This window comes from Marisediminitalea aggregata (assembly GCF_900129565.1).
Lineage (GTDB): Bacteria > Pseudomonadota > Gammaproteobacteria > Enterobacterales > Alteromonadaceae > Alteromonas > Alteromonas aggregata.
Map to the genome: position 1 here is coordinate 57672 of NZ_FQWD01000005.1, position 57671 is coordinate 115342.

45 protein-coding genes (2 of these 45 cut by a window edge) are annotated in these 57671 nt (G+C 48.2%); 27 read left to right on the forward strand and 18 right to left on the reverse strand.

Annotation, left to right across the window (positions count from 1 at the left end):
- The 4 genes in view from BUB81_RS14515 to BUB81_RS14530 are tightly spaced (at most 54 nt apart) and all read right to left on the reverse strand, a layout consistent with a single transcriptional unit that may run on beyond the window.
- On the reverse strand, window positions 1-2354 hold the 5' portion of the coding sequence (locus BUB81_RS14515; protein ID WP_073324033.1) for a DNA methyltransferase. It extends 472 nt beyond the left edge of the window; only the first 2354 of its 2826 coding nucleotides appear in the window; the start codon lies at window positions 2352-2354; the stop codon falls past the left edge of the window.
- A 54-nt stretch (window positions 2355-2408) separates the two neighbouring features.
- Complete coding sequence (locus tag BUB81_RS14520; RefSeq protein ID WP_073324035.1) at window positions 2409-6131, reverse strand: DUF6079 family protein; 3723 nt, start codon at window positions 6129-6131, stop codon at window positions 2409-2411.
- Window positions 6128-6622, reverse strand: coding sequence for a BREX-3 system P-loop-containing protein BrxF (gene brxF / locus BUB81_RS14525; protein ID WP_073324037.1), 495 nt, complete (start codon window positions 6620-6622; stop codon window positions 6128-6130). The genes BUB81_RS14520 and brxF overlap by 4 nt, the downstream gene beginning before the upstream one ends.
- Window positions 6623-6631: 9 nt before the next feature.
- The gene (locus BUB81_RS14530; RefSeq protein ID WP_073324039.1) at window positions 6632-8809 is read right to left on the reverse strand and encodes a Z1 domain-containing protein; all 2178 of its coding nucleotides are present in this window, start codon (window positions 8807-8809) and stop codon (window positions 6632-6634) included.
- 272 nt (window positions 8810-9081) lie between these two features.
- Here BUB81_RS14530 and BUB81_RS22555 point away from each other — a divergent pair, with 272 nt between their 5' ends.
- Window positions 9082-9273 (forward strand): BrxR family transcriptional regulator, encoded by a 192-nt coding sequence (locus BUB81_RS22555; protein WP_483869308.1) that lies wholly within the window; start codon window positions 9082-9084, stop codon window positions 9271-9273.
- 28 nt (window positions 9274-9301) lie between these two features.
- Window positions 9302-10309 carry a hypothetical protein gene (locus BUB81_RS14535; RefSeq protein ID WP_073324041.1) on the forward strand — a complete coding sequence of 336 codons (1008 nt, stop codon included), beginning with the start codon at window positions 9302-9304 and terminating at the stop codon, window positions 10307-10309.
- A 6-nt stretch (window positions 10310-10315) separates the two neighbouring features.
- Here BUB81_RS14535 and BUB81_RS14540 read toward each other — a convergent pair whose 3' ends face one another.
- Window positions 10316-11164, reverse strand: a complete 849-nt coding sequence (locus BUB81_RS14540) for an LOTUS domain-containing protein (protein WP_073324043.1) — start codon at window positions 11162-11164, stop codon at window positions 10316-10318.
- Between the two features lie 304 nt (window positions 11165-11468).
- Here BUB81_RS14540 and BUB81_RS14545 point away from each other — a divergent pair, with 304 nt between their 5' ends.
- Window positions 11469-11840, forward strand: a complete 372-nt coding sequence (locus BUB81_RS14545; protein ID WP_073324045.1) for a hypothetical protein — start codon at window positions 11469-11471, stop codon at window positions 11838-11840.
- Window positions 11841-11967: 127 nt separating this feature from the next.
- On the opposite strand, the gene BUB81_RS14550 is transcribed toward BUB81_RS14545, so the two are convergent.
- Window positions 11968-12669 (reverse strand): GntR family transcriptional regulator, encoded by a 702-nt coding sequence (locus BUB81_RS14550; protein ID WP_073324047.1) that lies wholly within the window; start codon window positions 12667-12669, stop codon window positions 11968-11970.
- A 268-nt stretch (window positions 12670-12937) separates the two neighbouring features.
- On the opposite strand from BUB81_RS14550, the gene BUB81_RS14555 reads away from it, so the two are divergent.
- Together BUB81_RS14555 and BUB81_RS14560 are read left to right on the forward strand one after the other, a co-directional pair.
- Entirely contained in the window at window positions 12938-14020 is a 1083-nt protein-coding gene (locus tag BUB81_RS14555) for an aromatic ring-hydroxylating oxygenase subunit alpha (RefSeq protein WP_073324049.1), read from the forward strand.
- Window positions 14008-14958 carry a PDR/VanB family oxidoreductase gene (locus BUB81_RS14560; protein WP_073324051.1) on the forward strand — a complete coding sequence of 317 codons (951 nt, stop codon included), beginning with the start codon at window positions 14008-14010 and terminating at the stop codon, window positions 14956-14958. The genes BUB81_RS14555 and BUB81_RS14560 overlap by 13 nt, the downstream gene beginning before the upstream one ends.
- A 94-nt stretch (window positions 14959-15052) precedes the next feature.
- Here BUB81_RS14560 and BUB81_RS14565 read toward each other — a convergent pair whose 3' ends face one another.
- Entirely contained in the window at window positions 15053-16774 is a 1722-nt protein-coding gene (locus tag BUB81_RS14565) for a tannase/feruloyl esterase family alpha/beta hydrolase (RefSeq protein ID WP_073324053.1), read from the reverse strand.
- Window positions 16775-16920: 146 nt separating this feature from the next.
- Window positions 16921-19395, reverse strand: coding sequence for a TonB-dependent receptor (locus BUB81_RS14570; protein WP_084526597.1), 2475 nt, complete (start codon window positions 19393-19395; stop codon window positions 16921-16923).
- A gap of 562 nt (window positions 19396-19957) precedes the next feature.
- Between BUB81_RS14570 and BUB81_RS14575 the strand changes: the two genes are divergently transcribed.
- The 9 genes from BUB81_RS14575 (at window position 19958) to BUB81_RS14620 (ending at window position 29619) form a co-directional block, all read left to right on the forward strand.
- Window positions 19958-20983, forward strand: coding sequence for an AraC family transcriptional regulator (locus BUB81_RS14575; RefSeq protein ID WP_073324056.1), 1026 nt, complete (start codon window positions 19958-19960; stop codon window positions 20981-20983).
- A gap of 187 nt (window positions 20984-21170) precedes the next feature.
- Entirely contained in the window at window positions 21171-22493 is a 1323-nt protein-coding gene (locus tag BUB81_RS14580) for an MFS transporter (protein ID WP_073324058.1), read from the forward strand.
- Window positions 22494-22534: 41 nt separating this feature from the next.
- Window positions 22535-23932: an aldehyde dehydrogenase gene (locus BUB81_RS14585; protein ID WP_073324060.1), complete on the forward strand. Its 1398-nt coding sequence runs from the start codon at window positions 22535-22537 to the stop codon at window positions 23930-23932.
- A 36-nt stretch (window positions 23933-23968) separates the two neighbouring features.
- Window positions 23969-24805: a p-hydroxycinnamoyl CoA hydratase/lyase gene (locus tag BUB81_RS14590; protein ID WP_073324062.1), complete on the forward strand. Its 837-nt coding sequence runs from the start codon at window positions 23969-23971 to the stop codon at window positions 24803-24805.
- A 10-nt stretch (window positions 24806-24815) separates the two neighbouring features.
- Window positions 24816-26288, forward strand: a complete 1473-nt coding sequence (locus BUB81_RS14595; RefSeq protein WP_073324064.1) for an AMP-binding protein — start codon at window positions 24816-24818, stop codon at window positions 26286-26288.
- 339 nt (window positions 26289-26627) lie between these two features.
- Window positions 26628-27140: a HipA domain-containing protein gene (locus BUB81_RS14600; RefSeq protein ID WP_281250818.1), complete on the forward strand. Its 513-nt coding sequence runs from the start codon at window positions 26628-26630 to the stop codon at window positions 27138-27140.
- A gap of 89 nt (window positions 27141-27229) precedes the next feature.
- Window positions 27230-27658, forward strand: a complete 429-nt coding sequence (locus BUB81_RS14605; RefSeq protein WP_073324068.1) for a DUF3010 family protein — start codon at window positions 27230-27232, stop codon at window positions 27656-27658.
- A gap of 93 nt (window positions 27659-27751) precedes the next feature.
- On the forward strand, window positions 27752-28114 hold the full coding sequence (locus BUB81_RS14610) for a hypothetical protein (protein ID WP_073324070.1): 363 nt from the start codon (window positions 27752-27754) through the stop codon (window positions 28112-28114).
- Between the two features lie 782 nt (window positions 28115-28896).
- Complete coding sequence (locus BUB81_RS14620) at window positions 28897-29619, forward strand: PEP-CTERM sorting domain-containing protein (RefSeq protein ID WP_073324074.1); 723 nt, start codon at window positions 28897-28899, stop codon at window positions 29617-29619.
- Between the two features lie 172 nt (window positions 29620-29791).
- Here the strand turns inward: BUB81_RS14620 and BUB81_RS14625 are convergent, their stop codons facing one another.
- On the reverse strand, window positions 29792-30337 hold the full coding sequence (locus tag BUB81_RS14625) for a hypothetical protein (protein ID WP_073324076.1): 546 nt from the start codon (window positions 30335-30337) through the stop codon (window positions 29792-29794).
- A 675-nt stretch (window positions 30338-31012) separates the two neighbouring features.
- On the opposite strand from BUB81_RS14625, the gene BUB81_RS14635 reads away from it, so the two are divergent.
- Both BUB81_RS14635 and BUB81_RS14640 read left to right on the forward strand, forming a co-directional pair.
- Entirely contained in the window at window positions 31013-33484 is a 2472-nt protein-coding gene (locus BUB81_RS14635; protein ID WP_084526599.1) for a glycoside hydrolase family 9 protein, read from the forward strand.
- Window positions 33485-33602: 118 nt separating this feature from the next.
- A complete protein-coding gene (locus BUB81_RS14640; RefSeq protein ID WP_139241599.1) occupies window positions 33603-34685 on the forward strand; it encodes an SGNH/GDSL hydrolase family protein in 1083 nt (360 codons plus the stop codon).
- On the opposite strand, the gene BUB81_RS14645 is transcribed toward BUB81_RS14640, so the two are convergent.
- The 3 genes from BUB81_RS14645 to BUB81_RS14655 all read right to left on the reverse strand — a co-directional run bounded on the left by BUB81_RS14645 (window position 34682) and on the right by BUB81_RS14655 (window position 37004).
- The gene (locus BUB81_RS14645) at window positions 34682-35428 is read right to left on the reverse strand and encodes a CPBP family intramembrane glutamic endopeptidase (RefSeq protein ID WP_073324080.1); all 747 of its coding nucleotides are present in this window, start codon (window positions 35426-35428) and stop codon (window positions 34682-34684) included. The two genes, BUB81_RS14640 and BUB81_RS14645, sit on opposite strands and share 4 nt — an antisense overlap.
- 119 nt (window positions 35429-35547) lie before the next feature.
- A complete protein-coding gene (locus BUB81_RS14650; protein WP_073324082.1) occupies window positions 35548-36360 on the reverse strand; it encodes a TauD/TfdA dioxygenase family protein in 813 nt (270 codons plus the stop codon).
- A 35-nt stretch (window positions 36361-36395) separates the two neighbouring features.
- Window positions 36396-37004, reverse strand: coding sequence for an NADPH-dependent FMN reductase (locus tag BUB81_RS14655; RefSeq protein WP_073324084.1), 609 nt, complete (start codon window positions 37002-37004; stop codon window positions 36396-36398).
- A gap of 227 nt (window positions 37005-37231) precedes the next feature.
- Here BUB81_RS14655 and ygiD point away from each other — a divergent pair, with 227 nt between their 5' ends.
- The 7 genes from ygiD to BUB81_RS14690 all read left to right on the forward strand — a co-directional run bounded on the left by ygiD (window position 37232) and on the right by BUB81_RS14690 (window position 44719).
- Complete coding sequence (ygiD, locus tag BUB81_RS14660) at window positions 37232-38017, forward strand: 4,5-DOPA-extradiol-dioxygenase (RefSeq protein ID WP_217653470.1); 786 nt, start codon at window positions 37232-37234, stop codon at window positions 38015-38017.
- Window positions 38018-38171: 154 nt separating this feature from the next.
- Entirely contained in the window at window positions 38172-39260 is a 1089-nt protein-coding gene (locus tag BUB81_RS14665; RefSeq protein WP_073324088.1) for an acetamidase/formamidase family protein, read from the forward strand.
- Window positions 39261-39472: 212 nt separating this feature from the next.
- Window positions 39473-40768 (forward strand): MFS transporter, encoded by a 1296-nt coding sequence (locus BUB81_RS14670; RefSeq protein WP_175555819.1) that lies wholly within the window; start codon window positions 39473-39475, stop codon window positions 40766-40768.
- Window position 40769: 1 nt separating this feature from the next.
- Window positions 40770-41822, forward strand: a complete 1053-nt coding sequence (locus BUB81_RS14675) for an LLM class flavin-dependent oxidoreductase (RefSeq protein ID WP_073324092.1) — start codon at window positions 40770-40772, stop codon at window positions 41820-41822.
- A complete protein-coding gene (locus BUB81_RS14680) occupies window positions 41812-42465 on the forward strand; it encodes a cysteine hydrolase family protein (protein ID WP_073324094.1) in 654 nt (217 codons plus the stop codon). Before BUB81_RS14675 ends, BUB81_RS14680 begins: the two co-directional genes overlap by 11 nt.
- A complete protein-coding gene (locus BUB81_RS14685) occupies window positions 42462-43781 on the forward strand; it encodes a zinc-binding metallopeptidase family protein (protein ID WP_073324096.1) in 1320 nt (439 codons plus the stop codon). The genes BUB81_RS14680 and BUB81_RS14685 overlap by 4 nt, the downstream gene beginning before the upstream one ends.
- Before the next feature lie 26 nt (window positions 43782-43807).
- Window positions 43808-44719 carry a TauD/TfdA dioxygenase family protein gene (locus tag BUB81_RS14690; RefSeq protein ID WP_073324098.1) on the forward strand — a complete coding sequence of 304 codons (912 nt, stop codon included), beginning with the start codon at window positions 43808-43810 and terminating at the stop codon, window positions 44717-44719.
- A gap of 270 nt (window positions 44720-44989) precedes the next feature.
- On the opposite strand, the gene BUB81_RS14695 is transcribed toward BUB81_RS14690, so the two are convergent.
- The gene (locus tag BUB81_RS14695) at window positions 44990-45595 is read right to left on the reverse strand and encodes a VOC family protein (RefSeq protein WP_217653471.1); all 606 of its coding nucleotides are present in this window, start codon (window positions 45593-45595) and stop codon (window positions 44990-44992) included.
- The gene (locus BUB81_RS14700) at window positions 45595-47874 is read right to left on the reverse strand and encodes a TonB-dependent receptor (protein WP_073324100.1); all 2280 of its coding nucleotides are present in this window, start codon (window positions 47872-47874) and stop codon (window positions 45595-45597) included. The genes BUB81_RS14695 and BUB81_RS14700 overlap by 1 nt, the downstream gene beginning before the upstream one ends.
- 858 nt (window positions 47875-48732) lie before the next feature.
- Here BUB81_RS14700 and BUB81_RS14705 point away from each other — a divergent pair.
- The gene (locus BUB81_RS14705; RefSeq protein WP_084526605.1) at window positions 48733-49692 is read left to right on the forward strand and encodes a helix-turn-helix transcriptional regulator; all 960 of its coding nucleotides are present in this window, start codon (window positions 48733-48735) and stop codon (window positions 49690-49692) included.
- Window positions 49693-49779: 87 nt separating this feature from the next.
- Here BUB81_RS14705 and BUB81_RS14710 read toward each other — a convergent pair whose 3' ends face one another.
- Together BUB81_RS14710 and BUB81_RS14715 are read right to left on the reverse strand one after the other, a co-directional pair.
- Window positions 49780-50739 (reverse strand): PDR/VanB family oxidoreductase, encoded by a 960-nt coding sequence (locus tag BUB81_RS14710; RefSeq protein ID WP_073324102.1) that lies wholly within the window; start codon window positions 50737-50739, stop codon window positions 49780-49782.
- 18 nt (window positions 50740-50757) lie between these two features.
- Window positions 50758-51948, reverse strand: coding sequence for an aromatic ring-hydroxylating oxygenase subunit alpha (locus tag BUB81_RS14715; protein WP_073324104.1), 1191 nt, complete (start codon window positions 51946-51948; stop codon window positions 50758-50760).
- Window positions 51949-52321: 373 nt separating this feature from the next.
- On the opposite strand from BUB81_RS14715, the gene BUB81_RS14720 reads away from it, so the two are divergent.
- From BUB81_RS14720 to BUB81_RS14730, 3 genes are read left to right on the forward strand one after another with little or no spacing between them, the layout of a single operon-like run.
- Window positions 52322-52840: a (R)-mandelonitrile lyase gene (locus BUB81_RS14720; RefSeq protein WP_217653472.1), complete on the forward strand. Its 519-nt coding sequence runs from the start codon at window positions 52322-52324 to the stop codon at window positions 52838-52840.
- A 44-nt stretch (window positions 52841-52884) separates the two neighbouring features.
- On the forward strand, window positions 52885-53784 hold the full coding sequence (locus tag BUB81_RS14725; protein WP_073324106.1) for an AraC family transcriptional regulator: 900 nt from the start codon (window positions 52885-52887) through the stop codon (window positions 53782-53784).
- A gap of 20 nt (window positions 53785-53804) precedes the next feature.
- Window positions 53805-55019, forward strand: coding sequence for an MFS transporter (locus BUB81_RS14730; RefSeq protein WP_073324108.1), 1215 nt, complete (start codon window positions 53805-53807; stop codon window positions 55017-55019).
- A gap of 9 nt (window positions 55020-55028) precedes the next feature.
- Here the strand turns inward: BUB81_RS14730 and BUB81_RS14735 are convergent, their stop codons facing one another.
- Window positions 55029-56522, reverse strand: coding sequence for a tryptophan halogenase family protein (locus tag BUB81_RS14735; protein ID WP_073324110.1), 1494 nt, complete (start codon window positions 56520-56522; stop codon window positions 55029-55031).
- A gap of 110 nt (window positions 56523-56632) precedes the next feature.
- On the reverse strand, window positions 56633-57671 hold the final stretch of the coding sequence (locus BUB81_RS14740; RefSeq protein ID WP_073324428.1) for a TonB-dependent receptor. The gene runs 1841 nt beyond the window's last position; only the last 1039 of its 2880 coding nucleotides appear in the window; the start codon falls outside the window, past its right edge — the gene reads right to left on this strand; the stop codon is at window positions 56633-56635.

Genomic DNA, 57671 nt, shown 5'->3' on the forward strand with positions numbered 1-57671 from the left:
AGTTGTTGCATAAACTGTGGGTTAATATCCGAGAAGACTTGAGGCTTAAGTTTTAGTAGTTGGCGTAGCCATTGAATAGCACTCGCTTCGTCACTAACAAATAGCGAAGTTTGCACTAGCTCTCCTACTAACGCTTTCTTCTTATCATACTCAGCGGCTTGTTCATCCAAGAAGTACATGCCATCGCGTTCTTTGAAGCGTTGAGCTAAACCTAGCTGGAATTCTTGGCTAGAGACCGGTAATTGATAGCCTTTTCGAACGTAATATGCCACTACTTGGTCAAATAATATTCTAGGATCTCGCTCTGGGATTTGTGCTAGGGAATTACCTTGTGCCTTTGTTACTGGTATGTATTTCAAGTGAGTACGTATAAAGTCCCAAACACCAGCTTCCGTTTCTGCTTCTTTCTCGAATCGCTCTTCGAAGCCGCCATTTGGCTTATAAGCTGAAATAACTAAGTCTTGTTTAACCGCGGTTGGTGTTGTGTAAGCTTTAAAACTGCCTTGCTTCTTATCAAGCGCTGAAACATTTGCAACAACAAATCCTGCTTCGGTTAACGCTGTTTGGATGTTGTTCCAAACAGATGCTTTTGTATTTGAGAACTCCACTGTCATCCAATGACCGGGCTTCAATATCCTGTAAGCCTCCCTAAATGCCCTAAGCATCAATATTCTGTATTCGTTTGCGCCTTTTTTCTGAACTGTGTTTTCAATTGCTTCTGAACCAGAGTTCGTTACTGCACCTAGCCAAGGCTCCCAAAGTGTGTTTAATTCAGAGTAATTAATATTGGAGCCAAAAGGTGGGTCGATAAATAAATAATCGATAGAATTGGCGGGCAATTTATATTTTTTCGTTGTACTTTTTGTTTCGATCGCGAAGTTTGAACTTGCCGCGTTATAAGTAAACTTAAGTGACTTGAGTCTGGACCTTAAGCTATTAAAAACTGAAACTTCTGGATTTGTACTTGATATATATAAGGTGCCTTTTGTTCCCGCATTTATAAAACCTCCACCTCCATGAAAAAAGTATGAGAACGCAATGCTAGCCATTTTTGACAGCGCTCTTTGACTAGCAGTAAATAAAAATGGAAATCTGATACCAGCATTTATTAAACGTTTCCAGCAAGCAGAAAGAATCCATAAATTTCTTTTGGTATAGAAGTGATGGGCATGGTCAAAACCATGAGATGAAATTGGCTGCCTTGTGTTCACACCATCAGATAAGGCAAATTTAGGATGCCAATAAGGAATTTCACTTTCTTCAATTTTTTTTATTAAGGCTAGATCTTCTTCATCTGGTTTTTTTTCAAATTTTTTCTTTTGAAAAGAATAATTAATTAGAACAGGTGTTTGCTTAGCTTGTTCAATTACTTTGTTCAAAGCCTTATCAAAAACTTTTATCCAAGATCGCTTTAGACTTTTTTTACTTACAAGAGTAGAGCAATGAGGGCAGTGAAAGGCATCCAACATCTTTCCTGCTTCTCGATCAAGAGCGTTATCCCAATATACAATTTCTTCTAAGCACTCTGGGCATAAAAAAACATCTGACCATATCGTGTAATTTATCTTACCTTTACTGACCCCGTCTTGATGCGTTGTTTCATACATCCATCCGCATTCTTGCTCAACATCGTTGATAAGTGCGAGAGACTTGTCAATAAACGCCTCTATATCAACAGGCATATTATAGTTGTAAGCTATAAAGCTAGCTGCTGGTGAGAGATCATTTAATATAACTTTTCGAGCCCCTAAATCTGAAAAGTGCACCCACTTTACTTTGCCATCTTTATCGTATTCCTCTCGAAGAATGGCTCCATCAGTTCTGACTTGATAGCCTAGAGATACAATTACTTCTCGATCGCCACACATCTGTGCTGCAACCCCTGTCATCCCAGTACCACAAAACCCGTCAAACACGATATCACCAGGATTGGTGTAATGTAGGATGTAGCGCATGATTGCCTTGTGCGGCACTTTTGTGTGATAGGAATGCGCATTATATATAGGATCGTTTTTACCTTCGCTTACATCTGCCGCAAAGGGCTCTCGATGATAATGATAACCTTCCGGCTGAGCTGGCTTTTCGTCTTCCCACTGTGCAATGAAATCGGCGATCCAAGGATTTGGGCAAGCAGTGTAATAAGGTGGATCGCTCAGGTTTAAAATATCCTCATCATTGCCAATGGGGAAACCTTCAATCTTACGAAATTCTGGGTCTTTTAATTTTTCGGCCAGCAATTCGGTAAAATAGGCTCTGCGCTCTACATCGTTGCTAAAGGTTTTACCCAGGCAAGTGACAGGCCCTTCTGCTTTTTTTGATTCGGTTTGTTCGGTAAATAATGGGTCTTGCTGCATCGCTAATCTCAATATATTTGTGTAGGGCAGGTGAGTCCTGCCCATTAAAAGCGGTTAATCAATGATGATACGAACTTTGCTTAGCTCTTTACCTTGGCATTTTTCTGCTAATAACTTTTTGAAACGCTCGGTCACTTCCTCTACCGTTTGCGGTAAACCCTGACCTAACTGGGTGAGAAGCTGCTCTTGATTGATTCGTACTTCTTCAAGTCCATCTAACACTTGATTGACTGCTGCAATAAAGCTTGCGGATAGTGGTTCCGGCAAAGTACCACTGCTAATAAACGCCTGGATTTCACTTGCATCTTCATCTTTTAATAGATCTAGCTTAATGAAAGGGTCATCCAGCAGGCTTTTTAAGTTTGACGCCCAATCGGTGAGCAGACTATCGAGCTTGTCGTCAAGTTGTTTAAGTAACTGGGATGCTACAAGCACAGTCTCCAAACGCGGTGAATAGTCAACAGGTTGAGGGTTGAGCTCGAACACACTTGAATCGATCGCTTCGGCTTCTTTTAACTTAGCTATTTGATTACGCCAATCTTGTAGCTGCACTGCGGGCAACAAATGAATGCCAGATAACATTTCTAATTGCTGTAAACGGGCATCTTTTAGTAGTGCTTGTTTCTGCTTTTCTTCCGATTGCGATAGTCGCGCTTTGTTATATAGAGCTATAAAGCGTTGCTGATAGGCTACTTTGAGCTTTTGTAGCGCTTGCAGTTGTTGAGTTTTAAACGTGGTGGTATGGCGTACACTGGCCTCAGTGAGGCCATCACGCAGTGCCTTGCGCACAGCTACAAGTTCCGTTTGCCATGTATCGTCTGCGGTTAAAATATTTTCTGCTTGTGATAGATAGTCAGCGTAGTCTTTAAATTCGTCCACCAAGTTTCGAAGGGCAACATAGTTTTTCCACGCACTAAGATTATTAGCTTGTTCGCCAATGTCTGCCGTCGTGGATTTAAAGTTCTTGAGTTTTCCTGGTGTATTAAACCGGTTGGTGACTTCTAAAAACTCTTTAAGGGCGCTGACTTGTTGAGTCAGGGTACTGGCTTCTGACTCTTCGACAACATAGTTCCCCCATAATGGTAAGCGCCCTTTAATACTCTGTTGCCCGAGCACGAGTTCTTGTACCAGCTTTTCGCAACGCGACATCATATCTCGTACTACGCTCTCATCTCCTTGCTGAATAGAAGTGGCTAAGCCTTCATTCATCTCTAGCAGGTTAAGTAACGCTTTTATCGCGGCGACATTAAAGTCTTTAGGCGCTTGAATGTGTTTGAAGTCCTTTAGCACATCAAAAGATACGCTGCGGAATTTCATTACATCACTGGCGTTAATGTGATGGCCAACTACTGAGAGTTCTAGTTCACCGCTATGAACCAAGCTAGCCAGAATAACCAGTAACCACTCAGGCTCTAACCTATAGCTCGTTGGCTTGAAATATAAACGCGAGTGTATTTGTTCTAACAGCTCAGTTTTATTAACGACTTGCCCTTGCTCTTTAGTCGACAACACGTCGAGCACTGCTTGGGCATAACGAGATTTAGCGGGCTTAAGTTGCTCGCCGTCTAGTAATTCCAGAGCATCTAATACCGCATTGGCTCGTTTGGTTGCTGCGCCACCGGCGATAAATCCTAGCGCGTCGGTAGCGGCACTTTGAATGTTGCTGTAGGTAATTGCCTGACTAAAAGTCGGATATTCAGGGGCTAGTGACTCAAAGTGATCACCTAAAATAACGCTGGCGACAGTTTCAAAAATATCACGCAGGCTACCAGCTTGATTGTCTGGTAAATTGGTAACACCTCGTACATTGGTGCCTTTTAACCACTCCATCATTGGCTTGGATTGACCATTATATTGAGCCAAGTAGGCCTCTTTGTAATGGGCTTTAAGCCAGCTTTGCATCTCCTGCAAAAATGCTCTGGCTTTAAGTTGATAGATATTTTTTGCATTACCTGTCGCCATGGCTTGCAGTTCTATAGCGGCAGCATAAAATTTTAAGTTGCGATCGAATTCTGCTGAAGGCTTGTCGAGGACAAAAAGTACTTCGTCTGAGCGGATATATTCCTTTTTCATCTTTGGCGGATTAATCGGCTGAACAAAGTACATATAATAATCGAGAGGTGGCTTGGCGGTCTCGCGTTGGTTCGGCGAGCCTAAAAATAGCCAGCCTGGGCGATTAACATTTCGTTTTAGCCACTTTAGCTCGTGTTCCCACATTTCAATGTTAGGTCTGGCTACATCGGTTTCTTGTAAGATTTCTAGCATTGCCGTGCGGTAGGCATTATTGAGCTGATCGTCGGCAAGCAATGGAACTTTGTTTTCGATATAGGCATCGAAATCTTCGGTTTTTTTCAAATCCAGATAGAACTGGTCATTGGCTTTGTTTTTAGAGAAAAACTGACCGTTTACGGTTTGCCGGATTTTTGTAAGGACGGCGACAATCTGATTTTCCAGGTTCTTACTTTTTTCACCTGGTAGCTGCTCGATGAGCGGTAAGTACAAGCAGAGCGAATCGCGTAATTCGGCTGCTGTGGCCCCCATTTCATTAAAAATGTCGCCCACGGACATACGATGGATTGCAAGGGCTGCAACTAAGCGCTTTGCAAAATCAACTTCGTGTGGGGCCGGGTAGGCCTGATCAATCCGCGTAAAGAGTGTTTCGCCGACTTCAATAACTTGGCCGATTTCGGGATTTGTTTTTGCGCTGGGATCGTTTCGAAGTTCTTCCCAATAGGTATCGTACGAAAATACGCCAGGTATTGTTTCTGGAACCTCTAGTTCCATTAAGGCCTGCATTTGACGTGATAAGCTTCGTAGCACCTGGCGTTGTTCAATGCCTGCACCACGAACCCGTTCGAACATGGTGATGTAGTCAGGATGTACTGGGAACATGCGCACGAATTCGTCTAATCGCTCACTCATGCGATCAAAGCAGTGGGTGAATTTTTGAAGGTACTCTCGTATCCACGCCATTTGCTGCGCGTTCTTTTTAAGCAGTCGTTCTGCGACAACGTATTTTATATCGTCACGTGTAATGAGTACTTGCTCTGCTCTATCGCGGATTCGTTTTACTTCTTGCGAAGCGAAGGACAGTTGCGCGCTATCAAATATTGCTTCTTGCACGCCGCAAATAAAGCGAAAACGGGTTCCGTCAATCACTTCACCTAATACTCGCATCATCGCGATATCTAGTGGCAATTCCTGGGTATTACGAGAGCGTAGGTAGTCCAGCATTTCGTCGCAGATTAGAAGCAATCCTTGGTCTGGGTACTTCTCGTGAAATGCCCCCATCATCTGTTCAAAATAAGGTTTATGATTTGACGAAATCTGGGTCATTTCTGGGAAGTGAAAATCGATTCCAAAATCCGCTAAACCCTTGGTGAGGTTGTCGGTGATGATGTCGGCGAAAGCTTTCTTGGATGCACCTATCTCAAAGCGGATAACCTTAAATTTTCCAGCGATTTTATCAGCGGCAGTGCGTACGGCTTCGTTTGAAATGTATTGCGCTAATCCAGGGAACTCGGCGACTGCTGATAACACAGACATAAGGTGCGACTTACCTGAACCGTAATTACCTACAATCCAAAGCGACTTGTTATCCAGTGACTCAGTAAACTGCAATTGTGGGATGATCACATCTGCAATTTTCACAGACATTTTGTCTGAAATAACGTAGCTTGCTACAAGTTGCTGGGCTCTTGTTTCTTCCGCCGCCTCTTGTAACTTTACAATAGTGTTTACTGGCTCAAACTGGATGAGCTCGCCGTATTTTTTCATTTTGGTTCTCCGTTGCCCGCTAACCACAGTACGGGCACACTATTTAAATCTGACTCTGAATAATTAACGTAATCGGCTTTGCCTGGCATAGAAAAAAAGAGGTTATTGCCGTCATAATCACCAGGCCAATTCACAATTAGCATTCTATATTTCGATATGGCTTTTAGGCATCGCAACACGTCAAGTTGTAGTGTTGGCTCGAACAAAACTTGAATCCGGTCAAGCAAAATAGGGCCGCCTGGTTCCAACATAATTAATGCTTCCAACTGTTGCTCTGCTTCATCTATTCGACGTTTATGTGAAAGGGGCAACAGTTTTTCACAGAGCCTTTCTGACAGGGGAAGCCTTGGTACTCGAGCCAGAGAATGTATTTGTTCGCAGCTAGCTCCAGCCAAAATCAGCATTTGATGACTTTGAAGCGCAACATAAGCCATCTTTTCTTCAATTGTAGATTGAAGGCTTTCTACTTGAGTGACTTTAAAACATGGCATGGATTATACCTAGTTTTGCTGGTCATTAGTTTGATTTGCATAAATTGCAACTGGCGTATTTGCCGGTGCCCAGACTAACGGCCAGTAAAAAGGAGCACCTTGCCATCCTTTTTCTTCTTCGCCGTTTTGTCTAAACAGCATTAGCATTGGCGTGTCTTTAGCGGTATCTCTCGCAGTTCGGCCCTCGGTTGTTGCCGTATCTGGTGTGGCAACATATTTAGTGTGGCTGCCAATACTAGCTAACCGTCGGTTGTTTCTGTTGGTTAACCATAAACACCAAATCTCACCTGGCGTGGAAGAGCGCTTATCAAGATAATCAATGGCCGAATGAACACTTTGCCAATCAAACGTATAACCTTCGCTTTCTTCCATCTTAATTACGCGCTCACAAAGTGAGAGCAGCTGATGAGCTGCTGATGTGGGAATTTTAAACGGATCCTTTCCTGCACCGCTAGGCTGGAAGGTAGCTAATAACGTATCTATTTCTTTTGTTACGGTAAGCGTTTTGGTTTTCTTCTCTGTCTGGAAGCCAACCGGAAGCAGGCGTTTGTGTGGTCTGAGAGTAGTGGTGTCAGTTAATAGGATCTTATTTGGGCTACATGGAATGACTGAGCCATCTTGGGCCCTTTGAATGAATACCACAGATTGCTCGGGGTTCTTCTCTATAGCCTCTCGTAGCGCTACATCGCTTTCATGCATGCTTCGCATCGCTGCGTAAATTGCAGGCTCGGTATAAAAGCGCGTAACCGCTAGGTCTTCTTTAGGGCGATAACCGTACATACGAGAATGCTGCAGAACAGTATCTTGCTGGTATCGACCAGGTCTTCTTCCGTAGTAAAAGCCGATTAAACGGCCAATAGTAATGCCTCGATCAAGAATTTGACCTCCGATGAAGATATTTAGGGGAGTTCTCAATTTTAACTGACCAGTTTCATCTAATAGAGACTCTATCTCTTTTTCTGAATTAACGGTTGTTACCAACAATTCCCCATCGACCAGGGCTTGGCGACAGCGTTCAATAACTTGAGAAATTGGCGGCATAAAGTATCCCGATAGGGCTACTGACTTCGCTAAGTTGTCGTACGCTTCTTTTACCAACGAGTTAAATAGGCTGGTATTGTCATTCGCCGCTTTGGTAACTTCTTCGCCTAAACGCAGTACAACTTGTTCTTGCCATTGGTGTGTTGCCTTGGCTACCTCAGTATGTATGAGAAAACTAAACTTCTGATTACCCTCTCCGGCTTTAAGCGCTTGTAGCTGGCGGATAGCACCACCTACAATAAAACTAACGAAAGCGCTCCGAAGCCCTGTAATAGCGCTGGAGGTAAGTACATCATCGATTTTGAAGCGGCGGCCGTCTGGTTTTTTTAATGCGGTGAGCTCAGCCAAAGTCAGAGGTTGATATAAATGGCTCGCTGCAGAGTTTTCTTCGGCATCGTCAAAGTAATAGCTGCTCCCCACATAAGCATCATTAACCGGTACCAGTTCGGTAAAGGCAGGCTTTACAGGCTTAAACTCCTCGCCACGAATCTCTGTGTTCTCCGGCTGTAAGTATAGTGAATAAGGTGTGGCGGTTACTTGTAGAAAAGCGGCTGAGGGAACAAAACTGCGAAGGTTTTCTAACTTTACAGCTGTTAGGTTGGCGTCAATTTCGCCATTATTCCTTTTAAAGCCGACACTCGCATAATCAGCCTCATCATCGATAAGAAGTACTTTCTTCTGAGCCAGTGTGGGATATTTTTTAGAAAACAGTTCGACTAAGCGATCTAAGTTATCCTTTTGCTTTTTAACGATTAAGATGATTTTTTTCTTGAGTTCATAGCCGACAAGAGTTTGTGGCATCTGCATGATGTCGTAAACCAATACATCATCTGCATCACAGAAGGGTTTGAATTCTTGATGAACACGTTGAAAAGTTTGCTTTGAAAGCGCTTTGGTGCCCTTAGTCAGGATGACGGAGACATCATAATTGTTGTCGAAAGCTAGCCCTATAATTGCCATGAAGGTCTTGGTTTTTCCACTTTGGATCTTTCCAAGCAGCATGCCAGGATGATCCCCTTTTGTTTTGAAACTGTTTAATTTCGAAACAGTGGATTCAATACAATGCCGTTCTTCATTTGTGTAAGGATACTGAGCCGAGTTCAAAAAATGTTGGTAATAATCCCCGCCAAGATTCAATTTATCCATATACAACTACCACTCCATACGATCTTAAGGTTATTAAAACTTCAAGTCTTTGATTAAATTATGCCTTTTCCATGGGCATAACATAGCATTTACTTGAGAAAAGTGACATAGCAAGATAGTCTCATTTTATCAAGATGTATAATTGTTATTTTTCACAATAAATGCTATGAGGTTTTTATGTCGAATCACCGGATCGTCAATAATGTGGGGTATAAAAAAATATATCCAATGTCATTGGATGACGATGAGGGCTTTTGTCACTATTGTGGAAGATGTGCGAGTCAAAGTCTTGCGCTGCATTGGGATCATGTTCCTCCTCTGAATGTGACATACCGGTTAGAGGCTCCATGGTGCAGTATCTTCTACAGATGATGAATGTCGACCAGAATACGGTATCGGCTGATCCCAAAGCCCAGCAAATTGTGATAGAGAACATCGATGCCATAAAACAGTGGCTGTTTTAATGAAAGAAGAATCTACTACACCAAGTAAATGACAACAGAGAAAAATAACCCAATCATCAGACGCAGTGTTAGGTTATTACATGCCGTGCAAGAACTGCACAAGCAAGGGTTTCATAATTTGGCCTGCATCTGTGTAATGAGTCCGTCAGGTACGGACTGGCGTATCCGTTTACATCCATTTCAAAACTTATATTTTGATGAAGATGGCTTTGTTCAAAGCACAAAAATGCTTAAGCATGAACGAGCAAACCATTCTTCAGCTAAAGAGGGAAATTGTTATTTCGGCTGGGTGGACGCAAAAGATTTAACAGCCAAAGAGCTCGCCGAACGAATTAAAGAGCGTTTCCCAGAATTAATAGCCGCAAGTGTTGGGGAGAATTACGCTTTCGTTGGTTGGTTCACTCATATGCTTGGTGTAGCTGAAAGGGGCGCATTACCGGTATTTTCAAGTGAATTTGGAGGGCTTGCTGGTGGGATGGTCTTTACTTCTGTGTCTGACCTGCAGTTACCCGCTCCGCCTTATCCGGTTATTATGTCTTCTGGAAAAATCCGCTTTTTATGGGCAGAAGAACCATCGTTAAAGAATGATTGGCATACTGCCTATCAACCCATCATAAACGCTTTGAAAGATAGCCGGGTTCCAAGGTTTCCAAAGTATCCATCGCATTCAAACGATTTGTTTGTCCACGGTGCTTACTGGGAAGGTGCCGTTTACTATTTGCATGCAATCCTGGGTTTCGAATCTGAAACTGAGTACATCGAATCCAGAGCCAGTCAGGCGGAGCGATTATCTGTTTTTTCGACAATTTTTGATTCGGAAGGGCAGTTAGATTTGTTGGATGCATATTTTAGCCGGGTTGTACTGAAAGAATCGCGATCTCGTTTAAATCACAAAGCCCAGCAGTTCTGTCAGCAGACAATAGAACGTGTTGAAGCAACCTACAGGTTAAAGCCTTGTCGTTTCCCGAATCCCTATTTCGGAGGGAATAATCCTTTGCATTTAACGCGATTGGAGTATTTTTCTGGCTCCACATAACAATAGTTACTGGTGCTCATCAGGATGTGGTTTTAACCGATATAACCAAATAAAGCCGTTTTTAGTCGGCTGAGTTTTAAGCTCAAAAATTGGTGATTTTTCAATAAGCGTTTTTAATGCAGGAAGTGTTGAAAACGCTAGCTCCTCACATACTTTTTCAATGATATCTTCAGGCTGATTTTTTATAAATTGACCTGCGAGGTTGAGTGATGACCAACCATCGTCCCGGGTTGAAAATGATGCGGCATCTCTCAGTAATTTGTCTAATCGGGTTTCACCGGGGTAGATACCTTCTACAAGAAACCTGCCGCCCGCCTCGGACTGAAAAAAGTCAGCTATTTGCTGACGAATGTTTTGCTGTGTTTCGCAAAGAGTGGTTAGGTTTTTCAGAGCCGGTAAGAATCTCTCTCGTTGCTTTTCGAGTGATTCGCTGAGTTCCTCAATACTTTGCAGTGAGGTCGGGTCGTATTTGGGGAGTAAATGATGGACTAACTCATTACGCTCCTTTACCAACTCAGAAAAATACTGTTTCTCTGCATTGATTCTTTCTTCGGAGCGCTGCACAGAATATTTGAAAGATAGATAGTGTTGAGATGGATCTTCATGAGGAGGTAATTCATTTTCTGATGTATCGAAGATCGTGTTGAAATATTCGTTCGATAACTGGCCCATTGTCATCGACGAGATATCGGATGCCCGTTTAGCTTTTATGCTCTCTAGCTCTTTCTCATAGCCCTCCAGAGAGCTGTTTGCCAGTAAAGACTTAAGAAGCTGCTCCATGCGCTGAAACATGAGCATATTTCTGCCAATACGTCGCATGCATTCATTTCTTGCCGTTTCTACTTGTTCATCCATGATTGTCACCGGAATAACGAAATTCATTGGCTATTTTAAAGTCTATATCGACTATGTGGCAGCAAAAATATTTTGCTAATTATTTTGCTGTGGTTGCCACTCGTGTCAGCCGTGTGACCCGTGTAAACGTTTTGTAATGACAGACATTTTGTAAAAGGTATAGCTGCCACTAAGTTGATGGGATAGTTTCACAGTCCTGGTTGGTAAAATAGGCTTGCAAAGAATGACGTGAAGTATAATGCTCTAACCAGTCGTCAGTGAAAGCTGACTAGAACTTACTTAAAAACTACCAATAGGTCAGAATGTGAGTAATAAAAAAAGTATGCCCAAAAAACCGGTTACTGCTATACATCCTGATTACACAGCAACCGCGGTTGAACTTCAATTTGAGCTTTTAAAGCAGTTTGCTTGGTTGGGTTCAGCGATAATTGGCGGCATCGTAATTTTACTTCAGCTCGACCAAATTACTATAGGAAAGCATGTGTATGCCGCTTTGTCGTGTTTTGCTATTTCTATTGTGGTCTCTGTTCAAGGGCAGGATTACCTAGTCAATAAGCTGGCTGAAGGAAAGGTATTAGAAGAGCTGGCATCTAGAATGAAATTGATTCGTATGACTGCTTTTAGCTTGATATGCTTCGGTGCTGGTATAATTGTTTCTTACTTTTGGAAGCAATGAGCAGTTCCCTCATAGGGCATTGAAGTGAAATTTTTATTCATGAACACTTTTGCTCATCACTCTATTCAAGGCTAAAACTTTCACGGTGATCCATAACGATTTATTTCGTTTATTCTGGATGTTGTTCTTACTTCGAAGGATTACACGTACGAGAATCAGGGCTCTCGCACAAATCTACCTGACTTAACGTAGCATGTGCATGCTCTTTCATTACGGCTTCAGCTCGGGCCCCTTGCCGTTTTAACAGAGCGTCAAATACAACATGATGTTGCATGTTGGCAAAATTGAACCGTCTGAACTCTCGATCTAATTGTTTAGGGTTAAATACTAATGCGTTTACTGATGCGAAAGGTAAATGTTCACTTAGTTGCATTGCCGATTGGATTGCCGGATTGCCACTGGCGTTGACAATCAAATCATGAAACTGCTTGTTGATTACGTTGTATTGTTCAATATCCTCTTCAGTTAAATAGCCCTTTTCGAATATAGCGTCGGCATTTTTTAAGCACTCTGCAAGTTGCACCCGGGTATCTTCGGTTAATCCTTTTTCTGCTGCTTGCCTTGCTGCCAGACCTTCCAACACACCACGTACTTCAACCGCACCCAATATTTCGTCATTGGTTACCTTTCTGACCTGGTATCCGCGTCGCGGTAACTTAATTAGCAGGCCTTCTTGTGCAAGGGCTCTGAATGCAATGCGAACCGGAGTTCGTGACACGCCCAATAGTTCTGCCGTCGGAATCTCAGCCAGGCGCTCACCTGCCGGAAAGACACCGGAGACAATCTTATCGCGCAAAATACTAATTACTGCCTGACCTTCACGTGGCATAACACCTCCATTACAAAAAGGGCAATACGCTACCGCATTCTGAGAGTTAATTGGATCCAATAATTTATATTATGCTGGTTTGGTCAACATATTGAAATAGCGTATTTATAGGCAGCTCACATGAGTGATAGTGAGCAAAGAGGCTGCGTTTTGCGTTTTCTGATATATATGAGTGATTAATTATTGGATCCAAAAATTGGGGTTTTATGTTGTTAATGCGTAAAAAAGATCATAAAGTGGATCCAATAGTTAATAAAAGGTTAAACTCATGCATCCACAAAGTTACCCATTGAATACTTGGTACGTAGCTGCAACACCAGACGAAATTTCAGACAAACCGTTTGCTCGCCAGATCTGCAGTATCAAGCTTGTTTTCTTTCGAAATCCACAGCAAAAAATTGTAGCGGTAGAAGATTTCTGTCCTCATCGTGGTGCGCCCTTGTCGTTGGGGTTTGTAGAAAACGGGCAGCTGGTGTGTGGGTATCACGGTTTGCGCATGGGAGATGATGGCAAAACCCAATCCATGCCCAATCAACGGGTTGCGCACTTTCCCTGTATAAAGCATTTTGCGGTGATTGAGCGTCATGGTTTTGTGTGGATATGGCCGGGCGATCAAACCTTGGCCGATGACAGTCTAATCCCTGAATTACATTGGGCTAATAACCCTGATTGGGGATATGGGGGCGGCCTTTATCATATTAAGTGTGATTATCGGCTGATGATCGACAACTTAATGGATTTAACGCATGAAACCTATGTTCACGCTAGCAGTATTGGACAAAAAGAAATAGATGAGTCACCGGTTTCCACCAAAATGGAAGGCCAAACGGTGGTTACAAGCCGATTTATGGACAACGTAATGGCCCCACCTTTTTGGCAAGCTGCTCTGCGTGCCAATGACTTAGCAGACGATGTAGCAGTAGATCGCTGGCAAATATGCCGTTTTTCACTTCCCAGCCACATTATGATTGAAGTGGGTGTTGCTCATGCCAGAAAGGGCGGATATGACGCACCTAAGTCACATAAAGCCAGTAGTATCGTTGTGGACTTTATTACGCCGGAAACTGAGCATTCAATTTGGTATTTCTGGGGGATGGCGCGTGATTTTAAACCAGAAGATCAGGCACTGACGCAAACCATTCAACAAGGTCAAGGCGCCATTTTTGCGGAAGACCTGGAAGTATTGGAGCGTCAGCAACGAAACTTATTGGATTACCCTGACCGGGCTCTTTTGAAGCTGGATATTGACGCCGGTGGCGTACAGGCACGCAGAATGATTGAGCGTGTTATAAAGCAAGAGCAAGCGGCTTCCGCATCCACGAACGCCGGAGAAAAACAATGTTCGAAGTGATCGTCACCAACAAACAGCCACTTACGGCGTCTGTGTGCCGTTTACAACTGGCGGCGGTCGATGGCAGTGCTTTGCCTGCCTGGCAAGCCGGGGCTCATATCGACGTACATTTACCAAATGGCATTATTCGCCAATATTCATTATGTGGTGGGGTAGATACCAAGCATTATGAAATCGCTATCTTAAATGAGCCTAATAGCCGGGGTGGTTCAAAATACATCCATGATCAACTTCAACAAGGCGATGTGTTAACCATTAGTGCGCCTAAAAACTTGTTTCCACTAGTACAAGGCACCCATAAAACGTTATTGATTGCGGCTGGCATTGGAATCACTCCGATGTTGGCTATGGCCGAGCAACTGCATGCTGAAGACACACCTTTTGAGTTACATTATTGTGCCCGGGAACAGCAACATGCTGCCTACTACGATCGTATTTCAAACTCAGATTATGCGCGCAATTGTCATTTTCATTTTAGTTTAGGTAACAGCCAAAACCGGCTTAATCCGTATCGGTTGTTGGCTGACTACAACCAAGATACTCAGTTATATATCTGTGGGCCGAATCTCTTTATTCAGGACGTTATCAGTGCTGCTGAGCAACATGGCTGGCCAACAGAAAATATCCATCGGGAATTTTTTGCGGCTGAAGCAATAGACCATAGTCAGGATCAACGTTTCGAGGTAGTTATTAATAGCACCGGGCAGGTTTTGCAGGTTGCTGAAGACGTCTCTATTTTGAATGTTTTGGAAGACAACGGTATGTTTATTCCGGTGGCTTGTGAAGAAGGCGTTTGTGGTACCTGCCTTACCGGTCTGCTCGAGGGTGAAGCCGACCATAAAGACGTGTTTTTGAGTGCAGATGAAAAACAGAAAATGAATCAGATTACGCCGTGCTGTTCCCGTGCAAAAAGCAAACGGCTGGTATTGGATTTGTAATTAGCCAGGTCTATATAAGCAGTGAATCTGTGTTCTTCCAAATCATAATAAGCAGGCTTGTGCTGCAAGCCTGCTTCTTCTTAATAATCGTTGATTATTGGCAACTAAAACTCTCAGCAGATTCTACATCCCCATTTCCGGCATCCGCATTGTATCGGGCTACCGTCGGATAGGCACATAACGGGCGAGTTCGGTCTGCGGCCCATGAAGCGGGTATGGCAGGGTTTTCACCTCCCGGATTTCCTGCTCCCCGCGCTGTTGCAACAAGACCTTCAGGCTCAATACCAGATTCTACCCATGCAACTAATGGCGTTAATAAATCAACCTGGTCTACCGCCGCACCACCGGAACAATGTCCCATACCTGGCATCAGGTACAATCGAGCGAAATCAGACGCGTCGTCATTGTGGTTTGCTGTGAGATTGTTGTACCAGTTAATCGTATCCAGTGCTGAGAAAATGGCATCACTTACACCATGATAAACCATAATTTTGGCACCTCTATCGCGCACTGCGGATAGGGCTTCTGCATTGTTTGGCGGGATCATAAAGCTGCTAGCTGCTTCTGTGTATACGTCGTCGGTCGATTCAATACTGGTGAGCATATCGTCGATTGAGCCAGTAAGTGCGAATTCCGGGCCGTTGAATGTCGCCGGATCGGCAACGGGCACTCCCCAAATCAATCCAACGCCGCCGGAATCGAGTACCAATGGGGCGAAGAAATCCCAGAAATTATAGTCTGGGCTTGCAATACCCGTATCAAATGGAAAGGGCGCATAGAAAGCTTCACCGGACGCCGTAACGGCCCCGGAAAATATAGGTGAAAGGGCTTCCTTTTGTTGCGATGACAAGCATGTGCCGTCGCGTTCAGATGAACAAGATGGGACATCATCCAATGAAAAGACACGTTGGCAAGCTTCAACGTCGCCGATCAAGCCGTCGTTTATACCATCCAGGTCATCACATTTCACTAGTGCAGCGGTCGCAACCATATTGCGCTCTTCGGCTGTGAACCCGGTAGAAATATCACTCGGGTCAGTGGCGACTGAAAGGTAACGCTGCGCGCCGAAGATATTGGCAATAGCAGCATAAGGCAGTCTGAAACCAGGGGCACCCGCAAGATATCCGTCATATTCATCTGGCATGCGAGCAAATGTATTAAAAGTATGACGCCCACCATTTGAACAGCCGCCAAAATAGGAACGATCAGGCCCTTTGCCATATGCAATGGAGATCAGCTCCTTAGCCATTGGCGTTAATTTCTCAACTGCTTTATAGCCATAATCCAATCGGGCAATCGGATCCACACCAAAAGCCGGCCCTAACGCTCCGCTGTGTCCAGCGTCAGAGCTTAGCACCGCAAACCCCTGATACAGTGCATTGCTCAAGTTACCTGGCCCGGCATCGCCCACCGCGGTTACAACCGAGCCATCGATACCGCCATTGCCTTGATGATAAAAGCGACCGTTCCAGTGAAGAGGCAAGCGCATTTCAAAGCGAATAGCATATACGTTCCCGTCTATATCACTAACGCGTTCAAACATGCTACCTGTTACCAAACAATGGGCGGGAATGTCATTGCCGGCCACCATTAGTTCCCCCGCTGCTACTTCGCTGCTTGAGGTGATCGTGGTATTGGCAAGTGCACTCATACTTGCTGCGAGGTCGTTACAATTGCCAGATAAATTAGCCGCGGTTGCAGGCGAAAGTTGGGGTATTTCTACGGGGGAGATATCGTTGTTTGAAGAATTACAAGCCAATAGTGTCGAAGACAGTGCGGCTAGCGTAAATGCATGAAAAATATTATGCTTAGTCATTTTATTATCCTAATGTAAGTTTGTGCTTGCTTACATCAACAATACCGCCAATAGAGAGGATGTTTGTGGCACATGTTGTCCAAATAGTGAGTTGATAAACGAAGCCGGGCTCAGCGTAAACTGAGCCCGATACGTTCCAAAAAACGCTAAAATTCAGTAGAGAAAGACAAGAACCAGTTTCTGGGTCTGGCATAAATGACTTCTGCGTAGCCCAGCGTGGCTAATGATGCATTACCCTGCTCTATATAGCGCTCATCGGTTAAGTTATTAACACCGAAAGTGAGATCCCAATAATTCACCAAATCATCCAGCTTTACCGATGCGGTTACGTAAGTAACGCCGTCATTTTGGGCCACGATGTCAGTGTTGGAAGAATCAAAGTACTGGCTTGCTGTGTATGACACGTCAAGGCGGGTAGTTAACTCGTAGTTGTTGCCCAGTTCCGTGCTGTATGAAGCACCAAGACTACCTTGCCACTCGGGTGTCAGGGGTAATGAATTGTCTGGCGTAATCGTTGCCTGAGCACCATTCACTTCAGTAATACTGTCAATTTTGTCTCTCAGGTAACTAAAGCCACCTTCAATTAACAAACTGTTCGTAGGTATATAAGTAAACTCCAGCTCTACACCATCAATAGATGCTGAGCCAGCATTAAACAGCAGTGGCACTACGCCCTGACGGAATATAAGTTGTATATCACTGTATTCAGACATAAAAGCGGCCGCGTTCACTCGGAAGTCGTTGGTGATATCGGCCTTAACGCCTATTTCCCAGGAGCTCACTTCTTCTTCTCCGAATGAGATGGGCAGGTTCCCTGGTGTAGGTGCATTGTAACGGCTGTTAAATCCACCAGATTTGAAACTGCTGCTGTAACTTAAATAGGTGTTAATGTTCTCTTGCACTTTATAGCGTACTGACGCAGAGCCGGTAGTAGCTGAATAGGTATCTGCAAAGGGGGTATTGAAGATAAACAATGGGCCGCCCTCACTGGTTGCCTTTGTTGGCAAGGTGGTTGGGTCGGGCTGGGTGGCAGGGAACAAATTCATTATGGTTCCCTGGAACCCTTTATCATCTTCGGTATAGCGCAAACCTGCAGAAATACTCCAGTCATTGCTTAACTCATAAGCCCACTCGGAAAATACCGCGAAGCTTTCGGTTTCTAAGTTAATGACCTGATAGTCACGAGTGCCGGGACCGCCATTGAGTAACGAGCCTATGACAGGTGGCGAAGGAGGAAACGCTAATAAAATGGATAGCTTGTCGTCACTGGTTTCATCAAAATAGTACAACCCAGTAATACCGGAGACTTTGTCATTATCGTAGATCAGTTGAAACTCTTGAGAAAACTGCTCTGAATCACTGGTTACATCTGTGGTTAGCATATCGAACGGTGTATTGTCGGCATCACGAATACCGGTCCATTCTGTTGAGCGGAACGCGGTAATGGACTTCAGTGTAATAGTCTTGCTGTATTCCCACTCCATAGCAGCAGAAAGGCCCCATCCTTTCAGTGTGCTCTCAACCGGCGCAGTGCCACCATTGGTAAATTCGCCTTTGTGTTGAAAGTCATTGGCACATCGTTCATCGTCTATGTTCGGTACATTGGGCGCACCGAAACCTGCATCGCCAGGCGCCAGTGGAGCAAAGGGAATGGTTGCACCTGGACAACCGGCTGCAACACTGACTATGGCTGCAACAGGCGCCGACTCGTTAACGCCGGCAAAAACAAAAGGTGAGCCATTTTCATCCTCTTTTGTGAAGTCCCCTTTCAGCGTTATTTTAAATGTATCTGACGGCGTATACTGAATCGTTCCATTTACCGAATAGGTGTCATCATTACCTAAATCCTGACCATCATATACGCGCGTAACGTAACCATCGCGCTTTCTGGTGCCTAATGAAAAACGGCTCAGTAAATCTGTCGTAATTGGTAAATCAACGGCAACAAAGGCTTCGCGTAGATTATCATCTCCAATACGCAACCTTGCTTTGCCACCAAAGACATCAGACGGCTCAGCGGTTTTCACTAATACCGCGCCCCCTATAGTATTGCGACCAAACAACGTGCCCTGCGGACCACGCAGTACTTCAACACTCTGAATATCTTTGAAATCCATCGCGCCGCCAGCAGACCGACCCATGTATACGTCATCTACATAAATACCTACGCCGGGGTCAACCGATGACGTTGGATCTAACTGACCCACACCTCGAATAAATACCACTGCCGCTGAGTTGTTACCCGACAATTGACCACTGGTAGCAAATTGTAAACTTGGCGTCACGCGGTCTAAGTCCTGGGTATTCTCAATCCCACGGCGTTCAAGCTCCTTTACTGAGAATGCAGAGACTGCAATAGGCGTTTCCTGCATGCTTTCGGCACGTCGCCTTGCATTAACAGTGATAACTTCCAGTTGGGCTTCGCTCTCTGCTTCAGGTGCCGTGTCTGTTTGCTGTGCTATTGCGGTTGAGCTCAGGAAAGATAATCCAATGGATGTTGCAACCAGACTTCTTTTGAAAAAATTAGCCGACTTGCGATCACCTTGCGTATTGTTGAACGTTTGATCTTTGAATATTTGAAATGCAGATTTAGTGAACAAGTAAGGTGTAAAAAAGCACATGGTTTGCTCCAGGTTATAGGTGCATCTGCACTTGAATAACTGACTTATTGGCATCAGTAGCGGATACTATAAGTGAAATTCAAATGTTAACTTCGCACACATTTATATAATTATTGGTTAACAATTCCATGTATAGTAACAATCCTGTTTTCACTTAAAATTGCGAAAAGTGACGAAAAAATTGACAATTTGTGCCAAACGGAACTTTATGCATAGTCAAAGTTGGTGCACTCAACAGCGGTTAACATTTATTTCTAAACAGGGGGAAGGGAGCCTGAAAAAAGACTGAGTTTGCAATAGGGTTAGGGCAAGGATGAGAAATTTAAGTGGCTGATATTTATTCGGTATTGTTGAAGAGTAGGGGTGTTTTCAACAATAGTGATTACCTGTCGAAATAGGCCTGAAGAACGCAGTTTAATTGCGTAACACAAAAGCACATGGACAGTAATGACAAGCAAATTGATAAATGGTGACATCGATATCCTTTTTGCAAAGCTGCTAGATCTGGTGCAGTATGAAAAATAGTATACTTGGTTAATAGTTTGTTAATAGGTTTAATTGTATGCCTGGTAAATATGAAGTGGGTACAGCGGCAAATCACTATATTAGTCAGCTTTACCACGAGGCACTCAAAAACAAACTCGATGTCACAAGCATGCTCAATACACTTGGTCTCACCGAGGAGGTTTTTGATAAGCCTGAATTGCGTGTGAAGACCGAAAAACTCGCCACGTTTCAAAATCTAATTTGGCAAGCGATGCAAGACGAAAGTATGGGACTTGGTGCTTCCCCAGTACCCGCAGGTTCCTATTTTATGATGGGGCGATTAACCGTTAATCAACCCACCCTGCATAAGGCGTTAAATTTGGCAGTGCGATTTTATGGCATGGTAACTAAAGCCTTTACCATTAATCTGACTGTAGACGGTGATACCGCATTTCTTGGCTTTAAATTACATAGTCCGGAGCGAGACCCCCAGCATATGTTTGCCGAGATACTTTTATTGGCAATGCACCGGTATGCTTCATGGTTAATTGCCGACAGTTTACCTCTCATTGAGTGTTATTTTGACTACCCAACTCCTGCACATATCTCAGAGTACTCCTATTTATTTCCGGGTGGCCATACATTTGAAAGTGATAAGCTAGGTTTTGCATTTCCGGCGAGATACTTAAAACGTGACGTAAAGCAAAACGACGCCTCGTTAAAATTATTCATGAAACGTTGTCCCCAGGAAATTTTTCAGCGCTATGAAGCCGACTACAGTCTGACAACGGAATTGCAAAGGTTACTTTGGAAAAACCTAAAGGGAGGGGTGCCATCTATTGAAGCGGCAGCGGCGATGATGAATATGACGAAAAGAACCATGATGCGAAAACTAAAGTCGGAAGGCACTTCTTACCAACAATTGAAAGATCAGGTCAGATTGGATAAGGCCGTTACGTTGCTAACGAAATACAACTTGCCCATCAACCAGATATCAGAAAGTGTTGGGTTTTCTGAGCCTGCAGTATTTACCCGTGCTTTTCTTAACTGGACCGGGGACAGTCCCAGTCATTTTCGTGAGAAAAATGCTGTAGAAGACTAGCTTCTTCACGATTTCTTTGCAAAAAAGCCTGGTGTGTCACTAAATATCAATTAAATAGTCACTTTATGCAATTTAAGTGGCAGTAACACTTCGTTAACATCACCTCACATATTCGCTACAACCCGATTGGAATAATAGTGTTTTCCAATTGCTTGGCGTACTTATTGTTCCGTGAGGTAACTCAATAATGTCCACGAATCCAAAACAGCAGATCGATCAGTCGGAAATCAAAGGTTTTCAGCTATTTGTGATTCTGATGTGTATTTTACTCAATGCACTTGATGGATTTGATGTATTGGCAATCAGCTTTGCATCACCTGGGATCGCCAGTGACTGGAATGTTAGTCGCGGAGCATTAGGGATTGTTTTGTCAATGGAGCTGGTTGGGATGGCCATTGGCTCAATCTCGTTAGGCAATCTGGCAGACCGCTTAGGCAGGCGACCAACCATATTGCTCTGTCTTAGTTTAATGACCATTGGTATGGGGGCGTGTGCCTTTGTTAATTCACTGAATTACTTATTGGTTTTTCGGTTTTTAACAGGGTTAGGTGTGGGTGGAATGTTAGCCTCCACCAATGCCTTGGTGGCCGAATTTGCCAATGCAAAATACAGAAACCTTGCCGTCATACTCATGGCCACGGGTTACCCAATTGGTGCAATAGTTGGTGGCTATATATCCACCGAATTGTTAGCGCTCTATAACTGGAAAGTGATTTTTGTTTTCGGCGGCGCTGTAACCGGTTCGTTTTTAGTGATTTGCTGGCTGTTACTTCCAGAGTCAATTGACTTTCTGGCTAGTCGACGACCCCAAAATGCGTTGCAAAGAATTAATAAGATACTGCAGCGTATTGGACACAACCCGATTGCCTCGTTGCCCAAACTGGAAAATCAACAAGCATCATCAGGTTTTAGTACGCTGATTACGAATAATCTCAGAGCGGTTACAGGCTTACTGGTTATCGCCTATTTCGCACAAATTATGACTTTCTATTACATCCTTAAATGGATCCCTAAGATCGTTGTGGACATGGGGTATGAACCTACCAGCGCTGGCACGGTTTTGGTGTGGGCAAATGTGGGCGGTGCAGTGGGTTCACTCATATTTGGTGTCATTGCCAGCCGTTTAAAACTACGCCCTTTACTTATAGCAATCATGTTATGTGCCTTTGTGATGGTGTCTGTATTTGGTCTTGGACCACAAACCTTATTACAACTCTCGGTTGTTTCAGCTGCAACAGGCTTTTTTACAAACTCAGCGGTGGTGGGATTGTATGCGTTGATGGCGCAATCGTTCCCAGCCGAAGTTCGCGCCAGCGGAACGGGTGTGGTTATAGGAATTGGACGAGGCGGAGCGGCGCTAGGACCCATAGTCGCAGGCTATTTATTCCAGTCTGGGTATGGTTTGTTTGATGTCTCCGTTGCGATGGGCTTTGGTGCGGTAGTTGCCGCGATCGCTATTTTTTCTCTTGGACCCGTTTTGAAAAAGTACCAACTCAGCTCTCAGGTTTAACTACATAAATATACACAGCTATTAATCAGTGCGAGGTAAAAATGAATTTCGAGCGCAAAAATCCATTAACCGGTGAAGTGGCCAGTCAATCTATTGCCATGCAGGCGCATGAAATGGCGGGAATTGCTGAACGAGCACAACAAGGCTTTGAACAGTGGTCTGCTTATGGTCCAAACGCTCGCAGAGCTATCTTGAATAAAGCGGCAGCCGCACTGGAATCTCGTCAAAACGACTTTGTCGAGGCCATGATGACGGAGGTGGGTGCTACAGCGGGCTGGGCTATGTTTAATCTGGGGCTGGCAGTATCAATGATGCGTGAAGCGGCATCGTTAACTACGCAAATAGGTGGTGAAACCATTCCGTCAGACAAGCCTGGTTGTCTCGCTATGGCGATTCGACAACCGGTTGGTGTGGTGCTGGGAATTGCACCATGGAATGCACCAATAATCTTAGGTGTTAGAGCTATATCCACTGCACTTGCCTGTGGTAATGCTGTAATTCTGAAAGCGTCTGAGCTGTGTCCAAGAACACATAGTCTGATTATAGAAGCGTTGGAGACGGCTGGCTTTCCTGACGGCACGGTCAATATTGTAACCAATTCCCCTGCTGATGCCGGTGAAGTGGTGGGGGCTTTGATTGATCAACCGCTGGTAAAACGTATTAACTTTACTGGCTCAACTGAAGTCGGGCGCATCATTGCGCAGCGCGCAGGTGCCAACCTCAAGCCTGTTCTTCTGGAGCTGGGTGGTAAGGCCCCCATGTTGGTTCTGGATGACGCCGATTTAGATGAAGCAGTAAAAGCGGCTGCATTTGGCGCATTTATGAATCAGGGCCAGATATGCATGTCTACAGAGCGATTGGTTGTAGATGAGTCTGTAGCAGATAGCTTCGCAGCCAAATTCGCCCAGAAAGTATCGGGTATGGCAACGGGTGATCCGCGTGAGGGCAATACACCTCTGGGGGCAGTTGTCGACCAAAAAACAGTAAGTAAAGTGAACGCACTTATCGACGATGCTGTTGCTAAAGGTGCAAAGATTATCGCTGGGCAAAAAAGTGATTCGGTACTAATGGCAGCAACAGTAATTGACCATGTCACTGACGATATGAAGATCTATCGGGAGGAAAGCTTTGGCCCCGTGGTTGCCATTATTAGAGCCAAAGATGAAGCCGATGCGATTCGTATTGCCAATGACAGTGAATATGGGCTCAGCGCTGCTGTATTTACCAAAGACAGTGCTAGAGGCTTGAGAGTCGCCCGACAAATTCAGTCTGGTATCTGTCATGTAAATGGCTCCACTGTTCATGATGAAGCGCAGATGCCTTTTGGTGGTGTCGGTGCTTCTGGGTACGGTCGTTTTGGCGGAAAGGCTGGCATTGACCAGTTTACGGAGTTGCGTTGGATCACTATTGAGACCGAAAAGGGTCACTTCCCCATTTAAGTAAACGAATGATGCAAATTTTAAGAGGTAATGTTAATGAGTGCTGAACGCGAAGAAGATACGGTAGCGGTCAAGGTAGAAAATCAAATTGCCTGGGTGAGTTTTAATCGCCCGGAAAAACGCAACTGCATGAGTCCTAAATTAAATCGCCAAATGATGCGCGTACTGGATGATCTCGAATTCCGAGAAGATGTGAGCGTGTTGGTATTGACTGGTGAAGGCTCAGCCTGGTCAGCGGGAATGGATTTAAAAGAATATTTCCGGGAAACCGAAGCACAGGGGTTAGGCGGAACACGTCAAGCTCAGCGTGAATCTTATGGCTGGTGGAGACGCCTGCGCTGGTATCAGAAGGCCACGATAGCAATGGTAAATGGCTGGTGCTTTGGTGGAGGTTATGGACCTTTATTTGCCTGTGATCTCGCGTTTGCGGCTGAAGAAGCACAGTTTGGACTTAGCGAGATTAATTGGGGGATCCTGCCCGGTGGCGGTGCTGCCAAAGTGGTTGCTGAGTTAATGCCTTTACGCAAAGCCATGTATCACGCCATGATGGGTGAAAACATTGATGGCAAGACCGCAGAAGAGTGGGGACTGGTGAACGAAGCTGTCCCGGCAGAGCAATTAAGAGCCCGAGTCACAGACGTTGCAAACGTATTGCTACAGAAGAATCAAGTGGCATTAAAAGCGACAAAAGATGCAGTGCGTCGGGTGAAGGAAATGACCTACGACAACGCTGAAGACTATTTGGTTCGAGCGCAGGAGGCGGCGAATAGCTTTGACAACCATGGAAGAAAAGAGGGCATCAAGCAGTTTATTGATGACAAAACTTACAAGCCTGGATTAGGCGCTTACGATAAATCGAAACAAAAGAGTTAGTTGCGTCACGATGAGCTTTCTTTCAGTACAAGCTAAGTTAAGGCCTTTCAAACAGGCAGTACGTGACCTTACATCCGGTCGTTCATGGACGTATTCGGAATGGGACACGTTTGTTAATAAGTGCAGTCAGTGGTTGTCGCTACAGGGGTTGGCCTGTGGCGACAGACTTGTTTGTATAGCAAAAAACTGTGCCGAACTAGTGGCACTGCATTTTGCGTGCGAGCAGTCCGGGGTGATTTTCGTGCCCTTGAATTGGCGTTTATCATCAGATGAATTGCACACCCTGATTGCTGACTGCACCCCCCAATTAATCGTTGGCGACGAGATGGCCAACCAATTAGAACTGGCTTATTTTGAACTAAAGACACTCAATAACGCGGTTGCTGAACTGAACGGAGAAATACAACCGCGAAATCATCGTGCGCTGCCGTCGTTGATTCTTTATACATCAGGTACTACCGGAAAGCCCAAAGGTGTCATGCACAGTCACGACACCATCATGGAAACAACGCTGAATATGGCGTTACTGGGACAGGTCGACGAATACAGTACCTTTTTGTGTGAAACCCCAATGTTTCATGTGATTGGATTAATATCCTGCGTGCGCCCGGCGCTGTACCAGGGCGGAAAAATATTGATATCGGATGGCTTCAAGCCATCCAGAACATTGGCGCGTCTGACGGACAAAAACTTACTCATTACTCATTATTTTTGTGTCCCGCAAATGGCAAATTCGCTGCGGCAGGAACCCAAATTCAATCCTTCCTCGCTTTACAATCTCAAGGCCTTGTTAACCGGTGGTGCTCCCCATCCGGCAGTACAAATTAGGCAATGGTTAAATGACGATATTCCGATTGTAGATGGATATGGAATGAGTGAAGCGGGCACTGTGTTTGGTATGCCTTTTGATATTGCAACTATTGACGCAAAAGCAGGTTGTGTTGGGATACCAACCCACCGCCTCGAGGTCCGGTTAGCTGATCCTGAGGGGCAGCTCGTGGCAGATGGTGTGGCAGGCGAAATTCAGCTGAAAGGTTTGAATCTATTCATCGGGATTTGGCGACAGCCAGCGTTGTTCGAGTCCTGCTTTACCGACGATGGCTGGTTTAAAACCGGAGATGTGGCAATCAGAGACAACGACGGCTTCTATTTCATTGTCGACAGGATCAAAGACATGTTTATCTCTGGTGGCGAGAATGTGTATCCGACTGAAATTGAAAGCGTGGTGTTAAAGCTTGATAGTGTTCTGGAATGTGCATTGGTAGGAGTGCCCGACGACCGTTGGGGGGAAGTGGGGTGTTTATTTGTCGTTGCTAAGTCGAAGCACTCAACCATAGAGCAGCAAGAAATTATGGATGTACTCGAGCAGTGTTTGGCAAAATATAAGCTTCCTAAGTATATTCAATTCGTAGATTCGCTGCCTCGCAATGGCGGAGGCAAGGTTATGAAACACCGGCTTAAGGCTATGTTTCATAGCGACTAATGTTTGAGATTGCGCTTGTAAGTGACGCTAAACTGGCACATTGTTAAAAGAATACTTTAACAATGTGCCAGGCTAAAACGTGTCTCAATAGTGCCTGTTCGGGTATAAATATGAGCTGTGCCGCCTGCCATTGTTAACTTCACATAACAAAAAATATTCACTTCATCCGGGGCTCCAAGTCCGGGATGCAGCAGTCGATCATCACCTATCTGAGCAGAGTTCTGAACGGATCAGGAAGAACTACAGTAAGATGCCAGAAGTAGAAATAGCCGCGAACGCATAAATTTTGGGTTGTTTTGTCGGGTGAATATCAATTTAACCGCGAACGCATAAATAAGATTGAAATATCCCAACAGTAATGCCGGGAGTTTGAACAAGTTGGCTGAGCTCACGCGAATGAAGGCTCGAACCAAAATAGATATATTTCGATGGGCACTGTTTAATGCGCTGGTAGGTAACGGCGACGCTCACCTTAAAAATCTATCATTCTTTATCAACAAAGAGGGTGTGGTAATGACGCCGCACTATGACTTATTGTCTACCGCGATTTATGAAGCGCCACATAAACATATGGACCATCAATTGTCTCAACAAATGGGTGACGCACAATATCTTGGCCAACTTACCGTACCAAACATCCTGGCTTTTGCCGAAGAATTGCAATTGCCAACTAAGTTAGCAAAACGTGAGCTTGACCGTCTTATTGGCAAAATTGAACAGGAAGCAATTCCTTTGATGCAACAGGTGCAAGATGCGCCAGCACACCCAGGCAAGGGCGGTGAAATTAGAATGATTAAAGAGATATATTACAACTGCATTAAAGAAATGGTGACCAAACTAACTAAAGCTTAAGGTAAAGCGATGGTGACCACAAAAAACAACCCGCAGCGCCGCTAAATCCTATATACTCCAGGCTGTTTTTTAAAAGGTGGAGCTTTGCAATGCGTGTATGTGGTGTAGAACTGGCGGGGAATGATGCCAACATTGCCTTACTGAATTTGGAAAATGACCTGATTCAGATTCCGGATTGCCGTACCCGTAAACTGAGCTTGCAAAAAGCCGCTACCGCCCATGAGCTTAAGTATTTTCAGAAATCCTTCGCGCAGCTAGTGCAGGACTACAAAATAGAAACTATCGTTATTCGCCAGCGCCCTATGAAGGGCAAATTTGCGGGTGGTGCGATTGGGTTTAAATTAGAAGCGGCGCTGGAGTTGCTAAACGGCGTGCAGGTTATTGTAATGCCGCCTACCGAGATCAAAGCGGCGTTAAAAGAAAATCACATGTTCATAGAGTTTGGCGATACCGGCTTGAAAGGTTTTCAGAAGTCAGCGTTTGAAACCGCGCTGGCCTATATTAGCCAACACCTTTAACTCGCTCTTTAGGCCGTTTGGACACTGTCTGAAGTGAATGATGCGGGCTCTTTGAGCGCCATCGAAATATAATAAAAATCCAAGGATGTATAAATGCTTAAACGTACTGCTATTCTGGCACCGTTATTTTTCTCTGCTCACTTGTCTGCCCAGACCTGGATAGAAGATGCCCAGGGTCAACGCTATTTGCTAGGTGATCAACTCGTATCAACCACTACTGAGGCTTACAATTACTGTACAAGTAAAGGGCTTACCCCTGCCAACGTTGCACAAATGAGGCGCGCTTTACGGCAGGGAAAAGTCACAGTGGACTTTGTCAGCGTCGCGGTTAGCGAGGATGCCAAGACACCCTTCATAAAAGATAAGCACTGGATAGCGAAACATGAGCAAGGACGGATCCGGGTAAGGAATTCATCGTCCTTCGACAGTGCGTTACCTTTATGTGCAGGGCGCTAAAACTCAGTTGTTGCAGGTTAAGCACTGTCGCATGAATCTGCGGCAGTGACTTGCTCGTAATGAGGGCCGGAACGTCCATTGCCGCGAACAAACGTTCTTATCGTTTACATAAAAAAAGCCGCGCAAGGCGGCGTTTTTGCATTTAATCGGTATACATTGAATAGCCCCTGGGATGGGTTTCTTCTGCGCACACGATGGGTTTAAAGCAAGATAACAAGTCCATGTCTCTGTATATCGTTTTTTTGGAGCACTCAAACCCATGAGTGATCAGCTCTTCCTGTAACTGAGCAACCGTTTTATATTTCGGGTATCTCGGAATGAGAGTTTCTAATAAAAAACAGCGAATCACCCTGTCACCGGCGCTTTTAACGACAGACGTACTAATCACTTTTTTCATTATTGCCTACCTTTGTTGTTGAGTTCAGTCTCCTACTAAATTGCAGGTAGGCCTCAGCTCGCGCTGTACTTTCCTGCCTCAACTCCAATCAAAGATTGAACGACATCCTGTCTTTTCGGTAATGCATGCTTTGCAGCTTATTGTTCTTAAGTCATTAATAAGACCAGACTAAATCTAGGTTTTTTTCTTGCTAAAGGCAACCGCGTTTCAATGTTGGCTCAGCGACATTATAGCCACCTTAATACTTACAATGCGTGGAATGCCTGCCAGAGTATGGAAACCTCGCCGCGTTATTCATGTTTTATTTTTTCTGGTTTGGGTCAGCTTTTGTCCCGGTTCATTGTTACTTTGCCCATCAGTTGTTTTTGTATTAATGGAGAGCATTATGAACAATGTAGTAAAGGGACTGGGTGTGTTGCTGACGTTGGCCAGTATGACCGCAAACGCTGTACTCATTAATGACAACAGTTTTGCCCAGGCCGGTTTTAAAGACACATCAACAGGTTTGGTGTGGATGGACTTTGGCATTAACAATGGTCAGTCTTACAATCACGTCAGCTCTCAACTTGGCGCTGGTGGAGATTATTCTGGGTGGCGTTTGCCTTCTGCGGAAGAGGTTTACATGTTGTGGGATCACGTTGCCAACCTTGATGAGGTTGAGGCCGATTTCGAGAGCCCTGATTACTATGGGGCAGGGCAATTATACGCTTGGGATTACAATTCGCGTGTGGTCGGTGGCGACGACTCAGTATGGGACAATATCTTCAATATTATGGGGTTCAATTCCGCTTCCGGTACTAATTATATGGAAAGAAGCTCAGCCATTGGCTTTTTCATGGGGCATCACGGCTTGGCGAGTGTAAAGTTTCATGATGCTATAGATAAAGTCGGATTCCCCGCGTTTACACACAAGGATGAAGTAGCGCTGAGAGACGACGGGGCATATTCCGATTTCTTTTTAGGCCTCGCGCACGAAAATTATTCGACCATGCTGGTACGAACGGCCACAGTGCCTGAGCCCGGCGCCTTCGTGGCTTTTGCTACTGCAATAGTCGCTTTAAGCTGGCGGCGAAGACAGGGGCGCTTTGGTCGGAAAACACGACTGTAATTAAGGTTTGTCGGGCGCCGGCGCTCAATACACGTTTCACCAAAACGCCCCTGAACGCATACACGACACACGTGCATTAATCGTTCAGGAGCGTAATGTGAAGACAGCTCGTTGCTTTTCAAAGGGGCCGAGCTTGCCGACTATGCATAGGGACCATGTGGTTTAACAAAGCTCATTCTTTGTTAAGCCATTGCCAGAAATTGTCTGGCATTTGCTTTTCTACCTCCAGCATCGACTTAACATCCACGGTGCTATTACAGCCCATAAGCGGAACTTCAATTTCTTGTTCCTGAGCAGACCAGTCCATCTCGAAATAGCGCGTATTTTCTTCGTCGTAAGCGATACGTTTTATTCTGCCGTAACCATAAAGTTTCATTGATTCGCCGAACTTTTCTCGTTTTTTCAGAATAACCAAATCACCGGCGCAAAGCGTATTCCACCTGTTGAGCTGAGACTCACTTTCTAAATAGTCGAACCGGCAAATACCGTGTTTTTTCCACTCAATATCCAAACGTTGTGAAAAGTCAGCCCCCGGGCAAAAGCCCATGAACAGAATATAGTCATCAGCGGGTTTTGAATAATCTATTGCATCCAGAATGGCAACGGCATCAGAGTCGCCTTTTTCTACCAGTGCTTTAGCGTTCTTTTTCATAACGGCTAATTCGTGTCTGCTCATTGTGCCTGAGTTAAGGCGATCTAACTGCTTTTGATACTTCATGTACTACTTCCTTTTCCGGTTCATTCGGCTGTATGTCTGGGGTTTAATCGGTGACTAATAAGTTGCGTAGTGCGGATCTGACCTCCAAATGTGACTGTAATTCAATAGTCTAAACTGTTCCAACACCTTTAATCTAAGCGGTGTATCGGTAATTATGGACTTGTCGGCGAATAGGCTGAATGTCTCTTGGTGTGTGTCATAAATAACCCTACCTCGAGGAAATTGCTGATATTCGGTGCCAAGTAGCATTTTGTGCCTGGGTAAATAAATCCTATTTGTTTCCCATTCGGTTAAATGACTGAATGCGGAATCTACTCTGCCGAGGCTATCGCATGTTGCGTCTGTAACTGGTATAGATTTGGCAATAACCTGCCATCTATAACACCAAAAAATACCCACTTGGGGTGTTGTCGGAGTCATTACTTCTCCTGTTAAACAGTTTTACCCACTACTGCCTGATAGGTGTTTTAGAACCCTTTTTTGAAGTGAAAAAAGCGCATTAAAATTTAACCTAATGTTTTATTGTTGTTTTTTTCTTTCTTGGATGCCCGCAAGATGATTTTTTATCTGAAAAAGGGCTCCCACCCAAAACAACAACCCCATAAATTAATAACGTAATTTCTTTCGGGCATTGAGTTGATAACCTTCTATTAACAAAATGACAGGAGTGTTTGTGTGATTAAGTCTGTTCTGTATTCTGCGATTGCCAGTGCGCTCTTAGCCGCGCCTATTGTTACCTCTGCGGCTGTGCCTGAACTGAACGATAAAGCCTATTTTTCTCAACCCAGTCTCGACATTGTGGTGTTCAGCAACTGGTACAACGGGTTGTTTGGCGATTCTAAAATCAGTGGGGTAGAGCTGGTTCACTTTGGTGAGCGTATTGCGACTAACGGCGATGTACGCCTGAGTGCCACACCCGAGCAATGGGATCCCATTCCCACCTTTGTGGAACGCAAAGTAGACAACAACACCAATACGATCAGCGCTACCTTGTCGTATCCGGAATTCGACTTTACTTACACCATTAGCGCCAGCCCCATCGAAAATGGCGTGGAAATTACCCTGTCGTCACCGCGTCCGGTTCCAGCTGAGCTGGTGGGTAAAGCGGGTTTCAACATGGAGTTTTTGCCTGCTAATTACATGGAAACCAGCTTTCTGGCCGACGGCAAACCCGGCGCGTTTCCGCTGTATCCTACCGGGGTAAAAGAGATCATTGGTCAGCATGAACCGGTACCGCTGGCGTCTGCGAAACAATTGGTACTGGCCCCTGAAAGTGACACCAAGCGTGTGATGATCGAGTCTTCAGCGCCGCTAACACTTTACGACGGCAGGGCAAAAGCACAAAACGGCTGGTATGTGGTGCGCGGTGTGTTGCCCGAAAATAAACAGGGTGAATTGCTGACCTGGCGTATTACCGCCAGTACCGATGATGCCTGGTTGCGCGACCCTATGATTGCTCATTCGCAGGTGGGGTATTTGCCCGGGCAAACTAAACGCGCGGTCATTGAGCTAGACAAACACGCACCGGTAAATGGCATGGCAGAGCTGCTAAAAGTGAATGCCGACGGCTCGAAAGCGGTAGTGAAGAAAGCCGCGCCCGGCAAGGTTGAGGACTACACGCGCTACCAATACGCCACGTTTGATTTTACCGATGTCACTGAGCCGGGCCTGTACCAGTTGCGTTATAAGGGGACTACCACGGCGTCGTTCCCCATTGCTGAGCATGCACTTGATGCCGCCTGGTACCCCACGCTGGACCATTATTTCCCGGTACAAATGGATCACGTGTTGGTTAACGAGGCGTATCGCGTATGGCACGGTGCCTCGCATTTAGATGATGCACTGCAAGCGCCGGTGAATCATGAGCATTTCGACCTGTATGCCCAGGGGCCGACGACGGACACCCAGTACAAGCCTGGCGAACACATTCCCGGATTAAACGTAGGCGGTTGGTACGACGCGGGTGACTACGACATTCGTACCCAAACTCAATATCGCACGGTGCGTTTTTTAGTGCAGGCGTTTGAGGAGTTCGGCATCGACCGCGACACCACGCTGGTGGATTACGACCGCAAATATGTCGATATTCACGTGCCCGATGGCAAACCTGATTTGCTGCAACAAATTGAGCATGGCACGCTGGCATTGCTGGCGCAGTTCAAGGCGGTAGGGCATGCCATTCCGGGTATTATTGTGCCGGATATCAGCCAGTACACCCACCTGGGTGACGGCCTGACCATGACCGATAACCTGATTTACAACGCGTCGATGGCAGACACTGAATCCAATGGCATTGAAAGCGGCGTATTCGACGACCGCTGGGCATTTACGTCTAAATCTACGCCGCTTAATTACGGTTCAATGGCGGCACTGGCCGCAGCCAGTCGTACCTTGCAGGGCTACAAGCCGGTGTTGGCCAAAGAAAGCCTGGATACCGCCATTGCGGCATGGGCAAGCGAAGCCGACAAACAGCCCGACTTGTTCCGCGTGGGTAACACGACAGGCGGTGGTCTGGAAGAAGAAAAGCTCAAAGCTGCGGTGGAGTTATTGGTCACCACCGGCGATACGCAGTATAAGCATGCAGTTACGGCATTACTGCCGCATATCGAGGAGCACTTTGGTCGCAGTGCTGTATTGGCCGTCCGCGCGCTACCCTTCATGGACAACGCTTATAAAAAACGTATTCGCGCCGCGGCTGAGGCCTATAAACCCAAGCTTGAGGCGGCAACCAGCAAAAATCCGTTTGGCGTGGTGATCACCGAATACGGTTGGGCGGGTAATGGTACCGTGCTGGACATGGCGGTGACTCAGTACTATCTGCATCAGGCTTACCCAGATCTCTATAGCAGTGACCTTATTTACCGCTCGCTGGATTATTTGTATGGAACGCACCCGGACTCCGATATCTCATTTGTGTCAAACGTAGGCACGGTATCGAAGAAAGTGGCGTACGGTATGAACCGCGCTGACTATTCGTTTATCAGCGGTGCCATTGTGCCGGGCGTTCTCATCCTGAAACCTGATCTGCCGGAAAATATGGAAAACTGGCCGTTCCTGTGGGGTGAAAACGAGTATGTTATCGACCTGGGCGCGTCTTATCTGTTTACTGTGAATGCTGCACTTAAACTAGCAGGCAGACAGCCGTAAAGAGTGTGTCACGCACTGTTCGGCGTTGCTGTATCGGCGTCGAACAGTGTACTCAGGCTGTGCAACCGTATAGTATTTCGAGTCATATCAACCGTATGAAGAAGTAATCGAGGCAAGGATGTTAAACAGGTTTATTACGCTATGCGCACTGGTGTGTTTGCACGTCAGTGTTGCAGCTTACGCCAAAGTGGTACCGGCAACTGATGCAGGGTATGTGTATACCGGTCGTATCGACTTTGCGAATGCCAGTGCGCCTTATTTAACCTGGCCCGGTTCATCGGTGAAAGCGCGTTTTTCTGGTGAGTCTTTGTCGGTAACGTTAAAAGACGACAACGGCAAGAATTACTACAATGTGATTGTCGATGGGAACGACGCCTTTCCCTTTGTGATTGAAGCTAAGCAAGGTGAGCTCACATACTGGATAAGTAACACGCTAGGCGCTGGCGAGCACACGGTAGAAATCTACAAGCGCACCGAAGGCGAAGAAGGCGGTACGCATTTTCTGGGTATTAGCATTGATGACGATGCGGCATTGTTGGCTCCTCCGGGCAGACCAACACGCCGTATCGAAATTTACGGTGATTCCATTTCCAGTGGTATGGGCAATGTAGCGCCTTACAATGGCCCAGACAACTTACCCCGAGACAAAAACCACTATCTCAGTTACGGCGCTATTGCTGCCAGAACGATAGGCGCAGAGCTACATACGATCTCGCAAAGCGGTATCGGTATTATGGTGAGCTGGTTTAACTTTATTATGCCGCAGTTTTACGACCAGCTGAGCGCTGTGGGTAACAACGATTCACAGTGGGACTTCAATACCTGGACACCCCAGGTGGTGGTCATTAACCTCATGCAGAACGACAGCTGGCTGGTACCCGATCCCAAGCGAATTTCGCCTACACCCACCGAACCACAAATCATTGCGGCGTATCAGGCTTTTGTGAAATCAGTGAGAGCGGAGTACCCCAATGCCCAAATTATATGTGCGCTGGGCAGTATGGATGCCACCAAGGCGGGGTCACCCTGGCCAGGTTATGTTGAAACCGCTGTAGCGAACTTAACCAACGAGGGCGACAGCAAGCTTTCCACCGTGGTATTTCCGTTCAATGGCTACGGCCAGCACCCCAGAGTGAATCAACACACCAGCAATGCTGAGCTGTTAACCCAAGCCATACAACAGGTCACTGGCTGGCGTTAGGTTTCAGGTGAATCGGCCGGGGTAAGGGAGCGTTTGCGACTTCGCCTTACCCACCATTCTGTGCCGGCAATACTCAGGACTATGGTGGCCATTCTGCACAGGTTGGCCGCTTGACCACCAATAGCGGTACTGTCTACCTGCCACAATACCCAATAGCCGTTCATCAGCGTGTGCAGGGTGATCACTATCCACAGATTATGGCCCCAGCGGTAAAACAACCAGGCAAACCAAAGGCCGCCAATGGCGGTAAACAATGCCGCGGTGGCGGCCTGAACAAGGGTGGCACCCTGAAACCAGTGGCCCATGCCAAAAATGACCGCACCAATGAGTGCAGCAGGCAGGAAGCGCCAACCGGCTATAGCCATCAGTGAGCCTACCAGAAAGCCTCGGAAAAACAGCTCTTCAAAGAAGCCGGGGATCAGGCTTTTGGTCAACAATGTCGTCACTGACGGGGTGGCAAACTCAAAAAATACGCTAAATCCAATCAGCATAGGTAATGAAAACAACAAGGCTGCCGCTACGCCACTCAGCGGCTGGTGGGTTATCCCTACAGCCTTGAGTAACGGGCCTTTTCGCCTTAACAGAACGCCGGCCAGCAATATTGCCAGCGACCAGCAGAGGTAAGGCACAGCATACTTTACATAGGGGGCGGTTATTTGCGGCTGCAAAAACCGGGTAGCGAATATCGCCGCTGAAAATAGGCTGAGAATGATGATACTGGAGACTGCTTTTCCTTGTTCCATGTGCTTGCCCTCTCCTTGTTGGGGAGCTTGTATCATAGCCTATTTTTTCAACCAGCCAATGGCTTGCGCGGTTATTTTACATTTGCGCGAAGGCGGACCGCCGCTGCCCAGTCGGGCGGCTAGTAGGGTTTATCGCCGCCAATGGTAACCCGGTAGCCAGAACGGGTATCCGGGAAGTAATCCCAAACTGCAAAGTGCTGGGTACAGCGGTTATCCCATATGGCAATTGAGTGAGGCTGCCAGCTAAAGCGCACCTGAAAATTCGGGTCTTTAGCCAGTTCGTAGAGCATGGCTAAAATGCCATCACTTTCGTTTTTAGACACACCCAGAATGCGTGTGGTGTACGAGGCATTCACAAATATTGCTTTCTTGCCGGTTACCGGGTGTGTGCGTACTACGGGGTGCACATTACATGGGTAGGCGGTTCCGTAGTCACCGTAAATGGCGTGGTACACGTGGTTGGCGTCGTGCTCTGCCTGCAGACCTTCCAAATACTGTTGCATGGCAGGCGACAAGGCATCATAGGCGGCATACATCGAAGAAAACAAGGTGTCGCCACCTACGTCTGGTAGAGTGTGAATATACAACATGGAGCCCATCGGCGGCAGTTCGTTGCAACTGAGGTCTGAATGCCAGTTGTCGCCCGCGATGTACTTTGAGTCTTTGTCGGCGTGAATGGCGACAATCTTTTCATAGCCATCAATACCCTTTGCGCCGGGGTGAACAATGAGGTCACCGAAAATCTGACCAACAGCCATGTGTTGTTCATGCGTGATCTGCTGATCGCGAAAAAAGATAACCTGGTGTTCAGCAATCGCTGCCTTCAGTTGCTCTTCTACTTCAGCCGTGATTGGCTTAGTTAAGTCGATATTGCCGATCTCTGCGCCAATATTGCGGGTCAGCGGGGTAATGGTAATAGTGTCAGATGCCATGATTAACTCCGGTAATGTGATACGCCAGGCTTGAGCTACATGCCAAACGGATATGTTTTGTAGTCAGCGACCGCGCTTTCGCGAACGCCACTTAACCCCACTGCATATTGCAGGAGCAGGCCCAGTGAGTGTGAAAATCTGGCCTGAATATAGGTATCGTCCTTGTCGTCCGACGGCGTCGGGGTGTTAAAGCAGGCCTTAACATTGCGAATAATTAAGTGGTCGGGGATCCAGCAAATGCGATTGTTTTTACTGCTGCTGATACGCAGCTCAGCCACGGGCAGGTAACCACCGGTCGATGCAGACAGCGCAATAATCAAACCCGGCTTGTTGGCAGTTTCTTTTACGCCGCAATACAAAAAGAAGTTTTTCAGGCAGCTTGGGACCATGCCGTGCCAGTCTGGCGTGATCACAATGAGGGCGTCACAGGCTTGAAGTTGACTCGAGATGGGTTGCCATTGTGTTTGCAGCTCACCGGTCGGCTCCGACCAGAATGAATCATCGAAGTTGGTCAGTGGCGTCACGGCTAAGTCCAGAAAGAACGTCTCGTGTCCCAGCCCGGTCAGGTGGTTCACTGCATACTGACCTACCTTGGCCGTTTGTGACGACTTGCGCTGACTACCGCAAATGACTGCTATTTTCATAAATCTTTCCGTTAACTGTGACAAACAATACCTCAACGTTAAGCCAGCAAGGGCGGGAAATCTTGTCTGATTGCGCCCGAAGAACCGGGGCATTTACGCATGCCGTCTGCAGCGCGTGTCACGGACAGGCGTTTTTCATCAACTATTCAAGCAGGTTTATACAAGACCCGGTTCGCGCTGCTGAGGTAGCGTAATCACATCTGATTCAACGCTGTGAGTACACAACCATGAGTGAACAACAATCTGTCATGCCTGCCATTTTTATTGGGCACGGCAGTCCAGGTAATATTCTTGAAGACAATCCGGCCACGCGCATGTGGGAAAGCCTGGCCAGTGAGTTCGATACGCCCAAAGGCATCGTCTGCGTGTCGGCGCACTGGTACATCAAAGGCACCGCTGTCACCGCGAACGAAAACCCTCGCACTATTCATGACTTTGGTGGTTTTCCGCAAATCATGTACGAAATGCAGTACCCGGCACCGGGTAGTCAGGCGCTGGCAAACCATATTGTGGCGCTGCTCGAAGAAGAGGACGCGCGGTTAGATTCCAGTTGGGGCTTTGATCACGGGACCTGGTGTGTGCTGTCGAAGGTCTACCCGAACGCCGATATTCCCGTAGTGCAGTTGTCTATCGATCGCACCCAAAGCAACGAGTATCACTTTAATGTGGGTAAGAAGCTGTCAGCCTTGCGCGAACAGGGTTACCTGATTCTGGGCAGCGGCAATATCGTGCACAACCTGGGGGTAATGAACTGGGGAGCCCGCGGCACCACTTACCCCTGGGCGCAGCGCTTTGGCGACTACATCCGCGACGCGGTTATTAACGACACCCCGGAGCACGCCATTAACTATCTGGCATTTGGGCCAGAGGCCCAGCAGTCTGTACCAAGCCCCGACCACTACCTGCCGCTGTTGTATGTCTTAGGTGCCCGCAAACCCGCCGACAAGGTGGCTTTTAAATCTCAGTATTGTGAATACGGCTCGCTGGACATGACCACCATTGTGCTCAGTTAACACCGGACTGTGGCTGGGTGGCGTGAAGGGGATTTTGGCCAACTTTCCGGGCGTATCCAATCAAGAAGTCCGGACTTCACGCCATTAACCTGTAGCGACTGAACGAAAGAAACACCCGCTTAATACTTATTATTTTTTGTTACCGGAGAGCCTCATGGCATTACTGAAAACCGACGATTTAACCAATGCTGATCGCAAACAGCCTTCGGCACTGCACACGTTAAAAGCTACCGTGGAAAACTGTCACTGGGGCTATTTCTCTGCCACACAGGCCCCCGCCATTAAAGTGAAAAGCGGCGATCTTATTCAGGCCGAAGCCGTTACGCATCACGCGGGCGATGCGCCTGACCTGATGATGGATGACGCATTAAAAGCGGTATGGGCGGGGATCCCCGAAGAAGACCGTAACCCCGGTGTTCACCTTATGACCGGCCCAATTTATGTGGAAGGAGCCCAACCAGGCGATATGCTGGAAGTACGTTACTTGTCTATGCGACCTCGCTTTTCTTACGGTTCAAACCTGGCCGCGAACTGGGGGCATTTGTACAAAGAGTTCGGTGAAAAAGAGCGGGTTACCATTTATCGCCTGGACATGGCCAGCATGCAGGCCCATGGCCACTACGCTTATGATTTTAATGGTAAATACGAAACGCCGGGCACGGTAACACACTGCCCTGAATGTGAGCGCCATAAAGCGTTACATGGCGTGCGGGTACCAGTACGCCCTCATTTGGGAACAGCCGGTGTTGCCCCCGACAAATCCGGGCGGGTTAGCACTATTCCACCGGGCAAACACGGCGGCAATATCGACAACTGGCGCATTGGGGCTGGGTCCACTATGTACTATCCGGTGCAGGTCGAAGGTGGTTTGTTTTCGATTGGCGATCCGCACGTGTCACAAGGTGACGGTGAAATCAGTGGTACCGCCATTGAGGCATCGCTGGATGTCACTATGCAAATCATTCTGCGCAAAGACTTTGCGTTCCCGTCGCCCCTGCTGGAAACCCCGAACTACTTCATTGTTCACGGTTTTGATGAAGACTTAAACATTGCCATGAAGAACGCCTCGATTGACATGCTGGAGTTGCTCAGCGAGCACCGCGGGCTCAGCAAAGACGATGCGTATTCACTGATGAGTGTCGGCGGCGACTTTACCGTTACTCAGGTGGTCGACACGGTGCAGGGCGTACACGTGAAAATACCCAGAAGTGTCATGAACAAGGGCGAACCTGACGGCGAATAGCCCAAAAAATCCCTGAACGTGCAGGAATTCAGCAGATTTGCATAAATAGCCAAAAAGTTGGTCGGGTATAGACAAAAGTTGTAGAGCGCGAAGTGATACCGTAGAGACATACCCTGCCATACATGGCACCGGCAACCCCGTTGCCATTTTTTAGCAACAAGGGCCTGAACCGCAGTTTCGCTGCGTTAATCAGGCTAACGAGGAAAGTGCGTATGCCTAACATCAGTGCCCAAAAACAATCGTGGTTTATTCTGCTGACATTCAGTTGGTGCTTCTTTGTTATCAGTGCTTCCACGTTTTCTTCACTCGGGGTCGTGATCCCATTTATGGTAAGCGAAATGGAATGGACCTGGACCACAGCAGGGCTGGGCTTCACCTTCCTGGCGATGGCGTGTGGTATCAGTGGTTACCTGCCATCCATTACCATTAAAAACTGGGGGATTGCCAAAACCCTGTTTGTCGGGTTGTGTTTGCTGACGGCCGGGTTTCTTACCCTATACGCCACCATTACCCCTGCCACGTATTTTCTGGGCTGTATTCTGGTGGGCATGGGATACACCTTTGTGGGTGCTATTCCCGGCACGTACATAATTACGCACTTTTTTGTGAAGCGCTCTACGGCCTTTGGGTTTTACTACACCATGGGTGGTCTGGGCGGCGTTGCCGGGCCCTTGATTGTGTGGTTGGCAAACGACGCGCTGGGCAACTGGCGCTTGCACTGGATTATTACCCTTACGCTCATTGCTACCTCGGTTGCACTCATGTGGCTGTCTCTGGCATTTACCGACGCCACCCGCTTAAAGCTGCCGCCAAAAGACGAGCAGAAAACCACTCAAAGCAACGTGTACGAAACCCGTGAAACCTGGACTTTCCGTGACGCGCTGCGCACGCCCCAGTACTGGGCTATTTGTGCGGCTTACACCAGCGTGTTGCTGGTGGGGACAACCGTAAACAGCTTTTCCGTCTCGCACTTAACGCAAATTGGCGTCACCTTTGCGGTTGCCAGTGCCATGCTGTCGCTGGAGGCGTTTTGTAACGCTATGTCGCGGGTAATAGGCGGTTTTATTGCCGAGTTTTTTGAACCTAAAACCATGTTGCAGGCAGCGTTGCTGATGCTGGCCGGCGGCATGGTAGCACTCAGTTTTGGTCATAGCCTGATGGTGCAAATTCTGTATGCCGTTGCCATTGGATTTGGCTTTGGCCTGACCTTCTTGTCTTGTACGGTACTGATCCTGCGCTACTTTGGCTCAGGCCCGTATCTGCAACTATTTTCCACCCTGAACCTGTTCGCCACAGTGGCCGCCAGTGCGCCTTATATTTGCGGCACTATGCGAGATATAAGCGGCTCTTTTGTGTCGCCTTTCTTACTGGTCGGCGCCATGCCTATGGTGGTGTTTGTAGTGGTGACGTTTATGCGTCCGCCTCGTCTGGTAAATGACACCGCCGACGCAGTAACCCCCGCCACTGTTCATAATGATACCCAGCTCACTGCAGCTAAGGAGCTTTAACATGTCTAAAAAAGAATTCGGCGTATTTTTGCCAATTGCTAACGGTGGCTGGATCGTGTCTAGCGCGACACCCACCCTGGATGCGTCCTATGCACAAAACAAACGCGCTGCCATGTTGGCCGACGGCTATGGTATGGACTTCATTATGTCCATGGCCAAATGGCGCGGCTATGGCGGTGAAACCAATCATTGGGGCTGTTCGCTGGAGTCGATGACCATGATGGCGGGTCTGGCAGAAGCCACGCAAAACGCCAAAATCATTGCAACCGTGCACACCCTGCTAATGAACCCGGGCGCGGTTGCCAAAATGGTCGCTACCCTTGACCAGATTTCCAATGGCCGGGCCGGTCTGAACATTGTGTCGGGTTCTTTTCGCGATGAGCTGAACCAAATGGGCGCCTGGCGCGACGACATCGACCACGATGAGCGTTACACCTACGCACAGGAGTGGAGCACGATAGTTAACCGCCTGTGGAGTGAGGAACGCGTCGACTTTGAAGGCAAGTATTTCAAATTCGAAGACTGTGTGTCTGAGCCCAAGCCCTCTAAAAAGCCGTTTACCGTGTGCGCGGGTCAGTCTGAACGCGGCTTGCGTTTTACGGTGCGCAATGCTGACGCCTGTTTCGTGGGCGGAAAAGACGACGCTGAAACACGCTCAATTACGCAAATGGCACGAGACATAGCCAAAGAATACGACGAGTCCATTAAGTGCTACTGCATGGCAACCCTGGTGTTAGATAAAGACAATGCCAAGGCACAGGCCAAAGCGCAGGCGTATCGCGATGGCAAAGACGCCGGTGCGGTAGAGGGCATGATGCGCTCATACGGTATTGACCCGGCGTTAAAAGACAACGCCATGGTGATCCGTGCGCAGGGCGCATTTATGAGTCGGGAACTGGTGGGTGACCCAACAACAGTGGCCGATCAGCTGATTAGCATGCTCGACAATACCGCGATGGACGGTGTGATGCTGAACTTTGATGATTACGACCAGGGCCTGACCTTGTTCGGCGAAGAAATCTTACCGGTGTTGCGGGCCCATTATGGCGAGTAATGCTGTTGCGTTAACACCGCTAAAATCCGACTGGCTGAGCGCGGAACGCGCTGCGCTGTGCGTGATCGACGTACAGCGGGATTTTGCCAGCCCTGACGGTTTACTTGGTCAGTATGGCCTGGATATGACGCGGTTAACGCCGGCGATTGAAAAGATGAATGTACTGGTGCAACACGCTCGACGCGCCGGTGTGCCGGTGGTTTTTGTTGGTTTGCAAACGGCGCCGGAGACCGATTCTGCGGCCTGGAGCGAATGGATGGCCCGCCAGGGTAAAGACCCTGAAGCCGAACAGGCTATTTGCAGAAAGGACACACCCGGCGAGGCGTTTTATGCCGTCTTGCCCGAATCCAGCGACAAGATTGTTATGAAGACACGCTACAGCGCATTCTGGCAAACCGATCTCAATGAGTGGCTGCAAACGCAGGGCATCGATACGCTGGTGGTCACCGGTATTACGACAGAGTGCTGCGTGGAATCGACTGTGCGCGATGCGTTTCATCACGACTATCAGGTGCTGGTGGTCAGCGACGCGTGCGCGGCCTACGAGGAAGACCTTCACACAGCCAGTTTACGCGCCATGGCACTGAGCTTTGCGTTACTCACCGACACTCAGAGTGTTACTGCAATATGGGGAACACAATGACAACACTGTTTAATCCGGATACCCAAACGCCTTATCAGGTTACCGATGAAGAGCGCGAGGCGATTGCCAGCGCTATCGACACCGAAGAGTTAACCACCTTGGCTCTAACACTGGGGAACATTCCCAGCCGCTCCGGCGAAGAAGCCGAGGCAGGCGAGTTTGTGCGCAGTTGGCTGGACGAGCAGGGCTTTGTAACCCGGACTACCGGCGCGGTGCCACACCGACAAAATATCATTGGCGAATACGGCGGCAAAGGCCTCGGGCAAAACCTGTTGTTTACTGCTCACCTTGATACAGAAAGCCCCAGTGCCGACGAGCACATCAACCGCCATAAATACCGGCCTGAAACACTGGCGAATCCGGAGTGGCAGCAATGCTGGCTGGAAGACGGCAGTTTCCGGGGGTATCCCATCAGCAACGACCGTGGGCCCATGAGCTGTTTTTTAATGGCGGCAAAGGCGCTGAAAAGCGCAGGCATTGAGCTGTCGGGCAAACTGTATGTCACGGCTTGTCCGGGTGAAATCGGCCCTGAACCCATGGAAGAGTGGCAAGGTGTGGATTACCTGGGTAAGGACATCGGCGCTAATTATTTGTTTCATCACGGCGGTGTTGTTGCTGACTATGCTATTGCGGCAGAAGGCTGTGACTGGGGCGTAACCTGGCAGGGCAACGGCTATGCGCTGTTTCGCATTCAGCTGTTAGGTGAGGGGGTTTTTACTCCGATTCTGGATAACTCCCCGGCCCCTAACGCACACCCGAATCCCATTTATCAGTTGGGCAAGGTCATTGATGCTGTACATCAGTGGGCGCAAACATACGAGCAGGCAAATGCCTATAAAAGTCGCGGTGGGGAATCGGTTCCCAAAGTGCAAATTGATGCCATTAAAGCGGGCTCGCCGCTGACCTTCGGCGCTGGCACCGATGTGTGCTCTGTGTATGTGGAAGTCGGGCTTACCGCCAGGCAGACCGCGGCACAGCCTTACCATGAACTCAACAAATTACTGTCTGGCCTGGGATTGCAAGGCTACAACATTGAGCCGGTAGTCGTGCGTCATGGCTTTTCAGCAAACGAAAACGAGGTGGCGCCGTTAGTGAAATCGCTAAGCAATGCCACTGCGGCGGTAAAAGGGCATGAAATCGAACTGGCACATCCGGCCTATTCCAGCATGTGGCGCGACCACAACGTGTTTAACATGCAGCGGATCCCTGCAGTGACTTCGGGCATGCCGCGTTTTCAACCCACCCCTCAAGACTTAACCGACAGTGCGCTTATTTACGCACTGACTGCGCTTGCCGTATGCGGGCGCGCGACCTAGCAACAATGAATACCAAGAGGTTTGTTATGCAACAAGCAAGTAAAAGCCCGGCAACGGGATTAAACGTTGCGCCGTTGAAGGACGATTTTGGCGCGCAGATTTTTGATGTGGATTTGCAGACGGCAGACGATGCGCTGCTGCAAAAAGTGGTTGAAACCTTCCACGCCCACGGTGCAATTGTGTTGCGCAATCAAACCATGGAGCCGGATGATCTTATGCGCTTTATTCAGGCTTTCGGTGAGCCAGAGCTGCACACCCAGACCAAGTTTTGCTTACCGGGTTATCCGCACATTTTCAAAATTTCTAATATGGTCGACGAAAACGGTGAGCCGATTGGCGCGCACAACGACGGCCTGGGCTGGCACACCGATTATTCCTACAAAGAAGAGCCGGTCATGTGCACCATGCTGTATGCCGTAACCGTGCCGGAAGAGGGCGGCGACACGCTGCTTGCCGACCAGGTCGCGGCTTACAATGACTTACCTGACGATGAAAAAGCCGTGCTGGATACGCTTAAAATCCATCATTCTCTGGTGCATTTTATTCAGAACCGCGACTTCAACAGCTACGAAATTACCGACGAACTTCGCCGTGAGAACCCCGACGTGATCCACCCGTTGGTGCGCGTGCATCCGGCGGACGGACGCAAAGCCCTGTGGGTTAGCACCGGCACCGTAAAACACATTCTGGGTATGGAAGACGAAGAAGCCATGGCGTTAATAGAACGCTTGGTCGCTTACACTACGCAGCCTAAATACGTGTATCAGCACAAATGGCAGAAAGGCGACCTGTTAATGTGGGACAACCGTTGTACCTTGCATACCGGCACTCGCTATGACGACGTTAAATACCAGCGTATGGCCCACCGTTTGTGGGTAAAAGGCGAGCGCCCAATTGCGGTGTGGGATGCGTCTGAAGACGCGCGAAAAGCGTCGTAAATCCTGTTTCAAGTGTTTCATTCTCCGTAAACACTACGCAGCAGCGGTGGCAGTATGACCACTTGCATATTGTCGCTGTTTACTGCTTGCCACTGCGTTCGCAGTGGCTTTTTTATGACTGTCGTTCTACCCCCTCTTTTCGATTTCGACCCACAGCCGTATGGCAAACATTAAACCTGTGCTGACGTCATCTGCGAGCCATAAAAAAGCCCCTGTGCTTTTTGCAAGGGGCTTTGAGGTTAGATGCCTGTGGGCTGCTGCGTGCTCACGTTACTCTTGGGTAAAGTGAGACGGAATTTGTGGTTCGGCGCCGCCTTTACCCCACAGAATAATTTCATTGCCCCATGGGTCTTCGAATGCGGCGTTAAAGCCATTGAACTCATGCCAGAAATGGTCTTTCCACAGTAATTTGGCGCCTTTGGCTTCGGCGCGGGCCAGAATGGCTTCCATACTGTCGTCGTCACTGACCAGGATCCAAACGCGGGCTTTGCGGCCCGGGCCGGCCATTTCCCGAGGCGCAACACCTTCGCTGTCAGGGTGTGGGCGGGCGTTAGCAGCCTTGTGAATGCCCAGGTGGAAATTGCCGATAGTCGTTTCATTACCGTCGCTGTCGAACATGTTGCCGCCCGGCACCATACGGTGAAAGACGCCATAAGGGCGCGGGTCGTTTTCCCAGCCAAATACGTCGGCGTAGAATTCGCCGGCCGCGGCAGGGTCATCGGCGGTTAGATCAACAAAAATAAGTGTATTGGGTTTTGTCATGGTATTACCTGTTCGCTGGTTAACAACAACCCAACGCAAGCGTTGGGCTGAATAAGGGTGAATAAAGGAAGTGTGACGTTCGCCGGGCGTCGCTGCACCCGGCTGAAGTTGCATTAAAATGCGTAGCTGAAATTAGCGATGATTTGACGTGGCGCGACATATTCGTCACTCACCACACCACTGCCGTACGGGTCGACAAACCGGCCGGCAACGGCGGCTTTATCGGTCAGGTTGGTGGCTGTCAGCCACACCTTCCAGTTGGCATCATCGGGTACGTATTGCACAAACATATTCAGCAAGCCATAGCTGTTAACCTGATCAACATCGGTACCAAAAATACGGGCGCTGTAGTCGCCGCGGTACAGGTACTCGACACGCGCGGTGATCAGGCCGCTTTCCATTTCGCCAAACCAGGTCGCGTTAATTCCGCCGGCCAGTTTAGGCAGGTTTGGCGGCGTATTGCCTTCCACGTTGACCGTGGCAGAACCACGCGCCAGGAACCATTCATAGCTCCAGGGGTAAGGCGCATCGCCGTTTGCAATGGCGGCTGCGCCCGCGGCATCGGCTTCACGACGGTCCAGTGCGTAGTATTCCATAGGGTATTCGCCGTGCAGGGTGGTGGCATTGATACCAAGCTGCAGGCTGTCATCAAGCAGCCACCAGGAGGCTTCTGCCTCGATGCCCCAGATGTTTGCCTCAGGAATATTGCCTAAACCGCCTGAATACGGAATAGGATCTTCCTGAATGTATTGCATGTCTTTGTAGTTGTAGTAAAACGCAGAGACATTGAGCTTCAATTTGTTGTCGAGTAGTTGGTTTTTACTGCCAATTTCGAAGGCGTCGACAATTTCCGGTTCAATGGTGGTGCTCACTACCATGGCGTTGACTGCACCGCCGTTGATGCCGCCAGGTTTGTACCCGCGGGACCAGCTGGTGTATACCATGTTGTCTTTGCTTAGCTGGTAATTCATCGCAAACTTCCCGGTTACTTCGTCTGTATCGAAGGTACGGGGAGACGGCGTCGCGTAATAGGTTGATGACATGGCATCAAAGCCATCGTCGTTATAGCGAATACCTGCGGTGATCTGGAAGTCGTCTGTGAGGTTTAGTGTACCTTGCAGGAAAGGCGCCCAGGACGTGCGTTCAACTGTGGTGTTTTCGGCATATGACAGGTTAGCGGGCAGGGTCGCTGGATCGGTATCGATCGGCAAGATGTCGGTCAGGTCATCAGGGTCTGTACCGGCAAATTCGTTAACGTACTGGCGACTGTTTGAGTTCAGATAAAACCCGCCGATGACCCAGTCAAAGGTACCGCCCGGAGCAGAGGAAAGTGAAAACTCCTGCATCACGGTTTCGGCAGATGTTGCCCAGGTAGCGACGTGGTCGTAGCCGTTAAACAGTTCAAAGGTGCTGCGGTCGGCGTCGAACGACTGAGCGTGGTCCATGTTCTGATAACTGGTGATCGACTTGAAGGTCATGCCAGACAATTGCCAACTGACAATGGTTGAGGCCACGTCCATGGTCATATCAAATTTAGCAGGGAAGTCCTGCGACACCACCCGCGGGTCGGGATTAGGATCGTCGATGGCTTTCAGGGCGGCACCGTTATTGTGGGCGTCGTAGTGCTGAGCAATAAAGGTGATGCTCAGATCGTCGCTGGGCTGCCATTTTGCCGAAATACGGCTGTTGTCGTTGTTGGCATCGTCCAGTTCATAGCCGCCAGGGATACCGTTAGACACGGCGTAACCATCATGGCTGGTGGTTTGTGCCACGGCGCGAATTGCAAACTCATCGCCAATAGGCAGGTTTACTGCGGCCTGACCCTGGTTATAGTTGTAATTCCCGAAGCTGGCCTGCACTTCGCCGAAGAACTCGTCCAGCACCGGCTTTTTGCTGATCACATTCAATGTACCGCCGGTAGAGGCTGCACCAAACGCCGTTCCTTGCGGACCGCGCTGCACCTCAATATGCTCCACGTCTAAAAAGCCCATATTCAGGGCGATGTTGTTGGTGATGTAGGCACCGTCCATGTGGAACGACACGCCGGGGTGACTGAAGAAGTTCTCAGGGGTTTGTGAGCCAACACCGCGAATACTCACCATGCGCTCGGAACCGCCGCTTTTGTTAATTTGCAGGCCGGGCACGTAGCCGTTCAGGTCGGTGGCATCGGTAATGTTGGCCTGTTCCATCAGGTCGCTGTTGACCGCCGTTACCGACAACGCCGCTTCCTGTAGATTTACCTGGCGCTGGTCGACCGTAATGGTGACGGTTTCAATGTCTTCTGGTGTGTCTGGATCGGCTGCCGGCTCGGCGGCATAGGCTGCGGGCAGCGAACAGAAAACGGAAAGTATTGCACTGTGGATCAGGGTCTTTCTAAAACGTAGTTCCTGCATGATGTTTCCTCAAAAATTGGTAATCTTGCCCCGCAGGGAGATGATTACTCTTGTTGAAAAGAGTGCAGAAGCGACAGCTAAGGCGGTCGTATGAACTGACCTACTACACGTAAGTCATGTCACATCAGCCGGTTGTTTTGTTATAGGAGTCCCATAAATACGCTGTGAGTCGTTAATGGATAACGCAAGCAATGACACACATATTTATTTCGTTTTCCTCGCCAATCTCTTCACTTGAATATCGGCAAACTTGCTTCGAAAATTCCGCAAATTGCTTAGGTTCAGCTTCATACTACTGCAGTTTTTTTGGCGATAATTGTTCAAATCTGTATGACTTTTAGGGAATGAGCGTACCAGCAGGCAAACAGAAAACCTGCGAAATGTTAATAATTTGTTTAATTGTTCACATAAAAAATACAACTGGACGGCATTTGGCATTATTGGACAGGAATAATTGCCCCTCAATCGCGCAATTGGATCAAAACGGTGCTGCTAAAATGTACAAGTTTGGTGCACCATGCCAACGTAAATTAATTTATTTGTTTTAAATCAATATTATAGCAATGGTACGTTTTATGCTGAGTATTATGGCTAGTTGGTATACGGTATAAATCTTAACAAGACGGCAGTGTAACAGACTGCCAACCACGCTGACGATGTAACTTTAAGAGCGCCATAAAACAAAATAACCGGCGTCGACGACAGTGTGATTTTACAGGCAAGGTAAATCCAGATTACGCGTAATCACTTCCATTGGGCCAAATAGGCCAGCCTTCACGTTTTTTGTTTAAAGCATTTTATCGGGTACGTACTGACTGGCCGTGTTCTTTAAACGTTGCATACGAAGGAGGTGCAGTAATGAGCTCTTGGAAGGTATCTACCGATAATTGTCCAATGGTTGAACGCTCTAATGTTTGGCAACAAGCGATGCATAAAGTGTGTATGCCGCCCTGTCAATTTCGAACAGGTAACGCGAAGTTCCGGGGTAACATCAATACCATTGATACCCCTTTAGGCATCGAGTTCTCTATTTTGTCCGGCTCGCCGATGGAGATCTCCGGGAAGTGCACAGAACAGCCATTTTCCTTTTGGCTGGCGCTGCTACTGGACGGCGATTTTTCGCTTAAGTACAAGGGAGCGCAGTATCCCGCACAGGTTAATTCCATTATCTACGCGCCTACCGGGCTGGATATGACCCTGTCGGTGCATTCTGATTTCAAAATCCTGTACATGAAAGTGCCGGAAAACCTGATCCACAAAAGGCTGTTGAATCTGAATTTACTCAACGTTGGCTATTTGCCATGTGAGTCTGGCCTTAACAAGGTGTTTGCGACCATGCTGGCGTCGTTGTGCGACAACATGGACGAGCTGGAAAGTGCCGATTTGCGCCCCATTGAAATTGCGCTGTCTGAGTTTCTGATCAGCAACCTTATCCATCAAAGTGGCGTGCTGGATTTTGGCAGTACCGCCAAAATTGACCAGTTTAAGCGCGTGTGCAACATGATTGATGCCAACCTGGCCGATCCGGAGCTGTCGCTGAATATGGTAGCGGTACAGAATCACGTGTCACAGCGGTATATACAAAAGCTGTTTGAATCCAGCGGTACCAGCTTTGTGAATTACGTCAGAGCCCGCCGTCTTGAACGCTGCCGTTATGAACTGGGGCATCCGGAGTACCGGCATTTGTCGGTGTCGGACATTTGTTTTCGTTGGGGGTTTAACGACGCCGGTCACTTTAGCCGGGTGTTTCGCAGTGAATTTGATATTACGCCACGGGAATACCGACGTCAGCACAGCCAAAGCGCCGTAACCAATTAGCAGAGCATAAAAAACAAGCCGCTTACAATAAGCGGCTTGGCTACACACTTAGATTTGTTTCGCCGGAAGTCAGCATCTCACTGGCTTTTACAGGTCCAGCACCAGCTGTTTGGAAAACGCGCCAGAGCAGCACACCATGATTGTGTCGTTGCGGGCTTTTTCCGCGTCGCTGAGTACATCATCGCGATGATCCGGTTCGCCCTCCAGTACTTTCACTTCGCAGCTACCGCATATGCCTTCAGCGCAGGCATAGGGCACCGCTATTTTCTCTGCTTTCAGGGCATCCAGAATAGTCTGCTCTTCACTGATATAGAGGGTTTTACCGGAGCGGGCGAGCACGATGGTGTACCCGCCTTTTGCTACTTCTAACTCAGCGATAAAGCGTTCGCTATGGCAATGCTCAGGCGGATAGCTTTCACTGCATTTGTCGAAGGTATCCAGCAGGCGTACCGGGCCGCAGCAATAAAAATGACTGCCTTTGGGTGCCTCTTCCATGACTTGCGCTACATCCATGCGGCTGGCAGAGGACTCACTGAAATAGCAGTTAACTTGTCCGTATCTGGCTTGCTTTGCCAAGGTATTGATAGCCTGGAGCAGAGGAGCCTGTTCAGTGCACTTTGCTGCGAAATGTAACGACCAGCTGCGCTGCTGGGCTTCCAATTGCAACGCCATCGACAGCAACGGCGTAACGCCAATACCGCCGCCAATCAGCACCGTGTGTGCATCGGTATTCGCCAAGCCAAAATGATTGCGCGGTGCGCCAACGGTTAGCGTATCGCCCGCCTGCAGATTGTCGTGTAACCAGCGCGAGCCGCCTCGACTGTTTGGGTCAAGGGCGACACCAATCACATACCGATGGGTTTCGCCCGGTGTGTTGCACAATGAATACTGGCGGATCAGGTCTGCGCTAATATGGACATCGATGTGCGCACCGGCTTCCACTGGCGGCAAGTGGGTTCCTGCAGCTGGACGCAGTTCGATGATGCGCGTGTTTTCGCCGTCGTATCGAATGGCGTGCACCAACAGTGAAAAAGTGGTTTGTTGCATACATTCACCGTCTTAGTATTACTGTGATTTGCGTTTCATTTGTTTCCATTGCGCCCGATAACGCGGCACCAGCCAGGTGTTGAACTGACGCTGCGCGCCTTCCTGCCAGGAATAACGACCGCGCGGGGCATAACGAGAGCGCAGGCCTTTTTGTACGAGTTCATCAACATGGATGTCCTGGGCATTAATATCCAGCGCACGCTCAACCACCATTTCCATTTTCTTGTCGAACTCCGGGTCATCCATGGCGCCTTTGGCGAACAAGACGCCTAAGTCCAGTTGGTGGCTTTCCGGGCCGTCAGCTCTGAGGATTAAGTAAATAACCGCATCACAAGTCAGTACCAGCGACAAACTGGGCGGCAGATTGGCAAACGCCATGCGATTGCGCTCTTCGTCATTCAGCTTGGGGAAAACCGGCATCAGCGCTTTCTGCGTTGGATTAAAGCTGGCGTCCTTGTGCAACGTGCCATTGGTACGGTAAAAGCCGGCTGTTTCTTCTGGCAGGAACTCCGGGAATTCGGCCAGTTCCGACGGAATGTAATCGTGAAATTCACCCTGGTGCAGGCGGTTTGCGTGATAGCCGTCGTTGTTGTTTTCAAACATGACTTTCCAGCTGAACGGATATTGAATATCGCGATCCGGTGCCGGGCCTTCGGCACTGGCAATCTCGTAATTGGCAAGTATTGGCTCAAGCGCAGTTAATCTTGGCGCTAATGGTTTAGCATCATCGTCGAAGTTAATGAAGATAAAGCCATGCCAGATCTCCAGCTTAAAGTTTGGCAGGCCCGATGTTTCCTTGTGAAAATTACAGGTCTTCTCCATGGCCGGCGCATTAATTAAATCGCCTTTTAAATTGTACACCCAGTGGTGATACGGACAGGTGAAAGTACGGGTATTCCCAGCGCCTTCGGCAACCAGCATAGCACGGTGCTGACACACCGAAGACATGGCGCGGATTGTACCGTCGCGATCATGAACAACAACAATGGGCTCGTTAACAACAGTGGTAGTGTAAAAGTCGCCCGGATTTGGCAGCCAGTCGACCCGGCCAACACACAGCCATTCGTGATCGAATAAGGCGCGCTTCTCGAAATCAAAAAAGCCGGCATCGGTATAGCACAGCGGTGGTAGCGTGTTGGCGTGTTCTATTTCTTGTATTGAGCTTTCTAAGCTGTCAAAAAAATCATCGTTCAAAAAAAACGGGCTCATAGCGGCTCCTGCACATAGTTGAGGTTCACACAAAGGCGGTTAGTACAGGCTCTGCTGACTTGCTTTGTGTCAATCTGAATTAAATTCTATGCATTCGATGCTACGGGATTTGCTCCGGCGAAGATTGTGCATTTGCGTACAATTACTGGATTACCAACGTATGATTGCGCACAGCTTGTACTGCCATAGCCGGTAAAAAAACATTTTAGCGAGCGACAGCGTTAGCTGTTTTGCGTCGCCTACCATAGAAATAGGCAAGTAGTTGAGATAATCGTTCTAACGTTGTTGGCGCTATCCGCGCTAGCCTTTATGTCTGTTAGGTTGCTATTGAAAACACTGATTTACAGCAGTGAACAGGCAAAACGGGAGCAATATGATTAAGCAACTTCGGTTAGGCAAAAAACGGTGGCTGTGCAGTTTGGTTTTTCTGCTGCCCGGATTGTTAATGGCACAGGAAAAGCCGGTGTCTCAGGTGCATTATCCTGTCAGTGAGCATCGCTTTTTTACCGGGCCTGAGCAATATTTCACCGGTACTGCTGAGGTAGAAGTGTTGTTCCCGGCTAACGATACGGCTGCGTATTCAGGCGCTTATGTTACTTTTGCTGCCGGGGCGCGTTCTGCCTGGCATGCACATCCCGCAGGTCAGCATATACTTGTTATATCAGGCACAGCCCGCACCGGGACACGGGATGGCAAGGTACTGGAGTTTGGCCCGGGTGAGGCGGTATGGTGCCCGCCGGGTATTGACCACTGGCATGGTGCGACACCCGATGCTGAGATGAAACATCTGGTACTTACCGGTGTGAAAGACGGTGAAAACGTAGTGTGGAAAGAAAAGGTGTCCGACACAGATTACCGCACGCCAGTAACTGCCGTTCATCATAGTGATTAATATGCATTTTGCGTTGATTGCGCAGTAACCGCTAGGGCAGAACGATGGCATTGCAACAGTTGCAACAATCCATGGCCGCAACACTAACGCGGCTGCAAGCTGACGAAGGGGATATGGAAACCGATATCCCTGGTTTACTGCTGTTTCGACGCAATCAGCCCAGCGAGCCGGCATTTTGTTTAGTCGAGCCAAGTATTGTGCTGGTGGCGCAGGGGCGCAAGCAAATGGTCGCGGGCGGCGCCGCGTACCCTTACGATACCAGCTCGTTTTTAGTCAATTCAGTTGATTTGCCGGCGAGTTCACAGGTCATTGAGGCCAGCCCTGACTCGCCTTGTGTGGGATTGGTGTTAAAGCTGGATTTCAGGTTACTCGCCGACCTCGCGGCGCAGATTAACAATCCGAATCCCGGCGATGGTGAAGTAAAAGGGATCAGTGCCAGTCTGGGCGCAATGACACCAAAATTATTTTCACCCCTCACGCGCCTAGTGGAGCTGTTGGAAGAGCCGGATGCTATTGAGGTATTGGCACCCATGTTGAAGCGCGAGATTCACTTTCGCCTGCTTCAAACCGACAAAGCCGCCATGCTCATGCACATTGCCTCGTTCGACAGTCAGGCGTTTCGGGTATCCAAAGCCATTAACTGGCTGAGACAACATTTCAATGCCGTGGTGCGGGTCGAAACGTTGGCGGGCATGGCTAACATGAGCCAGCCTACTTTCCATTTGCACTTTCGTCAGCTCACCGGCATGAGCCCGCTTCAATATCAAAAGTGGCTGCGGCTCAACGAAGCAAAACGCCTGATGTTGAATAACCAGTGCGATGCGTCTACGGCAGCGTTTGAGGTGGGATATGAAAGCCCATCGCAATTTAGTCGTGAATACCGGCGTCTGTTTGGCGTTCCACCAAGAGCCGACATGGCACAAATGCGCCGGGTCACTCAATAACCCCTTTCAGTGAGAGTAGTATGCAAGCCAAGCCGGACCATCCAGATACCACGTTAAACTCGCCAGCACAGCAGGACGCTGCTTACTGGAGTGGCGTGTTCGCCATGTCGTTGTGCATATTTGCGTTGATTGCCTCTGAATTTATGCCAGTGAGTCTGCTGACGCCCATCGCATCGTCGTTTGGAGTTTCAGAAGGCATGGTCGGTCAGGGTATCGCCATTTCTGGCGCATTTGCGGTGCTCACCAGTTTGTTCATTCCTGTTATTGCCGGTGGGTTGGATCGCAAATACCTGTTGTTGGGTATGACCGCACTAATGGGTACATCAGGCGCAGTGATCGCGCTGTCGGCTAACTATTTTACGTATATGTTGGGGCGGATATTGATTGGCGTCGTGGTTGGCGGCTTCTGGTCAATGTCGGCTGCAGCCGCTATGCGTTTGGTGCCAGCGCACAAAGTGCCCCGTGCGCTGGCTATTTTTAACGGCGGAAATGCCCTTGCTATGATCATTGCCGCACCACTCGGCGCCTATCTGGGCGCAGTGATGGGCTGGCGAGGCGCATTCTTTTGTCTCGTGCCCCTGTCGGTTGTGACTTTTGTCTGGCAATGGCGGAGTCTGCCGCTTATGCCGGTGACACCGTCAGCTAACAAGGGAACCCCAGCGCTGCAGGTAGTCGGGTTACTCGCCCGGCGCTACGTGCTAATTGGCTCGTTAGCCGTCGGCACCTTTTTTATGGGGCAGTTTACGCTGTACACCTATGTTCGCCCATTTTTAGAAAGCGCTCTGGCAGCCGATGTCCAAACGGTATCGTCAGTGCTATTGGTTATTGGAATTGCGGGGTTTGTGGGGACATCGTTGGTTAACCGCGTGCTCAGCATTAGCGTAAATAAAACGCTTATTGTTATTCCCATACTCATGGCGTTTATCGCCTTATTGATTGTTAGCCTGCAAAGCGCCTTACTGCCCGTAGCAATATTGCTGGCGCTATGGGGGTTTATAGCCACCGCTGCCCCCGTTGGCTGGTGGGCCTGGCTAACCAATAACTTACCCAACGACGCGGAAGCAGGTGGTGGCCTGATGGTGGCTGTGATCCAGCTGTCTATAGCTCTGGGGTCAACGCTTGGCGGATTGCTGTTTGATACGAAAGGGTACGCCGTGACTTTTGTAGCCAGTGCAGGCTTGCTATTCGTCGCCGCCTTGCTGGCCAGAGCATCCGCGAAATATTCTCAAGCCTGAACCTCTTGCTTACCACGCCTTAAGGTATTCGCCATGTGGCATAAGCTGCCCCACTGAGTGGGCAAGCGCGTGATCTATGCGAGCCAGCAGGTCATGCAAAGGCTTAATATCAGTAGTGGCCACGATCGGGTCGACATCGCGAGGCAATACATTCATTCCGGTGGCGACGGCATGCCAGCTGTGATCGGCAAACAGGTCAGACTGCCCGTGGGACACCACACCGCGGGTGCGATAGAGTGCGAGTTTATGCGCAAGGGTGGTTGGTATTTCGCGCTGCTGCCAGCTTTGCCAGAAACAGGTGTCGTTGCGCAGGGACACGCAATAGTGCAACACAATAAAGTCGCGGATGTGCTGGTACTCTGCCAGCATCAGCTGATTGTATTCGTGAATGGTTGCCTTACAAGGCGGGCTCGATGGCAGTAGTTTGGCCAGGTTCAGGATGCCGCGCATGATCAGGTAAATTCCCGTGGACTCCAGCGGCTCCAAAAAGCCTGCCGACAAACCAATTGCCACACAATTACTGCGCCAGAACTGTTCGAGGTGGCCGGTTTTAAACGTCAAAAGTCTGGGTTCGTTCAGCAATGGCGTGGTTAACTGGGTTTGCAGGTAACGCTTTGCCTCGTCGGGGCTGGTGTACTGGCTACAAAACACCAGACCGTTGCCGGTGCGGTGCTGCAGCGGAATCTGCCAGCGCCAACCCATGGGCTCAGCAATGGCTTTGGTGTAGGGAACGGGCTCCTCGGTATTTTCCGTTTGTACAACCCAGGCGCGATCTACCGGCAGATAGCGCTGCCAATCGGTAAATCCGGTGTTCAGTGCCTGGCCCATCAGCCGTGCCTGTGTGCCCGTGCAGTCGATAAAAAAATCGCCGTCGATGTGCTCACCTGTGCGGGTAATAAGGCGCTGAATGGCGCTATTGTCGGGGCACATCTGAACGTGTTCAATATGCGCTTGTTTATGCACAACGCCTTTGCTCACAGCAAAGTCCCGTAAAAATACCGCAACCTGCTGTGCATCAAAATGGTAGGCGTACCCCATCTGGCTTAAATTATTGGGCTGCTGTGGATTGGGTATATAAAACTTATTTTCCTGCGCCATGCGCGCGGATGCCGAAAAGTCGGTATAGGTTTGAGTCAGGCCGCTTCGGTGAGCGTGTAACCATTGCTGGAAGAACGGTTTGCCGTCGATGCGGGCACCTACATGCCCGAAAGGGTGCCAGTAACTGTGACCCGTAGTTTGCCAATGGCTAAACTGAATACCCAGTTTAAAAGTGGCCTGGGTTGCTTTTACGAAGGTTTGTTCGTCTATACCAAGCAGTTTTATAAAGTCGACAAAACTGGGCACGGTAGCTTCACCTACGCCTACACCGGGTTGGTCCGGAGACTCTACCAGCGTAATGCGGGCGCCCGTACCGTTAAGCAATTTGCCGAGCAGTGCGGCTGTCATCCAGCCTGCGGTGCCACCGCCTGCAATAACGTAATGGTGTATAGCTGAGGTGTGCACTGATCCTCCGGTTTGAGTCTAGAGCCTAACGTAGAAAGCCACCAACCCTTGTTTATTTACTTCATAAACAAGTGCCGGTGGCCATGCCCGAACAACGTTCGTTGCCTTGATTAGAACGTCGCTCTGACACCCAGGTAGTATCGGGTTCCGGTCATTTCAACCAGGCTTACGCGGTCGCGCTGACCATAGTATTGCAAGCGCGTTTCGTTAGTCAGGTTCACCGCTTCCAGCGATACCGTGAAGGTTTCGTTGATGTCGTATGACGCACTGGCATCCAGCTGGCCATAGGCATCGTTGTATTCAGGCTGAATACCATCACCCGAACGGCTGCTCAGGAACGAGTCGCGCCAGTTGTATGCAACCCGCGCCTGGAATGCGTCTTTGTCGTAGAACGCGATCAGGTTGTACGAGTTTTTGGCGAAGCCTTCTAAACCGCTACCGGGTTCAACTACCGATGGCAGGTTGATTGGCAATGCGCTGTCGTCTTTACTGTCAGCATAGGTGTAGTTAGCCTGCACACCGAAGCCCGGCAGGAAGTCAAAGTTGTGTAGTACACCCACTTCCAGGCCGGTCACCGAGCCGCCATCGCGGTTTTCTTTACGCGTGGAGTTGTAGGTTACCGTTTGACCCAGGTTGGCGTAAGCCGCAGCAAGCTCTGGCGAGATATTTCCTTCCCAGGGACCAACCGTGGTGATGGTTGAAATGAAGTTAGAAATGTCTTTATAGAAGAACGCCAGTGAATACGCGTTGCCATTGTCGGCGTAGTATTCTACCGAGGCATCTAACTGGTTTACCTCGTAGGATTTCAGGTACGGGTTGCCGCCTGCAATGGTTACCGTGGGGCTATCTACACCAGCCGTTTCCTGCACGTTTACACCGGCGTCAGCCAGCGATGGCCGGGTAATGGTTTGTGCGGCTGCCAGGCGAACGATATACCCGTTTTCAAAATTCAGCATAAAGTTAGCGCTGGGCAAAAAGTGAGACTCAGAGGTATCTACCGTCGATGACTTCGCCGATGTGGTGGCGGTGTTGTCGACGGACTCTGGCAGGTTAGACGATTCCTGATTGATCATCAGCATGTCGATGGTTGATGCCGTACCGCGTGCAGTATTGTCGATATCAACATAACGGGCACCCAGATTACCGCGC

What these genes read in the sequence shown, in the direction of transcription:
- BUB81_RS14625 (WP_073324076.1), bottom strand. Translation starts at nt 30,337, where the DNA reads ATGAAGTATCAAAAGCAGTTAGATCGCCTTAACTCAGGCACAATGAGC.
- BUB81_RS14680 (WP_073324094.1), top strand. Translation starts at nt 41,812, where the DNA reads ATGGCGAGTAATGCTGTTGCGTTAACACCGCTAAAATCCGACTGGCTG.
- BUB81_RS14560 (WP_073324051.1), top strand. Translation starts at nt 14,008, where the DNA reads ATGTTCGAAGTGATCGTCACCAACAAACAGCCACTTACGGCGTCTGTG.
- BUB81_RS14540 (WP_073324043.1), bottom strand. Translation starts at nt 11,164, where the DNA reads ATGGATGAACAAGTAGAAACGGCAAGAAATGAATGCATGCGACGTATT.
- BUB81_RS14530 (WP_073324039.1), bottom strand. Translation starts at nt 8,809, where the DNA reads ATGGATAAATTGAATCTTGGCGGGGATTATTACCAACATTTTTTGAAC.
- BUB81_RS14535 (WP_073324041.1), top strand. Translation starts at nt 9,302, where the DNA reads ATGACAACAGAGAAAAATAACCCAATCATCAGACGCAGTGTTAGGTTA.
- BUB81_RS14550 (WP_073324047.1), bottom strand. Translation starts at nt 12,669, where the DNA reads ATGCCACGTGAAGGTCAGGCAGTAATTAGTATTTTGCGCGATAAGATT.
- BUB81_RS14725 (WP_073324106.1), top strand. Translation starts at nt 52,885, where the DNA reads ATGGCATTGCAACAGTTGCAACAATCCATGGCCGCAACACTAACGCGG.
- ygiD (WP_217653470.1), top strand. Translation starts at nt 37,232, where the DNA reads ATGAGTGAACAACAATCTGTCATGCCTGCCATTTTTATTGGGCACGGC.
- BUB81_RS14605 (WP_073324068.1), top strand. Translation starts at nt 27,230, where the DNA reads ATGCGTGTATGTGGTGTAGAACTGGCGGGGAATGATGCCAACATTGCC.
- BUB81_RS14720 (WP_217653472.1), top strand. Translation starts at nt 52,322, where the DNA reads ATGATTAAGCAACTTCGGTTAGGCAAAAAACGGTGGCTGTGCAGTTTG.
- BUB81_RS14685 (WP_073324096.1), top strand. Translation starts at nt 42,462, where the DNA reads ATGACAACACTGTTTAATCCGGATACCCAAACGCCTTATCAGGTTACC.
- BUB81_RS14695 (WP_217653471.1), bottom strand. Translation starts at nt 45,595, where the DNA reads ATGCAACTTCAGCCGGGTGCAGCGACGCCCGGCGAACGTCACACTTCC.
- BUB81_RS14590 (WP_073324062.1), top strand. Translation starts at nt 23,969, where the DNA reads ATGAGTGCTGAACGCGAAGAAGATACGGTAGCGGTCAAGGTAGAAAAT.
- BUB81_RS14575 (WP_073324056.1), top strand. Translation starts at nt 19,958, where the DNA reads ATGCCTGGTAAATATGAAGTGGGTACAGCGGCAAATCACTATATTAGT.
- BUB81_RS14595 (WP_073324064.1), top strand. Translation starts at nt 24,816, where the DNA reads ATGAGCTTTCTTTCAGTACAAGCTAAGTTAAGGCCTTTCAAACAGGCA.
- BUB81_RS14670 (WP_175555819.1), top strand. Translation starts at nt 39,473, where the DNA reads ATGCCTAACATCAGTGCCCAAAAACAATCGTGGTTTATTCTGCTGACA.
- BUB81_RS14570 (WP_084526597.1), bottom strand. Translation starts at nt 19,395, where the DNA reads ATGTGCTTTTTTACACCTTACTTGTTCACTAAATCTGCATTTCAAATA.
- BUB81_RS14580 (WP_073324058.1), top strand. Translation starts at nt 21,171, where the DNA reads ATGTCCACGAATCCAAAACAGCAGATCGATCAGTCGGAAATCAAAGGT.
- BUB81_RS14665 (WP_073324088.1), top strand. Translation starts at nt 38,172, where the DNA reads ATGGCATTACTGAAAACCGACGATTTAACCAATGCTGATCGCAAACAG.
- BUB81_RS14620 (WP_073324074.1), top strand. Translation starts at nt 28,897, where the DNA reads ATGAACAATGTAGTAAAGGGACTGGGTGTGTTGCTGACGTTGGCCAGT.
- BUB81_RS14585 (WP_073324060.1), top strand. Translation starts at nt 22,535, where the DNA reads ATGAATTTCGAGCGCAAAAATCCATTAACCGGTGAAGTGGCCAGTCAA.
- BUB81_RS14655 (WP_073324084.1), bottom strand. Translation starts at nt 37,004, where the DNA reads ATGAAAATAGCAGTCATTTGCGGTAGTCAGCGCAAGTCGTCACAAACG.
- BUB81_RS14650 (WP_073324082.1), bottom strand. Translation starts at nt 36,360, where the DNA reads ATGGCATCTGACACTATTACCATTACCCCGCTGACCCGCAATATTGGC.
- BUB81_RS14610 (WP_073324070.1), top strand. Translation starts at nt 27,752, where the DNA reads ATGCTTAAACGTACTGCTATTCTGGCACCGTTATTTTTCTCTGCTCAC.
- BUB81_RS14565 (WP_073324053.1), bottom strand. Translation starts at nt 16,774, where the DNA reads ATGACTAAGCATAATATTTTTCATGCATTTACGCTAGCCGCACTGTCT.
- BUB81_RS22555 (WP_483869308.1), top strand. Translation starts at nt 9,082, where the DNA reads ATGTGCGAGTCAAAGTCTTGCGCTGCATTGGGATCATGTTCCTCCTCT.
- BUB81_RS14675 (WP_073324092.1), top strand. Translation starts at nt 40,770, where the DNA reads ATGTCTAAAAAAGAATTCGGCGTATTTTTGCCAATTGCTAACGGTGGC.
- BUB81_RS14640 (WP_139241599.1), top strand. Translation starts at nt 33,603, where the DNA reads ATGTTAAACAGGTTTATTACGCTATGCGCACTGGTGTGTTTGCACGTC.
- BUB81_RS14710 (WP_073324102.1), bottom strand. Translation starts at nt 50,739, where the DNA reads ATGCAACAAACCACTTTTTCACTGTTGGTGCACGCCATTCGATACGAC.
- BUB81_RS14705 (WP_084526605.1), top strand. Translation starts at nt 48,733, where the DNA reads ATGAGCTCTTGGAAGGTATCTACCGATAATTGTCCAATGGTTGAACGC.
- BUB81_RS14690 (WP_073324098.1), top strand. Translation starts at nt 43,808, where the DNA reads ATGCAACAAGCAAGTAAAAGCCCGGCAACGGGATTAAACGTTGCGCCG.
- BUB81_RS14520 (WP_073324035.1), bottom strand. Translation starts at nt 6,131, where the DNA reads ATGAAAAAATACGGCGAGCTCATCCAGTTTGAGCCAGTAAACACTATT.
- BUB81_RS14730 (WP_073324108.1), top strand. Translation starts at nt 53,805, where the DNA reads ATGCAAGCCAAGCCGGACCATCCAGATACCACGTTAAACTCGCCAGCA.
- brxF (WP_073324037.1), bottom strand. Translation starts at nt 6,622, where the DNA reads ATGCCATGTTTTAAAGTCACTCAAGTAGAAAGCCTTCAATCTACAATT.
- BUB81_RS14700 (WP_073324100.1), bottom strand. Translation starts at nt 47,874, where the DNA reads ATGCAGGAACTACGTTTTAGAAAGACCCTGATCCACAGTGCAATACTT.
- BUB81_RS14645 (WP_073324080.1), bottom strand. Translation starts at nt 35,428, where the DNA reads ATGGAACAAGGAAAAGCAGTCTCCAGTATCATCATTCTCAGCCTATTT.
- BUB81_RS14715 (WP_073324104.1), bottom strand. Translation starts at nt 51,948, where the DNA reads ATGAGCCCGTTTTTTTTGAACGATGATTTTTTTGACAGCTTAGAAAGC.
- BUB81_RS14555 (WP_073324049.1), top strand. Translation starts at nt 12,938, where the DNA reads ATGCATCCACAAAGTTACCCATTGAATACTTGGTACGTAGCTGCAACA.